The sequence below is a fragment of the Bartonella vaga genome (genome assembly GCF_037070895.1).
GTDB lineage: Bacteria > Pseudomonadota > Alphaproteobacteria > Rhizobiales > Rhizobiaceae > Bartonella.
In genome coordinates, this window is the sequence record NZ_JAYMZK010000008.1 from 1 (window position 1) to 53,506 (window position 53,506).

Consider the following 53,506-nt stretch of genomic DNA (forward strand, 5'->3'; position numbering starts at 1 on the left):
ATACACAATATAGTAAAATTATTTTTATATAAAATAAAAATTTATATTAATAATATATAGTTATTATTAATATAGCTAAGTGTACATGTTTATTAATTTTACTATTTAAAATAGAAAATTATTTAAATTTATATCTAAAAAATTATATAAATATATATTTTGTTTTCTATTTGTTTCCTTTTTGATTGGAATATTCAATGCTAACATATAAACAATATGAGCTACTGTTGTTCATTCGCAATTATATGAAAGAAACTGGTATTCCTCCTTCCTTTGATGAAATGAGAATTGCATTAGAGCTTTCTTCAAAATCTGGTATTCATAGACTCATTGTAGCCTTAGAACAACGAGGTTTTATACGTCGTTTTCCAAATCGTGCTCGTGCATTTGAGGTAATTCGACTTCCCGATAAAATAACATTTGATCTTTCTTTAGCTCGTAAAATTTCTCCAAATATGATAGAGAAAAATGAAAGAAAATTATCAAAAAACTTTAGCAACTTTGGTAATTATGAGACGGAAGGGAAAGAAAATATTGTGATTCCTATTATGGGGCGCATTGCTGCGAGTGTGCCTATTTCCGCGATATTGCAACAAACAAATACGCTTTCTTTACCACAAGATATGATTACTTCTGGTGAACACTATGCTTTAGAAGTTAAAGATGATTCTATGATTGAAGCCGGTATTTTTAATAAAGATACTATAATTATAAAGCTTCAAAATACAGCAATGTCAGGTGAAATTATTATTGCATTCATTGATAAAGAAGAAGCAATGTTAAAACGTTATCGACGTAAAGGAGCCTCGATTGCATTAGAAGCTGCAAACCCTCACTATGAAACGCATATATATGGATCTGAGCGTGTACAGATACAAGGTAAAGTTATCGGACTTATTCGTAAATATTAAAAGATAAAAATATTTTCCTAAATATTATCCGAGAACCCATTAAAAAATTATTTGGTATTTTTTTGTATTGTGTCACAATCTTTGAGAAAAAACATATAAATATTATAAAAAAATAAATAACTTTAAAGTTATAAAGTTGCAGGATTTATCATGGCAGTACCCCGTATTAGTTTTGTTTCTCTCGGATGTCCCAAAGCATTGGTAGATTCTGAGCGAATTATTACAAGGCTCAGATCTGAAGGTTATGAAATTTCACATAAGCATCAAGGTGCTGATCTCGTTATTGTAAATACCTGCGGTTTTCTTGATTCTGCTCGAAATGAGTCGTTAGCTAATATTGATGAAGCCCTTAAAAAAAATGGAAAGGTTATTGTAACGGGATGTCTTGGTGCTGATCCTGATGTTATTCGTCAAGCCCATCCTAATGTGTTGGCTATTACAGGCCCACAAGCTTATGAAAGTGTTATACAAGCTGTTCATACAGCTATTCCTCCAGTTCATGATCCATTTATCAATTTAGTTCCTCCACAAGGTATTCGTTTAACACCTCGTCATTATGCTTATTTAAAAATTTCTGAAGGATGTTCTAATCGATGTAGTTTTTGTATTATCCCTACCCTACGTGGTAATCTTGTTTCACGTCCCATTGATGATGTTCTTCGCGAAGCTGAAAAACTTGTACAAGTCGGTGTAAAAGAACTTTTGGTTATCTCCCAAGATACGAGTGCTTATGGCATTGATATTAAATATCTTGAAAGTACTTGGAAAGACCGCATAGTAAAAACGAAATTTTTCGATCTTTGTCGCGAATTAGGAAATATGGGTATCTGGATACGCATGCATTATGTTTACCCTTATCCTCATGTCGATGAAATTATTGAACTTATGGCTGCAAGAAAAATTCTTCCTTATTTAGATATTCCTTTTCAACATGCATCACCAGCTGTTTTACGCAATATGAAACGTCCTGCATTTATGGAAAAAATAAACCGTCGAATTGAAAAATGGAGAGCAATATGTCCAGATCTTGTTTTACGCTCAACCTTTATCGTTGGTTTTCCAGGAGAAACAAATGAAGATTTCAACATACTTCTTGAATGGTTAAAGGAAGCAAAAATTGATCGTGCTGGCTGTTTTAAATATGAAGCAGTAAAAGGTGCTGTCGCAAATGATTTAGGCTTAGAAAATATTTCTGAAGAAGTAAAAGAAAACCGCTGGCATCGCTTTATGGAAACACAACAAAAAATCTCTACTCACCTTTTAAAGAGAAAAATCGGAAAAAGACTCCAAGTTCTGATTGATGAAAGTCAAGGAAAAGTCGCTAAAGGTCGTAGCCAATATGATGCGCCAGAAGTAGACGGTGTTATACATATATCGTCACGGCGCCCATTACGTGTGGGTGAATTTGTTACCGTAAAAATCGAAAAATCAGACGCTTACGATCTTTATGGTATCGCAGTTTAAGTTATAAAAAACTTAGGCTTATTTTTGATTAATACTTAATACTTATGATAAACTTTTGAAATTAAAATTTTTTTTATCAAGTAAGTGGCTTGGACGTATATTTGTCAGAGCGCGAATCATTGTGTCCTTACGTCCTGGCATCCTTTTTTCAATATCTTTTAGCATTTCTTTCATCGCATTGCGTTGTAAACCATCTTGACTGCCACAAAGATTGCAAGGAATGATAGGAAATTGCATTTCTTGAGAAAATTTTTCCATATCTTCCTCAGCAGCGTAAACAAGTGGACGCAAGACAAAAAGATCTCCTTCATCGTTTATAAGCTTTCCAGGCATGGCAGCTAGTCGGCCGCCATGAAATAAATTCATAAAAAATGTTTCTAAAACATCATCACGGTGATGTCCGAGCACTAATGCAGAGCATTTTTCTTCACGCGCGATACGATATAAATTACCACGTCGCAATCGAGAACAAAGCGAACAATATGTTTGTGTATGCGCTAATTTATCTGTAACGATAGAATAAGTATCCTGATATTCAATACGATATGGAATTTTATAAGACTTTAAAAAGTCCGGAAGAATGTTCTTTGGAAATCCTGGTTGTCCTTGATCAAGATTACAGGCTAGAATTTCAATAGGTAAAAGACCTCTCCATTTTAAATCAAGAAGAAGAGCTAGTAAGCCATAAGAATCTTTTCCGCCTGATAAAGCAATAAGCCATTTTTTTCCTGAAGAAAGCATAGAAAAATCATCTAACGCTTGCCGTATATGACGTAAAAGCCGTTTACGCAATTTGTTAAACTCTACAGTTGAAGGAGCATTTCTGAATATTGGATGACAATTATCAGTCTTCTCTACATTTTCTTCTACTGTTTGATATTCAATCGAAACACCATCCATAATATTATAATCCTGCATAATAAATAAGTTTGCTCTGCAAGAATAACAGAAACAAAAACAGACGTAACGCAGCTTAAATTAATGCTCTACTGATGTATTATAAATTGAGATACATAAAGAAATGGAGCTATACAAGCTACATTGCCATAATTATATAACAACAAACTTGATATAGCACCATTCACAAAAACCGTTGGTTAGCTTCAAAGACCGTAAAGTAACACAATATATTTTTGAATATATAACAAAATTAAGAGAGTAATGCTCCTTGCGGAGAATTTAACGAGAATAAAACTCAACAACTAAACTGGGTTCCATTTGCACAGCATAAGGAACGTCTGCAAAAGCAGGAACACGAGTAAATGTTGCTTTCATTTGATTATGATCTGCTTCAATATATTCAGGCACATCACGCTCTGCTAACTGTACAGATTCCAATACCAAAACAAGCTGTTTTGACTTTTCACGAACCTCAATAATATCACCTGGCTTACAACGATAAGATTGAATATTGGTACGTCGACCATTTACATTGATATGACCATGATTAATAAATTGGCGAGAAGCAAAAATCGTAGGCACAAATTTTGCACGGTAGACAACAGCATCCAAGCGCGATTCTAAGAGACCAATAAGATTTTCACCAGTATCACCGCGTCGACGAGCAGCTTCTTCGTAAGTTTTACGAAATTGCTTTTCCGAAATATCACCGTAAAATCCTTTTAATTTCTGCTTAGCACGCAATTGTACACCATAATCAGAAAGTTTTCCTTTGCGGCGCTGCCCGTGCTGGCCTGGACCATAATCACGACGATTAACAGGAGATTTTGGGCGACCCCAAATATTCTCTCCCATACGGCGGTCAATTTTATATTTTGTTGTTTCGCGTTTACTCATCGCATTTCCTTTAAAATAAAAAAGAGATCCCATAATGAGACTTCAAGGAAACGCACCCTCCTCTGCCTTCAAATACAAAGACTGACAGAATACCTCAACACATCAAACATGCCAAGTCATTCACGGGACACGTTAATTAATGAAATTTTCTCGAAAGAAAAAACCAAAGCAGCTTTATTGGTCTTACTCCAAAAAGTCAACACCTTTCATAACATTTAAGCTAAATCCTTTTAATAAGCGCTCTGTTGAAGAAGTTATATTTTGCGATGTAAACAATGCAAAGTTTTTATACTTCTTTATATTTGGGGAATACAATCTTTCCTGTAATAATGATTTTATATGTTTGGCCACAGCTTTTGCTGGATCAATCCATTCAACTGGCCATAAAGCTTGTTCATAAAAAAAGTCAATCAAAAAAGGGTAATGTGTACAAGCTAAAACAATAATATCAGTACATTTTCCATTTTCTTCAACAAAGCATGGAAGGATTTCCTGACGTAATTCACTTAAATTTATAGGTTTTCCACGTAGGTAATCTTCAGCAAATCCAGCAAGTTTTTCACTTCCGACAAGCTTAACGTGACACTGGGCAGCAAAAGAATTGATTAATTTATGTGTATAAGTACGCTTCACTGTTCCAGGAGTAGCTAGCACTGAAATAAAACCAGTTTTTGTTCGTTCGGCTGCTGTTTTAATTGCAGGAACCGTGCCTACAAAAAGAATCTGAGGAAATTTCTGTCGTAAATCTGCCATCATCAATGTAGAAACAGTATTGCAAGCAATTACACATAAACTAGGATTATAGAGCTTTAAAAGATTTGTAAAAAGCTTTAAAATGCGGTTTTTTAGAGTGTTTTCTTCCCAATTTCCATAAGGAAATCCCGCATCGTCGGCAACATAAATGAATTGCGTTTCAGGAATAAGAGCGCGTACTTCCCTCAACACTGTTAAACCACCAATACCACTGTCGAAAAAAAGAATAGGTCGTTCATCCATTGGTTTGCACACTCATTTTTAATTTTTACGTTCAAGATTTAGTTGTGCATTGCTTCCCCTTGGAAACTTTGGAGAAAAATGATCCAATGAAGAGATAATTCCACGTAGCAAATGAACTTCAGATTCACTAAAATTAGCACGTGTAAAAACAGAATATAGATTTGCAAGCATCACTTCTTTGCGTTCTCGCGGTCTAAAATATCCGCGAACATCGAGAGCTTTTTCTAATTGAGACAAAAAACCGTGCAGCATTGCTTTATTTGCTGGCTCCATCTTTACTGCACGAAAAGCCGTATCACTTACATCCTCCAAACCTGATTTCATCCATTCGTAAGACATAAGTAAAACTGCTTGCGCAATATTGAGTGACGCAAAAGCAGGATTAACTGGAAAAGTAATAATTTCATCAACTAGGCTGATTTCATCATTTTCTAATCCCCATCTCTCCCTTCCAAATAAAATACCTGTTCTATGTCCAATATTCTCACGCTGGCGCAACATTCCTGCTGCTTCAACTGCACTTTTTACAGTTTTAAAACCACATCTTTCACGTGCTGTTGTAGCAAAAACATAATGCAAATCTGCAATTGCATCACGCAATGTGTCAAAAATTACTGTGTCGTTAATGACATGATCTGCTTTACTTGCTGAGGCTCTAGCTTTTTCATTTGGAAATTTTTCTCGGGGTTTAACTAACCGAAGCTTAGAGAGTCCAAAATTTGCCATTGCCCTTGCTACCATACCAATATTTTCAGGAAGCTGCGGTTCAACTAAAATAATAATTGGACCATTTGTTAAATTTTTACGATTTTTATTGGTTCCAGCCATCGATCTTACCTAATTCCAATACGTTATGTTCTTACAGCTGATTTTTTTGATCACAAAGTATAAAAGTATAATAGCTTACGGTCGAATATTATTTTTACATTCACAATTTATTATTAATTATTATGGAGTAATAATTAATAATAAATTGTGAAAATAAAAACAAACTTTTGTTATTAGGTCTTGGACAATTATATTAGTTTCCTTAATATTTTTTAGATTAACAGGGCATTATTTAATATGCTATAACATTTACAGACCACAGTCTAAGTTGAATTATAAAATTAAGCATTCTAAGAAAGAGACATGCTCTTTATTCCTAAACTTTTTCCTGCAAAACTTATCCGTCGTTATAAACGTTTTCTTGCTGATGTTAAATGGGATGATCAACACGTCTGCACTGTATCAGTCCCTAATACAGGCTCGATGTTTGGATTAACAATTCCCGGATCCAATATCTGGCTTTCATACAACAGTAACTCTAAGCGAAAATATGAATATCGATTAGAAATTGTCGAGGCAAATAATACTTTGGTTGGCATCAATACGGCTTTACCAAACAAACTTGCGTTAGAAGCAATTCACAATGGGTTATTACCGGAATTAAATGGTTACAAAACAATTTTACCGGAACAGCGTTACGGTACACAATCACGAATTGATTTTCTCTTGCGTGATGGTATCACCCCTGACTGTTATTTAGAGGTTAAGAATGTGCATTGTATTCGTCAAAAAGGATTAGCAGAATTTCCTGATACCGTAACAAAACGTGGCGCACGCCATCTTGAAGAACTCATAAAAGTTGTGCAACAAGGAAAAAGAGCTGCTATGCTTTACGTGATTCAACGAGAAGATTGCTCTGCTTTTAAAATTTGCTATGACCTTGATCCAATCTATGGACGTAAATTCGATTTAGCACTAAAATCAGGGGTAGAGTTTTATGCTGTAAAATGTCACGTAAGTGCAGAAGGTATTTTTCCGATTCACCGAGTGAAAATAGAAAGCAGAAAAAGCAATGACTGATTATATTGAATATAATAAAACATCCTTAAAATCTAACGGACAAATTCGCATTTTTGATGAGCACGCTTTTTCTAAAATGCGCGAAGTTGGCCGCATTGCTGCGGAATGCCTCGATGCACTTACAGATATTATTAAGCCTAGCATCACTACACAGGAAATTGATGATTTTGTGTTTACTTTTGCTGCAGAGCGAGGAGCTCTTCCCGCTGACCTTAATTATCATGGATACAGTCATTCATGTTGTACTTCTATCAATCATGTTGTTTGTCATGGCATACCTAATAAAAGATTTTTGCAAGAAGGTGACATTATTAATGTTGATGTGACCTTTATTCTCGATGGTTGGCATGGAGATTCAAGCCGTATGTATCCTGTTGGAAAAATCAAACGGGCTGCGGAACGTCTGCTAAAAATAACACATGAAAGTCTCATGAGAGGAATCGCCGTAGTAAAACCTGGAGCAACTACAGGTGATATTGGGGCAGCCATTCAAAATTATGCGGAATCCGAACGGTGCTCTATTGTGAGAGATTTTTGCGGACATGGTATCGGTCAGCTTTTTCATGATGCGCCCAATATTTTACATTACGGAAAACCTGGAGAAGGAGTAGAATTAAAACAAGGTATGATGTTTACAATTGAACCTATGATCAACCTTGGAAAACCACAGGTTAAGATTTTATCTGATGGCTGGACTGCGGTTACACGCGATCGGTCTCTTACTGCACAATACGAACATACAATTGGTGTAACAAATGATGGATGCGAAATTTTTACAGCATCTCCTGAAAATATTTTCTATATTCCAAATTCATACGCCTGAAAAATAAATGTAGAAATGTTGTGGCTGAAAAATGAATAAAAAGGGAGATAACAACGATTTTTCATTGGCATCAAGTTCTCCACTTAATCCAAGACAAAAAAAATCACAGACACATAAGCATTACCAAGGGCATCGTGAACGTCTCCGTAAACGCTATTTAAACTCAAAAGGGAATGCAATTGAAGACTACGAATATCTTGAATTGTTGCTTTTTCGCACTATTCCTCGGGCAAATACAAAACCAATAGCAAAAAATTTGATAGCACGTTTTGGCTCATTATCTGAGGTATTGGGCGCGGATATTCATCGACTTCAAGAAATTAAAGGATGCGGTCCAGTAACTGCCACTGACTTAAAAATTATTTCAGGTGTTGCTGGGCGTCTTGCTCGTGCAGAATTATTTAAACGTGATATTTTTTCATCATGGGATAAAGTTTTAGCTTATTGTAAAGCTACCATGGCTCACGAAACACGCGAACAATTCCGTATCTTATTTCTTGATAAGAAAAATGGTTTACTTGCTGATGAAGTGCAACAAACTGGAACCATTGATCACACTCCTGTCTACCCGCGAGAAATAATATCTCGAGCTTTGGAATTATCCGCATCAGGACTTATCTTAGTGCACAACCACCCCTCTGGAGATGCTACACCTTCTGAAGCAGATATAACAATGACGTATAGAGTAAAAGATGCAGCAAATGCGTTGGGTATTGCAGTTCATGATCATCTTATCATTGCTCGAAACACACACACAAGCTTCAAAGCATCAAAACTCATATGAATCTTATTGAATGAAGAACGATTTCATTCAATAAGATTCATAAAAACTAGCTTTCTAAATCAATGTCTAATATAGCCATTGAGAAATTGTATGATAGTTCATCTTCATCTTCATCGCGATAGATAACACCTAAAAATTCATCTCCAATATAAACTTCACAAGAATCTTCCTTTTTTGGGCGTGCTTTTACTTGCAATGTTGAATTTTGAAATGTGTTTTTAAAATAATTATCAAGTTTTTTTATTTCATTATCATTCACCATGCTCTCCTATATTTTAAAACGCTGCCATTTAAAATTTACTTTAAAAATAAAGCAATTATAGTATTATCTAAATGTATAAAAATATTATTATAAATTTTCGCTTATATTTAATATATTTTAAATATCATTATTTTTACACATATGTTGAAGAAATTTTACTAAAAGTAACTATCATTTTTAAATATATACGTATATATTTAAAAGTAAAAAATGCTTTAAAATTTTTTTAACATCTGCGCTTACAAACATATTCTGACGAAACATTGATCAATCATTTATAATTTTTTCTTTCTTGTAAAAAGTGAACTTTTATAAAATAAAAACAGTTTCATTTTTGACAGTTATTTTGTTTACTAAAATTCCTATTGCGTAAATAGAAAATAATTTTCTTTAATTAATTCATACTATATTTAAGCTAAAAAAAGGAAATTATATTTTTATACAAACATATAAACTAAGCTCACTAACATTTATTACTACTTCTCCCAATTTTTTATAACAATTTACACAAAAAGCTTTACTTATGAATAAGCTTCTCAAATTGTTTCAAATAAAAAATATCAAATATTTTCTTAAGCTCTAAAATGTATGGAATAATGCTCATATAATGGGATAACGAGAAAGAAAATTGATAACGCCTTTTTTATAGAGCCTATCTCCTACAGCGAGCATATGATCTCTACCAGGAATTGATAAAGCTTCACCACAAGGTAACAAAGCTGCTAACGGTTCTGCTTCACCGCCAATTTCATCTAATGAACCAACAGCCACAAGTGCAGGTTGTTTAATTTTGTAAATTTCAGATGCTGTTAAATCTTTTTTTGATGTGATAATACAAGCAGCGAGAGCACGTCTATCGCTTTTAGTTCGATCTGCAAATTGACGAAACATCAAACCACGCGGATTGGTAATAGTCGAAATGTCATCTGCTAAAAGAGCTTCAGCGATGGGTTCCCAATTTCCTGCTCCTGTTACCATACCAATACCTAAACCACCAAAAATAACGCTGTGCACATATGTTGGATGTAAAAGAGCCATAAATGCACTAATTCTGGCACCCATAGAATAGCCCATAACATGTGCTTTAGATAATCCTAAATGCTGCAACAATCTCACTGCGTCATAAGCCATGGCTTGGGGTGTATAAAAAGAAGTATCATAGCTTTTCACTGAGTCTCCATGTCCACGATTATCAATAGCAATGACACGATATCCAGCCTCAGTGAGGGTACGAAACCAGCTAGTTGCGTACCAATTTACACGTGCAGAAGATGCAAAACCATGAATTAATAAAATAGGTACCCCCTGCCCTTCTTCTCGATAAGCAAACCGTAAACCGTTGTATTCAAAAAAACGAATATCTTCTGCTATCATTTTTTATCACCTTTGCATTTTCTAAAAATAGCAGGATAAGTAATCCACTGTCCCTTCAGTATTTGTTTTTTAGAAATTTCACAAGAATAAACCTCAAATTCAAAAATTGCGGATATTCCTGATAAAATAGCACCCGTTGAAAATGAGAAAGTTTTTTTTAAAATCGACACGATAATTCCCCCAGCATTTTTTTTAAACATAGCTAAGGATAAAAGTGTATTTACCATCTACATAAAAAAATTGCCCATTCTTTAATTTATTACTTCTTTGATTTCTAAAAAGTATGACACGATTACGTAAAAAGTTAATGTGCTTCACTAAACAATTCACTGCTTGAAACTGTAGAAAAATTATACCTCCTCCGTAAAAAACCATCCCGGCATTGTTTGTATTTAAAAAAAAGATGCCAAGGAGCTCTAGCATTCTTTGCCACAGTTACATTCATTTTTAACATAAACAGAGTGTAGCAGAATAGTTTTTCCTCTGTACCAAATGTTTTGAACACTCTTATCTTTTACAAGCACATCTTTAGCTTTGTTGCAAAAATAAAAGGCACTTGAATTCCAAAAACAGGAAAGAATAAAACAGTCACTTCAATTATTGTGCTCAATGTAACATTAGTAATCTGTTTCATTGTATTCACATATATGGTTTCTTGCAGAGATGGCAGCATTATTGCTATTTTTACTTAATTTTATATTATAGTAATCTCCTTAAAATAAAGGAACCATGTAACTCTAATAGTAAAACTCAATGCGTAGCAAATGGAACGCCTATGTCAGGATAAATTTCTGCTGTCATCAAACCTTTTTCCCCTTTGCCAAAACGCACAAGAACAACTTGCCCAGAACGAAGCTCTGCTAGACCAAAACGGCGTAACGTTTCCATATGAACAAAAATATCTTCTGTTCCCTGCCCACGGCTAAGAAAACCAAATCCTTTATCGCGATTAAACCATTTTACAATTGCGCGCTCTAAACCGCTTTCTGGAGTAACAGTAAAATGAGTACGAGCTGGAGTTTCTAACGGATGAACCGCTGAAGAACAATCTATGGATTTCACCTGAACGCACTTCAACCCTCGTTCAGTTTTTTCCACGGTACAGATAACCTTAGCACCCTCCAAAGCGGTTTGGAAACCATCTTTTCGCATTACCGTAATATGCAACAATATATCGGGAAAATTAGGCAAATCAGGTACAATAAACCCGTACCCCTTACTACCATCAAACCACTTAATGACACCACTGATTTCAATAATTTCACCACAAGCACCTATACTTTCCTCAGATGGGGAACAATCCTTTAATGCGTTCTTAGTCGTCATAATAAAATGTGATCCTGTAGCTCTAAATTGTACAATATTGATTCTCTACGTTAAGTAAACATTGCTCTTGCATCAACACGCAAGCCCCAAGATTAAGATTTCCCCATATTGTCGTATCTCTTAATGTTAATATCGATACGAATATTTAGAAATCCTGCATATCTTACAATTGATACCTTTACAAAGATAATGCAAAAGGTTTTTTACACACTGATATTTTTGTTAATGTGTAACTTGCATGATGAAAAAGTTCAAGATAAAGTGTAAAGATTACAATGAGATTTGAGGAAAGTGCGCAATGCAATTAAAAAAAATTCTTACTATAGTCATGGTTGTCATGGCACTTGTAACAAATGTCTATGCGAGTGAACCTATCAAAATTGGTGTTTATCTTCCGTTAAGCGGTCAAAATGCATTTGGAGGCCAGCTTGAAATTAAAGGTGTAGAGTTAGCGCATAAAAAAATCCCAGAAATATTGGGACGTAAAGTGGAACTTGTTATTATTGATAATAAATCTGATAAGGTAGAAGCTGCTAATGCTGTTATGCGTTTAATTGCAAGCGAAAAAGTTAATGGAATTATTGGTAGTTATGGCTCTTCACTTTCATTGGCTGGTGGAGAAATATCTGAAAAAGGAAAGACTCCCACTATTGCAACTTCCTCAACAAACCCACTTGTTACACAGGGTAGAAAATATTACTTTCGTGCTTGCTTTACAGATTTCAACCAAGGTATAGGAATCGCAACTTACGTGAGTGAGACTTTACACGCGAAAAAGGCAGTTATTCTTAAAGATATATCAAGCGATTACGCAATTGGTCTTGCAAATTATTTTACGCGTGCTTTTAAAAAATTAGGTGGTGAAATCATCTCAAATTTAAATTATAATTCCGGAGATCAGGATTTTTCAGCTGTTCTTACACAAATTGTAGCACAAAAACCTGATATCTTGTTTATTCCTTCGTACTTTTCTGAAGGTGCCATAATCATGAAACAAGCGCGTGAGTTAGGTGCAAAGTTTCAAATTATGGGTGGAGATGCTATGGACAATCCGGAAACTCTGACAATTGCAGGAAAAGCTGCGGAAGGATTTTTACATACAACACTTCCTTACAGTGAAGATATGCCTAATATGTCAGTATCTGCACAAGAATTTACAAATGAATGGAGAGCGGCTTATCCTGATAAAGAGCCAAATATAAATTCGGTTTTGGGATACACGAGCTACATGATGTTTATGAAAGCTATTGAAAATGCTGGAAGTTCTGATCGTGAAAAAATTACTCTCGCACTCAGCAAATTAAAAGATTTTCAAACTCCTTTTGGTAATATATCTATGGACGAAAATCATAATCCTCAAATCTCTATTGGCATAATTGAAATAAAAGGTGGAAAACGTGTTTATTTGGATGAAGTAAAACTTGCTTTTTAAAAAATTAGAAATTTTTCTGCTATAAAATACAAGTTAGTCGAGGATTTTTTCAACAAAAATTTAAACGCTTCTTATTTACCTTGATTAATTAACAAATGTGGGAGGATGAGAGATGAGCATTGAACTGTTCATCCAGTATTTTTTTAATGCACTGACATTGGGATCTCTTTATGGGCTTATCGCTATTGGTTACACCATGGTCTATGGTATACTGAGATTCATTAATTTTGCTCATGGTGATATCTTTATGCTGGGGGCGTATTTTGTTTTCTTTTCAACAATTAGCTTTATGCCAGCTTGGGTTGCTATTCTTCTCGTCTTATTGGCTTTGCTCATTTATTACTCTGTGTTTATTGGGTTCAAAAAATTCCCATCCATTTATTGGGTCGCTGCTTTTTTTATCCTCGCTTTAGGATTCATTTACTATTTTAAAGTTTCTCCGCAAAATTTTACCCCAATTTGGGTCTTGGCTCTTTGTTTTTCCATTTTTATCACAAGTGCAGTAGGTATTACTATTGATCAATTTGCTTATAAGCCTCTGCGCAATGCTCCACGTATTTCAGCACTTATCGGTGCAATAGGAGTTTCCTTTTTTATTGAAAATCTTGCTACTGTACTCTTTAGCGGTGTTCCGAAAGGTGTAAAACAACCAGATTTTCTTGTAGTCCCATTTCTATGGCAGATAAAATCAGGGGCTTCTGGAATCGTTAGAATTGCTCCTATGTCTTTGATCGTTCCTGTTGTTTCTTTTGTTCTCATTGTTTTACTGCTATGGATTATCCGTAAAACAAAGCCTGGTCTTGCTATGCGTGCAATATCATATGAGATTGAAACAACGCGTTTGATGGGTGTTTCTGTCGATAAAATTATTGCGTTTACATTTGGCATAGGCTCAGGACTTGCTGCTATCGCAGGCATTATGTGGTCTCTACGCTATCCTCAAATTCAGCCTTATATGGGCGTTCTTCCTGGACTAAAAGCATTTATCGCTGCTGTGGTTGGAGGTATTGGCTCAATTATTGGAGCAATGTTAGGAGGATTGTTATTAGGATTCATCGAAATCATGATTATAGCATTTTTTCCCGCGGTATCTGGGTATCGAGATGCCTTCGCGTTTGTTTTATTGATTCTGATTTTGTTAGCAATGCCCTCTGGATTAATGGGCAAAAAAAATCAGGAGAAAATCTAATGGTAAAGTTAACAACGACTTTTTTATCGTGTATCAGTATTTTGATTTTCGTCTGTTTTTTATTCTATGTTGATAGGCATTTTAATGACTACACAATTCGTATTATTAATCTGATTGCTATTAATGCGATATTAGCGATTTCGCTTAATTTAATTTATGGTTTTACAGGTATGTTTTCTCTTGGACATTCTGGATTTATGGCCATTGGTGCTTATGTATGCGCAATTTTACTTCTTTCTCCTGAACAGAAAGAAATGATGTGGATTCTTGAACCTATAGCTGAGCCATTACATTATCTGCAACTACCTTTTTTTGTGGCCGTTTTTATAAGTGGTTTATGTGCAGCCGTTGTAGGTTTATTTATTGCTCTCCCTATATTGCGTCTTGGTGGTGATTATCTTGGAATTGCAACATTGGGTTTTGCAGAAATTATTCGCATTGTTATTACGAATGCAACATCTTTCACAAATGGATCTTTAGGAATCAAGGGGATACCTCAAAATGCTACATTATGGTGGAATTATGGTTGGTTAGCATTTACAGTGATATTTATTACCCTCTTACTGCAAAGCAATACCGGTAACGTATTGCGTGCTATTCGTGATGACGAAATTGCCGCAAAAACAATGGGAGTTAATGCTTTTTTCTACCGTAGCATGTCCTTTACTGTTGGTGCATTTTTTGCAGGTGTAGGAGGAGCTTTGATGGCTGCTCTTATTTCAACTATAGATCCAAAAATGTTCAACTTTCTTCTCACTTTTAATATTTTGATGATTGTTGTTGCTGGTGGTCTTGGTTCAATTACAGGTAGTATTATAGGTAGTATGACTATTACGATCATGCTTGAATGGCTTCGCATTATTGAAAGTCCGTTTGCCTTAGGTTCTATACATATTCCAGGGATACCAGGGCTTCGTATGGTAGTGTTTTCTCTTCTATTACTAATGATTATCTTATTTTGGAGAAAAGGATTGTTAGGACAACGCGAATTTTCATGGAATGCAATTTATAACTTTTTGATACGTAAAAAAATTTCTAATACTGAGGGAAAACCATGAGCGACATCATTCTTTCACTCAATGAGATTGTGATGCGTTTTGGCGGATTAATTGCTGTAAACAATATTAATATGGCAATCAAGCGAGGAACAATTACTGGATTGATTGGTCCGAATGGTGCTGGAAAAACAACTATTTTTAATATGGTTTCTGGATTTTACGCTCCTACAAGTGGAACAATTCTTTTTGATGAGCAAAAAATTTCTGGATTGCCTCCTTATATTATTTGTAGACGTCATATCGCACGGACATTTCAAAATATTCGCCTTTTTTCGGGGCTAACAGTTTTGCAAAATGTTATGGTGGGAGCTCACATCCGAGAAAAGTATCCTTGGTTTTCTTCCGCTTTGTTTTTTCCAAAAGCAATGAAAGAAAAAAGTGAAGTCCGTAAAAGTTCAATAGAACTTCTTGAACGATTACAACTTGATCATCTTTCTAATCAATCAGCAATGGCTTTGCCATATGGTGTACAACGACGTCTAGAAATTGCGCGCGCGCTAGCAACAAAACCAAAATTACTACTTTTGGATGAACCTGCTGCTGGCATGAACCCACAAGAAAGTGAAGATCTTAGAACATTTATAATGAAAGTGCAAAAAGACTTTGATCTTACGATTCTACTTATAGAACATGATATGAAAGTTGTTATGGGGCTTTGCCAATATCTTTGGGTAATGGAATATGGCTGTTGCATTGCCAATGGCACACCAGATGAAATTCGTAACAACCCTAAAGTTATTGAAGCTTATCTAGGCGGAGATGTTTATGGATATTCTTAAAATAAAAAATCTTCACGTTCATTACGGCGCCATTAAGGCCATCCAAGATCTTTCTATGTCTATTAAAAAGGGAAGTATAGTAACTTTAGTTGGTGCTAATGGAGCAGGAAAAACCAGCATTGTACGCTCTATTACAGGCCTTAATCGATCTGTTTATGGAGAGATTACATATAAAAACGAATCAATCATTAAAAAATCACCAGAAAAAATTTTGCGGTTAGGGATTGCTTTAAGTCCTGAAGGACGGCGTATTATGCCTCATCTCACTGTTTTAGAGAATCTACATTTGGGCGCTTATATCCGTCATGATAAAGCTGGAATTTCTCGCGATATCGAATGGATATTTGATCTCTTTCCACGATTACGTGAAAGAGCAAAACAGTTGGGAGGAACAATGTCAGGTGGTGAACAACAAATGCTTGCTGTAGGTCGCGCGCTCATGAGTAATCCTGACATGATAATATTAGATGAACCTTCTCTGGGTTTAGCGCCGCTTCTTGTAAAGGAAATTTTTTCGATTATCCGAAAAATTAATGATATGGGAAAGACTGTACTTCTCATTGAACAAAATGCGTTTGCAGCGCTTTCTATTGCTGATTATGCTTATATTCTAGAGGTAGGCCGTATTTTATTTCATGGTGAAGGCAAAACTATGCTTTCTGATCCACGTGTTAAAGAAGCATATTTAGGCGGATAAAAAATAAAAATTTTTAAAAGATAAATAATTAATTCCCTGGAGCATCTCGTCGTTTTCCTAGAGATGCCTTTGCATTATCATGTCCACCATTTTTCAGCGCTAAAGGTTCCAGCCGCTTGTTCTATAATATATGCTATTTGAAAAATGACTTCTTCAAAAAAAGGTTTACCAATCAATTGCAATCCTAATGGTAAACCATTTGATGAGAGACCGGCGGGAATGGAAATTCCTGGTAATCCAGCCATATTAACTGGCACAGTAAAAATATCATTAAGATACATTGCCACAGTATCATTTTTTATTTTTTTATCAGCAATGCTAAAAGCTGGTGTTGGTGTTGCAGGCGTAAGAATTGCATCAAAGCCAGAAGCAAAACATGTATCAAAATCGTGTTTTACTAATGTTCGTATTTTTTGAGCTTTAAGATAATAGGCATTATAATAACCGGATGAAAGGACATAAGTACCAATCAATATACGACGTTTGACTTCATCACCAAAACCAGTCGAACGAGTATTTTCATACATTTCAATAATATCTTTTCCTGGTATACGGAGACCAAAACGAACACCATCATAACGTGCTAAATTAGAAGATGCTTCTGCAGGAGCAATAATATAATAAGCAGGCAACGCATATTTTGTATGGGGTAATGATATATCACTTATTTCAGCACCTGCCTCTTTTAGCCAGCTCATCCCTTTTTTCCAAAGGGAAATAATTTCAGGAGACATTCCCTCAAGATAGTATTCTTTCGGAATACCAATTTTCATTCCTTTTATTGATTTGCCAATATAACTTTCATAATCAGGAACTGGTAAATTAACTGAAGTGGCATCTTTTTCATCAAAAGAAGCCATTGATTTCAGTAAAATAGCACAATCACGAACATCTCGCCCAATAGGTCCAGCCTGATCAAGTGATGAAGCAAAAGCTACAGTTCCCCAACGTGAACAACGTCCATAAGTTGGTTTAATTCCTACCGTTCCAGTGAATGTTGCTGGCTGACGTATTGAACCACCTGTATCTGTCGCTGTTGCACCCGCACAAAGTCGTGCCGCAACAGCGGCTGCAGAACCACCTGAAGAACCACCTGGTACAAGCTTTTCGTTAGAGTCTTTTTTCCTCCACGGATTAATAACTGGACCATAATATGATGTTTCATTGGAGGATCCCATCGCAAACTCATCCATATTAAGCTTACCTAACATAACAGCTCCATCTTTCCACAAATTAGCTGTTACTGTTGATTCATAGCGCGGTTTAAAACCATCAAGGATATGTGAACAGGCTTGAGTATGAACACCGTATGTTGCAAAAAGATCTTTAATGCCTAGCGGAATTCCTTCTAAGATACCACCCTGCCCTCTAGCTAGGCGATTATCTGATTCCGTAGCCATTTTTCTTGCTTGCTCTGCTGTTATTGCTACATAAGCGTTCAAAGTTGGATTAGCCAATTCAATCGCTTGTAAATAAGCTTGTGTTAATTCAGTCGCTTTGAACTCTTTTTTTATTAGAGCGTCGCGGGCCTGTGCAATCGTTAAGGTCGTTAAATCGGTCATATTGGTTCTCAAGTTTTTTAAATAGAGGAAAGTTACTCGATGACTTTTGAAACAAGAAAAAAATTCTCTTCCGTGACAGGTGCATTTGCTACAATGTCCACTGCTTTATTACCATCTGTGATACTATCTTCACGCATTTGTAATGTCATTGGTATCACTGACGTTAATGGTTCAACGCTACTAACATCAACTTCATTCAGCTGTTCCACAAACCCTAGAATAACATTGAGTTCTTTTGTTACACGTTCCATTTCATCGTTTTGGACAGCAATACGTGCCAAACATGCTATACGCTTGACTGTTTCTTGATCAACAGACATACTATGCCTTTCTGCTTTTCTATTTTGATATTCATTTACTGGCTATAGGTTTTGTTTGCAAGTACAAGAATCTTGGTAGCACGAATAAAGAATATCAGGATAAATCTGAAATACTAAAAAGACTTAAATTGTAAACCATATGGCTATTATTAATATCAATGAAGTTATTACACATCTTTTGCCTGGGAAAACAATAGCAGGTTTAGATTTGGGCAAAAAAACTATCGGAATTGCGATTTCTGATATTGGTCTAACTTTTTCAAATCCGCGTCCTGTGCTTCAACGAAAAAAATTTATGCAAGATGCTCACGCACTTGTAAAAATTTTTAATTATGAAAATGTTGGAGTTGTTATCATTGGCTTACCTCTTAACATGAATGGAAGTAGCGGTTCTCGTGCTCAGGCAACAAGAACTTTTGTGAGCAATATGAAAGCACATACAGAAATTCCATTTGTTTTTTGGGACGAACGCTTATCAACTGTTGCTGCAGAACGCTCTCTTTGCGAAATGGATGTATCGCGTGCAAAAAGAGCAGCCCGCATTGATTCGGCTGCTGCTGCTTTTATATTGCAAGGTGCTCTCAATAGAATTCAAATCCTTCATCATATGGAAGGATAAAGAACATTTAATAGATGTCCTGCATTATAGCGTGCAATTAGCATTCCGTAAGAAGATCTCCATTGTCCTCCAAGACGGCTTTCCATATAGGCGTTGGCAACATGTTCTATATCTGTAAAGCGTAACGATGCAGCTGCAGCTGCATACGCCACTTGTTCAACAAAAAATCTCCCTGCTCCTTCATTTGCTGATGCCATATCTACAGCAGATTTTATAATTTCAATTGCTCGTGGTCCTGCTGGTCCAATATCAATAGCGATTTTTTCTAACAATTTTTGGAATAATCCTGGTGCTTTTTCGGCGATAAGAATTGCATCCTTTACTAATTGATTAGAAGAATTATTTCTCACAATTCGTGCAGGGCTATTACACAACATTTGTGATAGCGGATTACCTTCTAAAAAGCTTTCGATACCAAGCTGAGCAACAATTTCTCCAATAATAGGAATGACTAATTGGCTTACGTGATAAGCAATAATGGGCGTCATGATTCGTGCAAAAGCTGCTTCAGAACGGTCATTTGCAGCGTTGTCAAAGGCTCTGGCTAAACGCAAAACCAAAGCTTGTGCGGCAGCAATATCCAGTGCAATATCTGCAAAAATACGTTCTGTCAGTGCCGGTAATGGTTGATCTGGTATTTTTTTTCGAAAAAAGTCTATGCCAGATTGAAGTGCAGCTCGCAGTACACCTGTTGATATTACAGATTGATCAAAACGCATCATTGTTTCGATATCCTTAATTACTTTACCTCCCTCTCCTATATTACCCAAAAGCCAACCATAACTACCCTGAAAATCAACAACGCCTTCTGGTGTTGAAAATTCTCCGGAACGTTGCACTAAGTTACGAATCGATATGGTACCATTTAATGCACCATTTTCTTGTATGCGTGGAACTAAAAAGCAGCTTAAATGGCCATCTAAATCTGCACTAACAAGATATCCATCCACTATAGGATTAATAACGTTTGTTTTTACAACATTTAAGCGATACAAATCACGTCCCATTTTTTCATCAAAAGAAACTTTTTTAACACGTGGAAAGCTTAAAGAGTATTTTTCTTGTTTTTCAGCATCATCAAAAGCACATGTAATCGCAGCCGCTTTTTTTCTATTAACAGGCTTTGATGATAAATCATATTGGCGTGATAAAAGTGCATTTTGCCATTTTTTGAATAGTTCAGCATCACTAATTAAGACTGCAATAGCTGCACTTGTTATAATAACCTCATTTAAAGGCCCTGTATCCAGACTAGCAGATAAGGCTAAGCGAATAGCGCGAGCTTGATAGCGTACTCCGTTTTCTGTGGTTGTATTTTCCCAAAGAGAAGTAACCAAACCAGTTTGTCTAAAATATTTTTGAAGAGTTTGATAAGAAGAGTGTATTTCTAACTGTTCTGTTGGTTTTCCCCATTCATCATTATAGCGCAATACCGGTCGATAACGATTCGCTAAAGAGGATAGCTCCTGTGCTTCATGACTTACCACAAAATCTCCTATTTCTTCAAAGCTTGTTAATAAAAATTTAGGCAAAATAGAGGCAATACGGAACATAAGCGTATCACTAAGAAATGCATTTTTTCGGCGAGTATTTTGCGCAGACACAGCACTCATAGGCATATTCCTATTATTTATTCAATTAATTCACATCGTAGACTATTTGTCTTTTTGAGGTTACAAAACATTTATTATATTCGAATAAATGTATGTTTCACTTGTTAAAGAGAGATAAAAAAGAATGCTATGACTCAAAACACTTTTCCCCCTTTTTTTCCCCACAAACATCTTTTAGGTATTAAAGGTCTGAGTAGGCAAGACCTTATCACGTTGCTTGACCGAGCAGATGCGAATATTATCTTCTCTAAAGAAACTGATATAAAAAAATATCCATTGCGTGGATGCACCCAAATTAATCTCTTCTTTGAAGCTTCCACACGAACACAATCTTCTTTTGAATTAGCCGGAAAACGTTTAGGAGCAGATGTGATGAGTGTAGCTATTGACAATTCATCGGTAAAAAAAGGGGAAACCTTAATTGATACGGCTACAACCCTCAATGCAATGAAACCAGATATACTTGTTGTTCGCCATAGTAGTGCTGGAGCAGTTTCTTTGTTAGCGCAAAAAGTAGATTGTTGTGTCATCAATGCAGGTGATGGTGCCCACGAACATCCAACACAGGCTTTATTAGACGCTTTAACCATTAAAAGAACCAAGGGTCGCATTGAAGGATTAACTGTTGCAATTTGCGGAGATATCTTGCATTCACGCGTCGCTCGTTCCAATATCCTTAGTTTAAATGCTTTTGGAGCGCGTGTCCGGGTGGTTGCTCCCTCAACCCTTTTACCCGCAGGAATCTCAGATATGGGTGTTGAGGTTTTCAATGCGATGAAAGAAGGTCTTAAAGGTGTTGATGTCATCATGATGCTGCGTTTACAACATGAACGTATGACGGGTTCCTTTATTCCCTCTGTTCGTGAATATTTTCGTTATTTCGGTTTACATAAAGAAACTTTAGCTTACGCAAAAAGCGATTGCATTATTCTGCATCCTGGCCCAATAAACCGTGGTGTGGAAATTGCATCTGATATCGCAGATGGACCTCAAAGCATGATTCATACGCAAGTAGAGCTGGGAATCGCTATGCGTATGGCTGTCATAGAGGCGTTATTGGATTCACGCCTTAAGTCCTGTGGAGAAAAAAAATGACAAAGCCAATGTTTTTTCAAAACGCTCGTATTGTTGATCCTTCGCGTGCAATTGATGAAATTGGCACGGTTGTTATCGAAAATGGGCTGATTAAGGCTGCTGGGAAAGAGGCACTCAATCAGGGGACTCCTGAAGAAGCAGAGATTATTAATGCAGAAAATAAAGCAATTCTTCCTGGGCTTGTTGACGCTCGCGTCTTTATTGGAGAGCTAGGAGGCGAATATCATAAAACAATCGCTTCAATCAGTAAATCTGCTGCTGCTGGTGGTATTACTTCTCTCCTTATGATGCCAGATATGAATCCAGTCATAGATAACGTAGCGCTTGTTAGATTTATTATCTGCGCAGCACAAGAAGCATCATTGGTAAATATTTATCCTGTTGCTGCGATCACTCAAGGTTTTCACGGACAAAAAATAGCTGAATTTGGTTTGTTAAAGGATGCTGGAGCAGTTGCATTCAGTGAGGGGAGAAAAACACTTCAAAGCTCATCTGTTATGCGACGTGCAATGACTTATGCACGCGATTTTGATGTTACATTGATGCATGAAACACAGGACAATGATTTAACAAAACAAGGCGTTATGAATGAAGGATTGCTAGCAAGTTGGCTTGGTCTTTCCGGAATCCCCAGTGAAGCAGAAATCATAGCTCTCGAAAGGGATTTGCGCTTAGCGGCATTAACGCAAACGCGCTATCATGCTGCACAAATATCGACAAGCATGTCTGCTGATGCTATTCGTTTAGGTAAGCAACGTAATGCGAAAATTTCAGCTGGTGTATCTATTAATCATTTGTCTCTTAATCAAAATGATATTGGTGAATATCATGCCTTTTTCCGTTTGATTCCTCCCCTACGTGCAGAGGAAGATCGTATAGCAATGATTGAAGCAATAAAAGATGGAACAATAGATATTATTGTTTCTTCCCATGATCCCCAAAATATTGATACAAAATGTTTACCATTTAGTGACGCAACTTCAGGTGCTATTGGTGTAGAAACTTTGTTGGCTGCTGCTTTACGTCTTTATCATAATGAAAATTTACCACTGCTAAGGTTAGCTGAAGTTTTGTCAACGACACCTGCAAAACTCTTTGGAATCGATGCGGGAACCCTCAAACAAGGTGCTGATGCAGACTTTATTTTGGTTGATCTTGATGAATCATGGGTAGTCTCTGCAGAGAAACTGTATTCACGTTCAAAAAACACACCTTTTCAGAATACACTCTTTCAAGGGCGTGTTCTTCAAACCTTTGTTAAAGGACAATCAATTTTTAAATTTGATCAATAAACGCAATGAGGCTTTAATGAATGAATTAAAAACACTTTTCCAGTTCTATACATGCCTTATCTTCCTGATATCATATCTCATGGGATCTATTCCATTTGGGCTTGTTTTTACACGATTGGGAAAACTTGGTGATGTAAGGAAAATTGGTTCTGGAAATATTGGCGCTACAAACGTTTTACGAACAGGCAGTAAAAAATTGGCTGCCCTTACTCTTCTGTGTGATGTGTTGAAAGGAACCGTTACAGTTCTTATTGTAAAAAATTTAAGTTATTCTGTAGAAAATAATATCATTATTATTTTAGCTGGTTTTTTTGCTTTTTTAGGACATCTTTTTCCAATATGGCTTAAATTTAAAGGTGGCAAGGGCGTTGCTACTTATCTTGGTGTGTGCTTAGGATATTGCTGGCCAGTCGCAATTTTTTTCATAGTCGTATGGGTAGCGTTTTTTTTAATCACACGCTACTCTTCATTATCTGCACTTGTTGCTGTTATTTCGACTCCAATGTTCATTTATTTTTTTTACCCTTACCTTTATGCTTATTATATTCTGCTTACGATGAGCATTTTTGTGATTATAAAACATTATTCAAATATAGGTAGATTATTGATTGGGAAAGAAAAAAAAGTTGGCATTCAAAATGGAAATGAATAAAGGAATTTTGCTCACTGATAGTCAACGTATAAGTTGGTTACGATTGATGCGCAGTGAAAATATTGGGGCAGTTAGTTTTCGCAATTTAATTGATCATTATAAAACGGCAGAAAATGCTCTGGATGCGCTTTCCGATCTTAACAGAAAGGGCGGTCTTTCTACATCTATCCGGATAACAACATTAGAAGATGCTGAAAAAGAAATACAAGAAGCTGAAAAATTAGGCATTCGGTTTGTCGGTATGGGAGAACCAGATTATCCTGCTTTTCTTAAGGTCACAGAAGCATCACCACCGCTTATTGCTATAAAAGGAAAATGCTCTGTTTTTCAAAAACCTTCTATTGGAATTGTGGGTTCTCGAAATGCTTCAGCAGCAGGCAAAAAATTAACTGCTCAATTTGCTCATTCTCTTGGAGATGCTGGTTTTACAATTATTTCCGGATTAGCACGTGGAATTGATAGCGTTGCTCACCAAGCGAGTTTGCAAACAGGTACAGTCGCAGTTATGGCCGGTGGAATTAATTATATCTATCCTCCTGAAAATAAGAAATTGTACGAGGAAATTATCGCCAACGATGGAGCAATTATCAGTGAAATGCCTATTTCTTGGAGGCCACGCGCTATTGATTTCCCGAGAAGAAATCGTATCATTGCAGGCTTATCACTTGCCCTCTTAGTTGTAGAAGCTGCTCTACGATCAGGGTCCTTAATTACTGCACGTCAAGCTACTGAAATGGGGCGATTGGTTTTTGCTATTCCTGGCTCCCCACTTGATCCAAGATCCATTGGCACAAATAACCTAATCAAGGATGGAGCCTCACTAACTACGCACCCTTCAGACATTATAGAAACGCTGACACCGCTAACTCAAACACCTACCAATTCACAGCTCAACCTCTTTGAGGAACCGATCTCTCTCCCGCTTGAAAAAGACACTTTTAATTCTTACGAAAAAAATGTTCCCCCCCATCCTATTAGAGACGATGCAGAATGTGTAGCTGTCCTCTCCGCTCTTTCAACAACTCCAATCGATTTAGACACACTTAGAGCCTCCTCAGGAGTCCCACTACCAAACCTCTACCTCTTGTTGGTGGAACTCGAACTTGCTGGAAAGCTTATTCGACACTCTGGTGGTTATGTGTCATTGTCGAGTTTGGATCTTCCCCAAGAGCCTCAGCACTATTAATAATGCTTTGCCCTTCTTTTGCAACCATGTCCAAAAGCAATGCTAAAAGTGGGCTATGCGCTTGACGTGCCATTTGATTCATCTGTTTTGACATATCTGTAATATATTGGATAACTTTTAAATGATTTATGAACATAATCCTCTATCCTTGAGCATTTCCCTTCCTACTTCTCAATAGACGTTGTCTTAGTATTTCGCCGTATGTTTTTGTATTAACAGTGGAAAATAAATCGTGTAATTCTATATAGGGTGTATTTTAATAATAACAATCATAAGTTGTATAATATTAATGTTTTTTATATTCTTTGACCAATTGCCATTAGCTATTCCTGTGAAAGGAGTTTATAAAAAAGTTTTTTATTTCAACATTCGGGTAAAATTATGGATATCGTTATCGTTGAATCTCCGGCAAAAGCAAAAACAATTAACAAATATCTTGGATCTCAATACAAAGTAGTGGCGTCATTTGGACATGTTCGTGATTTGTCTGCAAAAGATGGTTCGGTTCTACCAGATCAAGATTTTTCTATGAAATGGGATATAGATTCTACTTCTGCTAAGCGTTTGAATGAAATAGCAAAGGCCGTCAAAGAAGCCGATAGCCTCATATTAGCAACAGACCCTGATCGTGAAGGAGAAGCTATCTCGTGGCATATTCTGGATGTTCTTCGTCAGAAAAAAGTTTTAAAGGATAAACCTGTTAAACGGGTTGTGTTCAATGCTATTACCAAAAAATCTGTTCTTGATGCCATGAACAATCCACGTGATATTGATATATCACTTGTAGATGCCTACCTTGCACGTCGCGCTCTTGATTATCTTGTCGGTTTTACACTCTCACCTATTTTATGGCGTAAACTTCCCGGTGCACGTTCAGCAGGCCGCGTTCAATCCGTTGCTTTGCGTATTATTTGTGATCGTGAATCAGAAATAGAACGTTTTATAAAAGAAGATTATTGGACCATCACAACAGATTTAAAAACCATCAGAAATGATAATTTCCGAGCAAAACTAACGATGTTTAATCAAAAAAAGATCGGAAAACTTGACATTCAATCACAAGAGCAGGCAGATCAAATTTGCCTTATGTTACAGGAAGCAAAATATCGTACACTAAGCGTTGAAGCAAAACCAACGAAGAGAAATCCTTCTCCTCCGTTTACAACCTCCACTTTACAACAAGCGGCTTCTTCAAAACTAGGCTTTTCCGCCTCTCGCACTATGCAAATTGCTCAAAAACTTTATGAAGGTGTTGAGATTAATGGTGAAATAGCAGGGCTTATTACCTATATGCGTACTGATGGTGTACAAATGGCACCAGAAGCCATTGATTCAGCACGAAAAGTAATTCATAAATCATTTGGAAGTGATTATCTTCCTGAAAAGCCTCGTTTTTATTCAACAAAAGCAAAAAATGCACAAGAAGCGCATGAGGCTATTCGCCCAACAGATTTTCAACGCCTCCCTAATCAAGTATTTAATTTTCTCGACAGCGATCAGGCAAAGCTTTATGAACTAATATGGAAACGCGCCATTGCCAGCCAAATACGTTCTGCTGAAATTGAACGTACAACTGTTGAAGTTGAAGCGCAGCAAGGAACAAACCGTGCAAATTTACGTGCAACAGGCTCTGTTATTCGTTTTGATGGTTTTATTTCTGTCTACACTGATCAACGAGAGGAAGGCAACAGTGAAGAAAATGAAACGACATGTTTGCCACAAATTAACGCTAATGAAGCGCTTACAAAAGAAAAAGTTGAATCTGTGCAACATACTACAGAACCGCCTTCCCGTTATTCTGAAGCTTCCTTAATTAATAAGCTTGAAGCATTAGGAATTGGTCGGCCCTCAACCTACGCATCTACATTAGCGACATTGTGTGATCGTGGATACATTATAATTGATAAACGAAAACTGATTCCTGATGTTAAAGGACGTATCGTTACAGCTTTTCTTGAAAATTTTTTTAATCGCTATGTAGAATATGGTTTTACAGCAGATCTTGAGGAAAAACTAGACCTGATATCGGACGGAAAACTTTCTTGGAAAAATGTATTGCGTGATTTTTGGGATGAATTTTATGCGTCTATTACTAATATCCAAGAGCTGCGCATAACAAATGTGCTTGACGTTTTAAATGTAACATTAGCACCTCTCATCTTTCCTATACGTGAGGATGAAAGTGATGTTCGTTCTTGTCCTCTTTGTAAAAATGGTGAGTTATCGTTAAAATTAGGTCGTTATGGTGCATTTGTTGGTTGCTCCAATTATCCCGAATGCAAATACACACGCCAACTTGGAACAGAAGCAGAAGAAGAAAATAAAGTTATACGCAATGATGAACCTATTATGCTTGGTGTCGATCCAACAACAGGAAAAGAGATCTCTCTTCGCAACGGGCGTTTTGGCCCCTATATTCAACTTGGTGATAATAAAGAAGTTAAGCGTGCAGGACTGCCACGAGAATGGCAAGCAGACAATGTGTCCCTTGATAAAGCTTTGGCCTTACTATCATTACCTCGTGAAATTGGCATACATCCTGAAACAGGAAAAATAATCACAGCCACGATTGGGCGATATGGTCCCTACCTTATGCATGATGGCAAATCTGCTCCCCTCCCCCATTCCGATGAAGTTTTTGAGATTGGCATCAATCGTGCTGTTATACTGCTTTCGGAAAAACAAGAAAATAAGACAAAGCGAGTCAGAGCAACACCTGCAACACTCGTAACATTAGGGGAACACCCAGATGGAGGTTCTATCACTGTACGCAATGGACGTTATGGGCCATACGTTAATTGGGGTAAAATTAATGCAACATTGCCAAAAGACAAAGATCCGACTAGTATAACATTTGCTGAAGCGTTAGAACTTATATTGGCTAAAGCATCTAGCAAAAAGACAACTTCGAAAAGAACTTCTTCTTCCAAAAAAGAGACATAATTTTGGCTAAAGGCGAAAAAAAAATAAAATATTTTCAATCATTCAATATAGAACAGCTGCCCAAAAAAGCAGAAATTCTTTCCTTCATTAATGAGAATCCTAACCTATCAAGTAAACGCGAAATCGCGAAAGCTTTTAACTTAAAGGATGATTCTCATATCTGGTTAAGAGATGTATTGCGTGAGTTGAAGGATAAAAACTTAATATTAAAACAACGCAAGAAAGCAATAAACAAAGGAAAGTTGCCACCGATTTCTGCAGTAAAAATTAGTGGGCGTGATGAAGATGGAGGGCTTATCGCACAACCTATTGAGTGGAAAAATTCTTCCAAACCAAATATTGAAATACTCCCTTTTCATCGCATAAAAGGAGTAACTATTGGTGTTGGAGATCATGTTCTTGTAAAAATTTGTAGAAATAAAAGCGCCTCTTACTCTTATACAGGACGAATTATTCGTAAAATTGATGAGCCCCAGAAGAATACATTTGGTATTGTGCGAAAATTAGAAAATGGTCAATGGCGACTCGATCCTATAGAACGAAAAGCTAATGAATTGATTATTGATATATCCTCAGAAATGAAGATAAAATCTGGAGATCTTGTTGAAGTAGAAATCCAAAAAAATACTGATTATGGATTAAAAAGTGCACAAGTAAAAAATGTTTTAGGATGCATTGATAGTGAAAAAACACTCTCAATGATTGCTCTTCTTTCAAAGGGAATTCCTTATACTTTTCCTGAAGATGTTCTTAAGCAGGTAAAGAATATAAAACCTGCTAGCATCGATAATCGTGAAGATTGGCGACAATTACCGCTTGTTACAATTGATCCACCAGATGCAAAAGATCATGATGACGCTGTTTATGCAATAAAAGATACAGATCCTACAAATAGTGGAGGTTGGATCGTTGTCGTTGCGATTGCAGATGTTTCTTACTATATCAAAACGGGAAGCGCTTTAGACAAAGAAGCATTAAAACGGGGAAATTCTGTTTATTTTCCCGATCATGTTGTGCCAATGCTTCCGGAACATATTTCTAATAACTTATGTTCTCTACGTGAAGGAAAAGAAAGACCAGCTTTAGCAGTCCGTATGATTTTTGACGCAAATGGTAACAAACGCAAACATAGTTTTCATCGTACTATGGTTCGTATAGCAGCTAAGCTTTCTTACCAAGAAATACAATTAGCAATTGAAGGAAATATAAATAAAAAAATAGCTCCTTTTTTCGAGAGTGTTTTGCAACCATTATGGGAAGCTTATGAGTGCCTTAAAGCTGCGCGGAATCGTCGACAACCACTAAAATTAGAAATAGCAGAAAAAAAGGTTATTCTTGATAAAAACGGATGCATTAAAAATGTTTTGATAGAACCACATCTAGAAGCGCATCGTTTAATTGAAGAATTCATGATTCAAGCTAATATTGCAGCTTCTGAAACATTAAAAGAATATAATCAGCCTCTTATCTATCGTATCCACGATAAACCCTCTCTTGCAAAACAAGAAGTACTGAGAAATTTTCTTAAAAGTTTAGGGATATCACTTTCTCGAGGTGCAGAACTTACATCGGAACGCCTTAATAATATTTTAGAGAAAGTCATGAATAGCGAACAACAAGAATTGGTCAATCAAGTCATTTTGCGCGCACAATCTCAAGCAGAATACAACCCTAAAAATATCGGCCATTTTGGTTTGAACTTACAGAACTATACACATTTTACATCTCCGATCCGCCGTTATGCTGATCTTGTTATTCATCGAGCACTTATTAAAGCACTAAAGCTAGGAAATGATAAATTAACAGATACACAAGAAAAAAATCTTGCAGAAATAGCCACACAAATTTCTTTATATGAACGTCGTGCAATGATGGCTGAAAGAGAAACAATTGATCGGCTTGTCGCGCACTATTTAGCTAACAAAATTGGCCACATTTTTACCGGTCGTGTCTCCGGAGTTACAAAAACGGGTCTTTTTATCTCACTTGATAAATTCAATACAGATGGTTTTGTGCATATTTCTACACTTAAAAATGATTATTATTATTTTGATGAAGGACAACATAGTCTTGTAGGAAAGCGCAGTAATAAAGGATATCAACTGAGTGATATAGCAGAGGTAAAGCTTATAACAGTACAGCCTTTTTCTGGAACTTTACGCTTCGAGTTATTAACAAAACCTCGTCCAATATCTTTTTCGTCTATATCCTACCACAAAAGAAAATTTATAACAAAAAAACGAAATTATGCTTTTTATAGAAGAAAAAGTATAAACTAAAATTTAAAACCACTATTACAATTTTTATTATTTTTTATGAGAGAAAATTATGCTGTCCTTTCTCTCTGTTTAATTAAAATTAATAATAGAATCAAAAGCAGCTATAATTTTAATTAAGAGCTTCTTTATAATGAAATGCAATTGTCTGGTTTATATATGGTTATCATTCCTTAGAACATAAAAGCTTATGAGCTACTTATGATCAATAAAAACTATATAAAATCTGGAAGATTTTTTTATATTTAATGAATTAGAAGCTCTGCAAAGGATGGGTGGCATCTTTTTTATTACAAATAAACTTTTCATTAGTTGAATAAACAATAATATGTGTAAGTCATCCCCATAATAAGAAATTTTTGAATAGTTAGCTCATTATTTGCATGCAATGATTGCAACTATTAGCACCGTTAAAATAATATTTGAAAATGAGTAGACAACCTGTTTCAGGCCTTTACACTGAGAAAAATATTTCAAATAGTATCATCAGCTATCATAGAAAAATTTATGGAAATGCTATACTCATTGGGGTAACTGTTATCGAAAAGGTTGTGAATACCTTTAGACCATTTCATTTTTCAACAGCAATGATTTGTTTTTGAGCTTATATACTCTATTTTAGTGTTTGTAGAACTCATAAGAAAATTAATCAGTACTTGACTTTTTGGGGAACATCCGTAGTGTTGCTACAAAATCTGATTACATAAAGAATAGATTTTTGTAGCAAGGTGATATCATTTTCAGTATAAATAGGATTCCTAATTATGGCTAAGGCAGCAACCGTTAAGATCAAGCTTTTGTCAACTGCAGATACTGGTTTTTTCTACGTAACAAAGAAAAACAATCGTACGATGACAGAAAAAATGAGCAAACGTAAATATGATCCAATTATAAAAAAGCATGTTGAATTTAAAGAAACAAAAATTAAATAAGATATTATATCATTTAAGTGATAAATAAATTATACAACTAAAAGTAGATGTGGTTTTATTGCTTTTTAGAATTCTTCTCTAATGGGAGTTAATTGAAGGAAGGGATTTGTTTGTTGTAGTTTATTCTGCTTTCTATGAATGTGATGGGAATATTTTTACCTCTCTGTGTTAATAGTGTGTTTTGTTTAATTTGAGACGTAACAAAAGTGCATTAAGTGTAATAAGTTTCTTCTTAGAATGAGAATACATTTTTTAAAAATAAAAGTACTTTGAAAAATTGTAAGCGATATTCAATAATTAAAGCATGCTACAGTAGAAATTTTTTATTTTATGAAAAAAAATTTTTCTCGTTCTATATTAGGTCGCTTAAACTTAAGTATTATCTTTTTTAGAACTTCTGTTGCAGCTATCGTTCTTATCACTATAGCAGTTTGTTTTAAAAAGGCTCAGATACCTCCCCGAAAAACAACCTTTGTTTCTAAAACAGTTATCAAAGGGAATGCATTGGTTATTGATGGTGATTCAATCTCAATTTCTTCTACCAGAATTCGGCTTTTAGGGATTGATGCTCCTGAGCTTCAGCAATTTTGTGGTAAAAAGCGAACACGTTATCCATGCGGACTTGAAGCAAAAAAATACTTAAGACAACTGATAGCAAGTGATCCTGTTACATGTCATTGGTATAAAAAAGACAAATATCAACGCATCCTTGCAACATGTAAAACAAAGCGAATCAGTAACATCAACGCAACACTGGTACGTAATGGTTGGGCTATAAGTTACTATGATTACCCTAAAGAAGAGCAAGAAGCCAGAAAGAAAAAAAAAGGAATATGGCAATCAAATTTCCAACGACCAAGAGAATGGAGAAGAGCACATTCTCAAGCAGGATAGAAAAATATTTTTTCTGAAATACATTATTTAATCTCAAATTTTCCAATGCAAAAGTCATCCTCTAACCAAATTATCAGACTCGAAAAGAAAATTTATTCCTGTCGTGTTTGTATTCAACAACCACGTTATTTTCCTCCGCTTCCTCATGAGCCAAAACCTGTAGTTTATTTATCCGATACAGCTTTGATCGCAATCGCAGGGCAAGCACCAGGGATGCGTGTGCATGAAAGTTCTATTCCTTTTAATGATGATTCTGGGCAAAGATTGCGTAATTGGCTTAACGTCACAAAGGAGGAATTTTATAACAGATCTTTGTTTGCTATTGTTCCTATGGGATTTTGTTTTCCAGGCTATAATCAAAATAAATCCGATTTACCACCAAGACGTGAATGTTGTGAAATATGGCATGAAAAAGTATTTCAATCTATGCCACAGATAAAACTCGTTCTTGCTATTGGAAGTTACGCACAAAAGTGGCACATTGCAGAGTTAAAATATAAAACCGTTTCAGAAACTGTCAGTGATTGGAAAAATATTCTTTCTATACGCCAACCTCGGGGTTACAATGTCATGCCTTTACCTCACCCATCATGGCGAAACACTTCTTGGTTACAAAAAAGACCATGGTTTAAGGATGAGCTTATTGTGTGTCTTCGTAAGTTAATACGTAAATTTTTATAAACTAAATATTGAGAAAAAACATGGATCGTCTGGATCAAAAAATTTTATATCTTTTGCAAGAAAATGCGACGCTTTCTGTAGCTGATATTGCTAAAAAAGTTGGACTTTCAACCACTCCTTGCTGGCGCAGAATTCAAAAACTTGAAGAAGATGGTATCATTCAACGGCGTGTTGCCGTTCTTTCTCCAGAAAAAGTAAATGCAAACGTTACTGTTTTTGTTTTTATTCGCACAAAAATACACAACCATGAATGGTTTAAGCACCTTTCTAAAATTGCGCAGGAATTTTGTGAAGTGATTGAATTTTACAGAATGAGTGGAGATATAGATTATTTATTGCGTGTTGTTGTTCCCAATATTGAAGCTTATGATCTTTTTTACAAGAAATTGATTGCTAAAATTGATGTTAGTGATGTTTCATCCTCTTTCGCAATGGAACAAATTAAATACACAACCAAACTTCCACTAAATTATATAAAATTGCGCAAAAAAAGTGAGTGAAGAAAACTTTTAAAAACTTCTTTTAGGCTTTAAACACGTTGTCATAACCTATGTAATCAAAGTTTTTTATTAAAAAACCGCCATCTGTGTATGCGTTAATACAGCAGCCTTGACAATACCGGCCGCCATGGCTGCTCCTGTCCCTTCACCAAGTCGCATTTCAAGATCTAAAAGTGGTTCCTTGCCAATTTTCTTTAAAAGCTTACGATGTACTGGTTCAGAAGAAACATGTCCAACAAGAGTATGATCAAGAGCTCTTGGATGCATTTTATAAAGTACGGCGGCGGCAGCTGTTGCTACAAAACCATCTAAAATAACCGGTACTTTTTCCATTCTTGCCGCTAAAATGGCGCCAACCATAGCGGCAATTTCGCGTCCTCCTAAGCGACGCATTATTTCAAAAGGATCCTTAAAATGATTTTTATGTAAAGAAACTGCTACTTTGACCGCTGCCATTTTACGTTTATAAAACTCTCCTTCAGAGGCCATACCTTTTCCTGTCCATTCTTCAACCTCTCCACCGAACAAGGCTAAACATAAAGCTGAAGCTACTGTTGTGTTTCCAATGCCCATTTCGCCTATACATAAGAGATCTGTTCCACCAGCAATAGATTCCATTCCAAATGCCATTGTAGCAGCTGCACTACGCTCATCCATTGCTGCATCTTTGGTAATATTCATTGTTGGATATTCCAGTGCTAAATCAAATATCTTCAATCCAAGATCATAAGCTACGCAAATTTGATTAATAGCGGCACCACCAGTTGCAAAATTTTGTACCATCTTTTGAGTCATAGATTGTGGAAATGGTGTAACATTTTCTTCTGTAACGCCATGACTTCCAGCAAAAATAGCAACCAAGGGTTGCTTTATAACAGGCTTTTCTGTACCCCTCCACCCTGCATACCAAACTGCAATATCTCCTAATTTTCCTAAAGCTCCCTGAGCTTTCATTAATTTTATCTGCCGTTTTTTTGCCAAAGTTATAGAAAATTCATCAGCATTAGGTAAATTTTTGAGTAAAGTACGAAAATCATCAAATGGACTAACGGTCATAAAAATACCTTCTTAAAACTACAATGTTTAATTAGAATCGATATGAATAATTTATTGTTTTTTTAATAGCGTTTTAAAAACATTAAATATTGATTATAAAATTTATTTTTATATATTTCAGAAAAAATGAATTTTTATTAATTTATAAGTTTGAAATATTATAAACCTCTCATCCTATATTTTATCTTATTATTTTAACCTATTTCTATATTGAATAGCATTGATCAACACACTGCTTAACATGGAGGAGTGATATGCTTCCATAATAAAACAGCTTTCTGAAACTCATGCATTTGTTTTTTTAAAAATCTTCGCTAAAAAGTAAAACTTTAGAAAACTTGGGCATTAACATACGTTAATCTGTAAATTAGCATTAATTGAGAGCAGAAAAAGCCTCTTTCAAAACATGCACACCTGCATCTGTTTTTGTTGCATCATTTGATAATATTTGTCGCCATCGACGGGCACCATCCCGACCATGAAATAAACCAATCATATGACGTGTTACATGAGAAAGCCGCCCTCCTAACGCGATATGTTGGGCAATATAATCACACATAGCTTCAATAAGATCATCATCATTAAGGTTATTTTGCGCTTCACCATATATTTCAAAATCAATATACTTTAATAAAGTTGGATCATGATAGACTTGTCGACCAACCATTGTAGCATCACACAAAGTCAAATGTTCTTTTATTTCATAAATAGATTTAATTTCTCCATTTACTCCAATGAATTTATGAGGATATTTACGTTTCAAGTTATAAACTCTTTTATAATTAATCGGAGGAATATTTCGATTTTCTTTCGGGCTTAATCCTTGTAACCATGCTTTGCGTGCATGTACCCAAAGTCCATCACAGCCAGCATTCCAAACTCGATCAGCTAAAAGATCTAAAGCTAATTCTTCATCCTGCTCGTCTACACCAACACGACATTTAACAGTTATAGGTATAGTAACCGCTTGTTTCATTGCTTCCACAGCTTTTGCCACAACTTCTGGTTGCAACATTAAGCAAGCACCAAATATACCCGCTTGAACACGATTTGATGGGCAACCAACATTGAGATTTATTTCATCATAACCAAAATCTACAATAATTCGTGCAGCCTCCGCCAACTTTTTCGGATCTGCTCCCCCTAATTGCAACGCAATTGGATGTTCCTTATAATTAAAAGCCAATAGCGTTTCGCGAACACCGTGAATTACAGCATCGGCTACAATCATTTCAGTATAAAGGAGCGCCTTTTTCGTTAAAAGTCGATAAAAAAATCTGCAATGTCTATCTGTCCATCCCAACATAGGCGCTACCGCAAATTTTACTGATGATGGAGGATTATAAACTATCATAAGAATATTACTTTCCTGTTTCCACTAATTGCTTTCTATTCACACAGACAGCTGTCTATTTTTTCTCTTTCAAAGAAAGTCTTAGTTCCCTTTAGTAGCCCTTAAAGATATAAAGCCTTTTATTCATTTAATTACCTTTCACAATTGATCTAAAATTTTGTAAAAACCCTAAAATACAATACAAATTCCTAACAGGATAACTCCTGAATACATAGTCATGTAGTTAGTTTATAAGATGCGAAATGGTAATATGAAAATTTTGTTTGAATGGTTTTTCTTACCACCTATACTATCCTTTAACGATTATAGCTACATTATCCTAAATAGTATCTAAAGATATTCTCGATCTAATAAGAAGGAACGAATAGCATTATATGAATCTCATAGTTATTGCGTATTTTCCTTTAATTTATTGCGTGGATAAATATTACAATAAGGTGCTACTGTGAATTTGTCTCTTTTTGACTTTGCATATAAGTAGAAAGAGCATTAGCCTCTTTCTTATTAAATAAAAGTCCAAGTTTTGAACGACGCCATAATATATCTTCACATGTTATAGCCCATTCTTTTTCCATTAACCACTTTACTTCTAATTCATAAAGTCCATGTCCAAAATCTTTTCCTTTATCTGCCTTAGCATTTGCAAATATCACAAGAGCCTCAGAACCATAAGAGCGTGCAAGTCTGCGATACGTAAAATCATCTAAATCCGAAATCAAAAGAGCGATCTTATTTTCAATTGTATCTAGCTTATTGCATGGAAAATCTCCCCCAGGAAGTATTGAATTTTTTGTCCATGGAGCTCCCTTTGTCCCAAGTGCTTTTTCCACAAATTTCATCGCCTCTTCAGCTAACTTGCGATAAGTTGTAATTTTACCACCATAAAGATTAAGAATCCGTGGTTCATTCTCTTTTCCCATTTCTTTCAAAACGTAATCACGTGTGATTTCTTGTGCTTTTGAAGCTCCGTTATCGTAGAGTGGGCGAACACCAGAGTAAGTCCAGACAACATGTTCACGCAATATGGGTTGTATGAAATATTCACTCGCTGCTGCACAAATATAATCAATCTCTGTGTCCGTAATATGGACATCAGAAGGATTACCCTGATAGTCACAATCTGTTGTTCCAAGCAATGTAAACTTTTCTTGATATGGAATAGAGAATATAATACGACCATCATCGTTTTGAAAAATATAAGCACGGTCATGAACATAAAGTTTGGGGACAAGAATATGAGAACCTCGGATAAGTCGTACGGGTGGCTGCTCTTTACAGTCTAATACATTTTCCAGAGTATGATTAATCCATGGGCCTGTCATATTCGCTATATAAGAAGCTGTAATGCAATATTTCTTGCTATTTAATTTATTTTGAAGAGTTACAAGCCATTTGTTTTCTTCTCTCTTCAAAGAAAGAACCTCTGTCCGTACTATTATATCAGCACCTTGCATTTCTGCATCACGAGCATTGGCAATTACCAAACGCGCATCATCTACTCTTGCATCAGAATATTCAAAACCTTTCTGATACTCCTTCTTAAGTATAGAGCAAAATTTTTTTGAAAAATTAACTGTTTTAGTGCGCCACAGTTTTTGATTGCAGTTACCTAGATAATCATAAATGAAAAGCCCTAAACGTAGCATCCAAAAAGAACGCAACTCTTTATGATAAGGAAGAAGAAAACGTAAAGGACGCACAATATGTGGGGCCATACGCCAAATAATTTCTCGTTCTTTTAATGCTTCACGAACTAATCTGAATTCGTAGTGTTCAAGATAACGAAGACCACCATGAATAAGCTTCGTCGATGCGCTCGATGTTCCTGATGCGAGATCATTCATCTCCGCCAATCCCACTTTAAAACCACGTCCAGCTGCATCTCTCGCCAATCCAGATCCATTTATTCCTCCACCAATGATAAACAGATCGTAATGCGTTGTGGTTTCCATAATTTTTCTTTTCGTATTAGATTTCATTTGTTTCATTGTGCTCAATAAAGAAATGATAAAAAGTCAATAGAAATACTTTTAATTGAATTATCAATGTGCTTTTTTCCACAATAAATATATATAATAAGCCCTTTGATACCATCATCAAAGAAAGCAATATTTGAAAAAAGAGGAAAATTCAGCTGTTAAGGAACATAATTATCATAAAATACGCACTATATTAAATTTTCTTAGAAAAAAATTGATCTTTTTTCTTAAACATACTAGATTTGCAGCATTTAGTTAAATGTTTTACTGCATATATACAATTAGTTTTCATGTAATTTACTCAATATTATAATAAAAATATAAAGCAATATAAATGACCTATAAGTCTCAACACTCAAAAATAATGCGTCTTACACAATTTTCAGCAACAGTTGTATTAAGTATTTTACTCTGCTCATCCTCTTTATCAAATACAACATCAAGCGAAAAAAAAGAAAATTATTTGAACGCAGAAAACTTTAAGACACAACTTCTGGAAGATTCTACTTTTTTATCTAAACTTAAAGAAAAGATTACACCACACATCGATGATCATGATATCCAAAAAATTGTAAGAGATTATTTGCTCGCTAATCCAGAAATTATGATTAAAATGCAATTTATTCTTCAAGAAAAGCTGGAAAAACAAAGAGAGCAAGACGCCAAAGAACAAGCATTAATAATTAATTTGTTAAAAAATGAAATTTTCAAGTCCCCTTATGATGCCGTTTTGGGAAATCCAAATGGCAAAAGAGTGCTTGTTGATTTTTTTGATTACAACTGCAAATATTGCAAAATATCTTATTCTTACATAGAAGACTTAATAAAAAAATATCCGGATTTGCGGATTATTATCAAAGATTTACCAATTTTGGGCCCTGATTCTATAGCAGCGCACACTGTTGCCTATGCTTTTCGACAACAGTTGCCAGAAAAATATCCTCAGTTTCATAAAACACTTCTAAATAATAAAAGCCGCGCGACTGAATCTAACGCTATAAAAATAGCAATTTCATTAGGAGCTAATGAAGAAAAACTTCGCAATGCAATAAAAGATCTTAGTCCCCAAAATTTATTTAAAGAAAATATGCAGATTGCTTCCGCAATCAATATTACAGGTACACCATCTTATATCATTGGTAATAAAGTATTCATCGGAGTCGCAACAAAAGATATTTTAAAAGAAGCCGTAGAAAATTTGCAATAAACATTCTTTTTAATATCATCATATTTATTAAGAATAGGGTCAATTAGGTGATTTTATGCTTCCTCTTTTTTAATAACAGGCTTATAAGTGCAAGCTTATGTAATAGACACTGGTTTTGAATTGCAAAGTATAATTTTAGAAAAGTAAATAAGTTTTAATAGAATCTTCAAAAAGGACATCCGCAATCTAGAGATATTCAGTCATGAAAATCAAAAAATGACGATCTTTATTGATCCAGGAGTTAGGAATAAAATGGCAACAAAAAAAACGGACGTGGCAAAACATACTGCAATTAATACAAAAATTATCCGTGACCTTGCAGAAATTTTGAATGATACAAATTTAACCAATATTGAACTTGAACAAGGTGGACTTCGTATTTGTGTATCACGTCAGAATGCCTCTATCACTCCCGAGCAAACGATCTATGCTCCCATTTCTACACCTACTATATCCGTAGCTCCTTCAGCACCAACAACTGAAACTCCTACACAAGAAGATAAATCAAAGAATGCAGTAACATCTCCAATGGTTGGTACAGCGTATCTTGCACCTTCACCAGGTGCACAATCTTTTGTAGAGGTAGGGCAAAATGTTTCTGAAGGACAAACGTTACTTATCATTGAAGCGATGAAAACAATGAATCAAATTGCATCACCACGCTCAGGCACAGTGACCGCTGTCTTTGTTAAAGATGGCCAGCCCGTTGAGTTTGGTGAACCACTTGTAGTTGTTGAATAAAGCGAGGGGTAGCTATGATTCGAAAAATCCTCATTGCTAATCGGGGAGAAATTGCTCTTCGAGTTCTACGGGCTTGCAAAGAACTTGGAATAAAAACCGTAGCCGTTCACTCTACTGCTGACGCTGATGCAATGCATGTTCGTCTTGCTGATGAGAGTGTCTGTATTGGTCCTCCTCCAGTGTGCGATTCTTATTTGAGTGTTCAGCAAATTATTGCTGCGTGCGAAATTACAGGAGCTGATGCTGTTCATCCGGGGTATGGTTTTCTGTCTGAGAATGCAAAATTTGCAGATGTTTTAGAAGCACATAATATCACGTTCATTGGGCCAACAGCTGCACATATTCGAATCATGGGTGATAAAATTGAAGCAAAAAAAACCGCCAGAAAACTTGGAATTCCTGTAGTTCCTGGTTCAGAAGGCGCAATCACTGAAGAAGCAGATGCTTTACGCGTCGCTCATGAGATTGGTTATCCAGTTATTATTAAAGCTTCTGCAGGTGGTGGTGGACGTGGTATGAAAGTCGTCCATTCTGAAAAGGAGTTTTCTATAGCTCTCAAAACAACCCGTTCAGAAGCCAGAGCGGCTTTTGGTGATGACGCAGTATATATCGAAAAATACCTAGAAAAACCTCGCCACATTGAAATTCAAGTAATAGGTGATGGAGCGGGAAATGCTGTTCATTTAGGAGAACGCGATTGTTCACTTCAACGGCGTCATCAAAAAATATGGGAAGAAGCCACGTCACCTGCACTTAATGAAGTGAAACGCAAAAAAATTGGTGATATTGTCGCTAATGCCTGTGCAAAACTTAAATATCGTGGAGCGGGTACCATTGAGTTTCTTTATGAAAACGGCGAGTTTTACTTTATTGAGATGAATACGCGCTTACAAGTCGAGCATCCTGTAACTGAAGCCATTACAGGTATAGATTTAGTGCATGAGCAAATTCATATTGCTTCAGGTTGTAGCCTTTCAGTTAGACAAAACGATATCTGCTTTTCTGGCCATGCTATTGAATGCCGTATTAATGCGGAAGATCCTATTAATTTTACGCCATCACCAGGAACTATTACACATTTTCATACACCTGGCGGATTAGGCATTCGCGTTGATTCAGGGGCTTATTCGGGTTACCGTATTCCTCCTTATTATGACAGTATGATTGGAAAGTTGATTGTTCATGGACGTACTCGCTTAGAATGCATGATGCGTTTACGACGTGCTTTAGATGAATTTGTAGTTGATGGAATAAAAACCACATTGCCTCTCTTTCGCGATCTCATTAATAATCAAGATATAGCAGAAGGTAATTACAATATTCATTGGCTAGAAAAATACCTTTCTAATCAATCAGCTTCTACAGATTCATAGTATGATAACCAAATGGGAAATTTTCACTAACGTTTCTATTAATTATTAACGTGAGAATAATATCCAACATTGCTGTAAATTATAATAAAAAACTAAAGAAGCTGATTATTTTATAATTTATAATATAATTTTTAAAATATGCGTAAAAATTGATAATTTTCTATTTTTCTTTTTGTGAGTTTGTGCTACCAATCAAATGATTATGCCCTTATAGCTCAGTTGGTAGAGCACCTGATTTGTAATCAGGGGGTCGGGAGTTCGAGTCTCTCTGGGGGCACCAATAAAATCAATGACTTAGATGTTTTTCTTCAATTATGGAAAGAGACTTTTTAGCTGCGGGACACCCTACGGGGCACCCAAACAGGCTTGTTGGAAAGTGTATAAATGTGACTATATCTGAATAGTCGACTCACTAAAGTATCAACTCAATATCCGATTTTGAGCAGTGATTATGAGGATAAACCATAACAGTTTGTGATATTGATTCGTGATAATGGCTAAGTGATTTTAGAAAGAATTTTTTTCTTCCTGTTTTTTGCGTAAGATAATTTCCAAACCAAGAGTTTTCACAACTGCAACAAGATTTCCCATTTTAGGCTCGCGGCGCCCATGATACCAACTGCGCACTGCATCCCATGATACACCTGAAGTTCACGCAACATCTATAAGCGTCATTCCTTTCTCGATGCGTGCCTGCATAATGGCTTTCATAATTTCATGACGATCAGTCAGTTTAACTTCTTTTACATCAGAAATTTGTTATCAATATCGTAAATTGATTGCTGATTTGAAATCGTGGCTGAGATCACTGTATGGAAATTACTCTCACAATTGATGATGACGACATTCAGGATTTGATGTACCAACTTCAAACACCTAGACTTCAACGCACGCTGGTTAACGCTGTTAATGCAACTGCAACCGCTTTAAAGCGCAAATTTGCGGACCTTGTTGCTGAAAAACTTGGTGTACCTAAAGAAAACAAATATCGTGTGGCAAAAGAAATTAGTGTAACAAAAAAAGCCACAGCCGATAAAATGAATGCCACACTTACCGGTGATACCAACAGATTGCCATTGCTAATATTCCCGCATCAAGAACAACTTCAAAGCGGTACCATTATAAAAATTTCAGGAGAGGATCGTATGTATAGGGGGGCTTTCCATATGGGCGGAAAATTCCCAAACAGAGCGCCACTTAAAGTTGGAGGGAGTAACATCTTCAAGAATAGTGATCAAAAAACCAGAAGAATTAAAAGCAAAAATGGAACATATTTAGGATATGCTATAAGAAAAGTTAAAAGCATTGCCATCAGTAAAGTTCTTGAAAAAAGTAATCGATAAAGTATGAAAAGCGATAAATTTCAATTTTTATTTAGAGTTTTTAATAAAAAGGTACTTCCCCGAGGGGGTAGGGTCGAACACGGTGGAGCAGCGCGATATTTTTTTACCGTTAAAAATTTTTTATATTGCTAAAATACCTATCTTATTGATTTTTTTGGCTAGCACTTTTGCCAAAAAATAAAGAGGCAATAAATGATAAAAATCTATAGTAAGCCCGATTGTGTGCAATGCACGATGACTTATAAGGCATTGAATGCACGTAAACTAAATTCTGAAATGATTGCATAACAAAGGATGAAGAGGCTTACGAATATATCCAATCTCTTGGTTATTCACGCCTCCCTGTTGTTGTAACTGAATCTCAACATTGGGCGAGATTTAGACCAGATAAAATCAAAGAGCTATATGCATCACTCCTAAGTGCTTTAAACATGATAGGTCGGAAAAAAGTTCAGGGACAACTGGTAAGAAACGTAAAGATCGTAAAGGTATTTCAACCAATGCGTTTGCCAAAAAGATGGGAGTTCATTTTAATGCAGTACGCTCGCGTGTTGAGAAAGGCTATTTAGATGAAGCTCTTTATCCAGACGGTTCTCTTAATGAAGATATAGCTACAGTATGGCTTCAAATCTCTTCTGTTGATGCAATTGAAAAAGCAAAACAAGCAAATCCTCACCTTATTACGGATAGCGTTATTGACCAAGAACTTGACAAAAATACTATTAGTTCTGCCAATCTTAAAAAGAAGCTTATCGACATTGCACTAGCAAAGGTTGAATTAACCGAAAAACAGAGAACTACCGTAAAACTTGCTGATGTGCGAAAAGCAGCCCGTAACTTCGCTCGTAGTCATCGTGATGCTGTATTAGCCTTCCCTGCCCGTTACGGTGCTGAGATTGCTGCTGAGGTTAGTATTGATCCTGCAATTTTAATTCCAGTTTTAGAGAAATTTGTGCGCTCATCTTTAACAGAAGCACTGAATATCCATGAACCGTTTCCTGATCAAGAGAACGAGGAGGACTAGATGGAGGTAGACGGTTTAGACGCCATTACAGCTGATGGCTATAATATGTTCTTAGAATATGCACTGGAAGCAAAAAAACCAGACCCACCATGGACAGTATCACAATGGTCTGACAAGAACTGTCACTTGGCTACAGTATCGTCACCTGAACCTGGACTCTGGAGAACATCACGGACGCCTTATTTGCGTGAGATCATGAACAATTTGTCTGTCTACTCGCCTGTTGAAACAACAGTAGTGATGAAGGGCGCACAAATTGGAATGTCAGAAGCAGGTATGAATTTTTGTGGCTACGCAATTCATCATGCACCTGGTCCTGCACTTTATGTGATGCCAACCGTCGATACAGTTAAAAAACTCTCAAAGACGCGCCTCGAACCAATGATACGCAATAGTCCAGTTTTGTCTGAACGGATTGCGCCACCACGCTCGCGTGACTCTGGCAACCCCATGTTGTCTAAAGAATTTGACGGCGGTGTATTGCTCTTGACGGGTGCAAATTCAGCTGCTGGCTTACGTTCTATGCCAATTAGATATTTAATCCTTGATGAAGTTGATGCTTATCCAACAAACGTTGATAACGAAGGTGATCCTGTTCAACTTGCTATTAAGCGTACAGCAAATTTTATTGGGCGAAAAATATTTCTTCTCTCAATACCTGCAAACCACGCAACTGGTCGTATTAATGCCGAATACAATAAAGGCGATAAAAGGCTTTATCATGTTGGCTGGAAAGGGTGCGGAGTACTCCAGCCTATTGTGTGGGCAAGTATTAAGTGGCCAAAAGGAGAGCCAGACAAAGCTGTATTTGTTTGTCGTGAATGTGGTCACGAACACCCTGAACATCGCAAAAACACTTAATGAAAGAAGAAAATGGTGTTTGTTGGATAGCGACGCAGGAATCTAGCCGCCCTAATTTACGATCTTATCATATTTCAGCGCTTTATTCTCCTTGGTTTAAATGGAGTGAGTGCGCGCGGGATTTTCTTAGTGCGCGCCACGATCCTGCCCTCATCCAGCCATTTGTAAATACCGTTCTCGGTGAAGTTTGGTCAGAACGTGAAGATGAAGAAATCGCACCCGACACGCTTCATGCTTTGCGTGAAAAATATCCTATTTTGCCGCCACAAACGCTGGCATTAACATGTGGTGTGGATGTTCAACCAGATCGCCTAGAGTTAGAGCTAGTGGCGTGGGGTGCTGGTGAAGAAAGTTGGAATATTGACTACCAAGTCATTCACGGAAATGCTTCAGGTGAAAAGGTGTGGGAAAAATTAGATATTTATTTTAAAAGGCTTTGGCCACATCCTGCTTTTAAAAGCGGATTTCCCATATAAGCTACCAGCATCGACACGGGAGGACTAAATACCCAATCTGTTTATAAGTATGTAGCAGCGCGTGAGCGAAATTATCCCATATGGGGGATTAAAGGTAATCCTGGATCAAAGCCTGTTTGGCCAAAAGCTCCCTCGCTAAATAATAAAGGCGGAATTAATCTTTACATCGTTGGCGTAGACTCCGCCAAAGAGATTATCACCGCGCGTCTAAAAAAGTAGGTCCCAATATAAATGGACCTGGTGTATGTCACTTTCATATGGATCGTGATCTTGAGTATTTTGCCCAATTAACCAGTGAGTATAAAGCTGTCCGTTATCATAAAGGGCGTAAAACGTTTGTTGGGAAAAAGCTGCCAAGGATCGCAATGAAGCACTTGATTGCCGTGTATATGCTTATGCTGCTTTGCAAGGTTTGATTGCCCTACGGTTAGATTTAAACCGAGATGCAGAAAAACTCAAGAATAGACTAAAAGAGATTGACAATGGTCAAAGGCATCCTCCGATCAACTCTGCTATAGTTGATAAGTTACCTACAAAAAAACAGAAGAACCCCTACCCGTCAAGGATTAGTTCTTTCATGAAAAATGGAGGAAATCAAAAAAATGGCAGACTCTATTAAGGAAAAACTGGCGACGTTATCAGAAAAACGTAAAAAACTTGAAGAAACCATTTTTTCTGGAGAACTAATGGTTCGCCACGGTGAAACACAAGTAATGTACCGTTCTATTGATGACCTCAAAAAAGCACTCTGCGTTTTGGATGAAGAGATTGCTACCTTAAATAACACAGGCGGCTATCCTCGCTACTTCTCTCCTAAAATAAGAAGTAGCTATTAATGGCGTTTTTTTTAAATAAATTTAATCCATTTGCCAAACAATCAAATGATCAAGAAGCACGATTACGTGCAGATAGTCATAGTGAGCGCCCCTCTGGACTTGAAACGCCACAAGAGCATCTTAATCGTGTCATTGAAGCTGCAGGAGCTACTGTTGTTGCTCGATCACGCTGGCTTTACGATAATGATCCTATTTACTCATCCGCAATTGATGAGTGGGTTTCTGCCACAGTGGGTGATGGTGTCAAGCCTTCCCCACGCATCCAAGGATTTACAAAACAAACTAACCGTTTGAACGATTTATGGTGGCAGTGGTGTGATAAAGCCGATTACCGTCAAAATTACGATTTTTACGGTATCCAAGAAGAGGTCGCGCGTGAAGTATTTTTAACAGGTGAATGTTTTATCCATTTGTTGATGGTTCCTCAAGACGAAATAGACAGCGACCAAAGTACTTTAGATTATGTTCCACTAAAACTTGAAGTCTTAGCCTGCGAAATGCTTGATGTCGAGTATGATTGTCCCGCAGAAGAGTCAGGAAATTATATCCGGATGGGTATAGAGTTTAACCAAAAAGGGCATCGAGTTGCTTATCATTTCTTTAAAGAACATCCCTATGATGAAACAGGAATCTTTAAATTAAATTTTAATAGTAATGAACGCGTAAGGATTCCAGCAAATCATATAATCCACATAAAAGAAATGCGCCAAAGCGGACAATTGCGCGGCATTCCAAGGGTAACACGTGTACTTACAAAAATCTTTAATCTCGATTTTTATGATGAAGCTGAATTAGAGCGTAAAAAAACAGCAGCGTTGTTGGCTGGTTTTTTAGTCGGACCTTCACATGATACCGTAAGTCCATTTTCAGATGCTGCAAAAAAAGAAAAAGGCGAAAATCATGAAAAGTCCATTCCGAATTGGAAGCCAGGAACAATAACAAATGTTGGAGCTAACCGTGATATCAAATTTTCAAATCCCGCAGAAGTGGGGGGCTCTTATGATGCCTTCCAATATTGCAATTTGTTAAAGATTTGCTCAGCGCTTGGAGTCCCCTATTCTGTTGTCACGGCTGATGTTACACGTGGTAATTTCTCAAATGTGCGAACATCTATTATTCAATTCAGACGACGAGTTGGGCAATGGCGCGCTAATATTTTGATTTTTCAGCTCAATCGTATTGTATGGGAGCGGTTTGTTCTATTAGCACAGATGGTAAACGTTATTAATCTACCCAATTTTTACGAAAATCCTACGCCTTGGTTACAATCTGAAAGTCATGCACCTCCCTTAGAAATGATTGATCCATCTAAAGACATGGCAGCAAATGAAATGGCTCTGCGTCTTGGTCTTACCAGTCGTAGAAAGCTGTTAAGCGAACAGGGCATGGATATTAGCGACATTGATAGTCAAATAGCATCAGATAGGGAAAATGAACACCGTTTAGGATTAGATTTTTCACCACATATGCTTACTGCACCAACCTTCTCAATATCTAATAATAATGAAGATGATAGGAAAAATAAAGAACATAAAAAGCTAGAAAATACAGGAGATAAAGATGATTGATGTACCTCACCTTTATCAAATGCTGTTTAATCATCCGCTCATGGTAACAAGAGCAAAGCTAGATGTTGTTTTAGCAAGTTTGAGTTCTCGCATTTTGGGAGAACATAAATTTGATAAAATTGAACAAAAAATCACGGTTCTATACAAAAAGGCTCACTGTATCGCTGTTATTCCCGTATTTGGCACACTGGTGCGTCGACATAGCTTTTTAGCGGCACAATCAGGTTTGACTTCTTATCAAAATTTACGTGCAGGATTTTACAAAGCTATGCGCGATGAAGATGTCAAAGGCGTTCTATTAGAGGTTGATAGTGGTGGTGGTGAAGCTGGCGGTGTATTCGATCTCGTTACTGATTTGCGTACTATGGCTCAAAAATATCAAAAACCAGTTTTCTCCCTTGCTAATGAACAGGCCTGTTCCGCAGCCTATGCAATTGCTTGCATTGGACAAGAAATTTGGGCAACACAAACAGCTGATCTTGGTTCTATTGGCGTAGTATCTGCTCATGTTGACCAATCTAAAGCTGATGAAAAGGCTGGCTTAAATTGGACATATATTTACTCAGGCTCCAATAAAGTTGATGCCAACCCTCATCAACCCTTGTCTGATTATGCTCGTTCAAAAATTCAAGCTAATTGTGACACGCTTTATCAAAAATTTGTTGAGTTAGTAGCAAGCTGTCGTCCGCTAACAGCTAACAAAATTCGCGCTACCCAAGCACAAATTTTTATGGGTGAAGAAGCCCTAAATATTGGACTATGTGACCGTATTGGCACCAAAATGATGGCGCTTCATGCCTTAATGAAGCTCATAAATAAAAACCAACATAAAGAGGATAATCCAAAATGGCAGAAAACAAATACGCACGAAAAAAACGCCTCGAAGAAGACGAGAGAAAAGACGAAAGCAATCCATACATCAATGCAGAAGACGATGAAAACGAAGATGAATTCGTCGAAGAACTTGACGAAAATGAAGAAGAGCTAAAGAGCATTGCAGCTGAAGCCGATATAGATGATGCGAGTCACTCCGATAATGATGAAGAAGCCAGTGAGGTCGAAGATAATGAAGACATAAACGTGAAAGATGATGAAGAAATTTTAGCCACTGACAATGACGATGACGACGAACCACAAAGAAAACAGGCAAAAAGCAAAAAAGATGCCAAATTGAAAAAAAGTTTGGCAAAAAATGCGACGCTAAAAGAGCGGAAACGATGCCTTAAACTCACCCATATCAGCAAAATCGCTAGCAGGATGGGTGTATCATTTAATGTAAAGCAAGCTGTTGCAGATGGGTTGAGTGTACAAAATGCTGCAAAAGCGATTATGCGGGCTGCTCGTGAAAACAGAGAAAGCTATGCACTTACCAACATTCCCCCACAGAGGAGCGATCGTTTTTCATCATCTCAGTCTGTAAGTGCTTCTAAAATTAACAATATGTGGGCTAAAGTCAAAAGGAAAAAATAAAATGTCGCATGTATATACTGAAGGACCTTGGATTGCCGAATATCTAATCGAAGACTCTATTGCAATTTCTCGCGAAGAAGTAATCATTGCAAAGGGACAAGAATTAGAAGCAGAAACCGTGTTGGCACGGCTTCACACTACTGGAAAATATATAGCTCTTAAACCATCAGTAAAATCATCAAAGGACGATGAACCATCTAAAAGCGACGGATCAGATGTTGCTTGTGCAATTTGCTACGATAATGTCGATTCTTGCGAAAATGACACGCCAGCCACCTAACAGCACGTATATCTGCTGTCAGTACAGAAGCATTAATTTGCCCAAGAGATATAACTCCTGAACAAAAAATTAAAGCCATTAATGATTTGGCAGAACGTCAAATTATTTTGCGATAAGGAAGCTTTTTTATGAATTTCAGTATTTTTAAAAATGAAGCGTTTTCCAATACATCTATGACTAAAGCCTTAGAGCTTTATGAATTTCAGCCAGACTTGATCGGTTCGTTAAATATATTTGAAAACGTTGAAACAGACACCACTATAGCCACTGTTGAACGTCGTGATATAGGGTTGGAGTTAATTAAAACTTCTCCTAGAGGCACTCCACTTAAAGTCGGTAAACGTAATTTGCGAAATTTTGAAACGGTGCGCATAGCAAAATCTGCAACGCTCCACGCCTCAGAAATTCAAAATATGCGAGCGTTTGGTAAACCGAATGAATTACAGACAGCTATAAATCTTATAAGCTTATATCAAAATAAACTCGTTCGCGAAATTGAGATGACTTGGGAAAACATGCAATTAGGAGCCATTAAAGGAGCTGTCCTAGATGCTGATGGAACGGTGACTTATGACTGGTTTAAAGAATGGGGAATACCAAGACCAAAAGCCATCAACTTTGATCTAGATACTGAAAGCACAAATGTTGAGGGGATTTGTCGCCAAATTGTACACAGCATAAAGAGAAAAGCAGGCAATAAATATATGCCTAATTCTCAAATCATTGCGCTTTGTGGAGATAAATTCTTTGATAAATTAACAAGTCATAAAATGGTTCACGAAACTTATCTTAATACAACACAAGTTCAAAATCTTAATAGAGCATTTTGTGTAGCTACAGAAAGTCCTGTAGGCACTGATAGTTTTGCTTATTTTTATTACGGAGGCATTTTCTTCTATAATTATCACTCTATTGATGATTATGATGAAACAGCAAAAGAGGGAACAAAACTAGCTTTAGGGGTTAAACCGAATGAAGCGCACTTTGTGCCTGTTAATGTAGACGGCGTATTTCAGAAAATTTTTGCACCTGGTGAAAGCTGGTCTCATGTTAACGAAATTGGTCTGAGCCTTTATTCCACAATGATACATGATCTTGATCGTGAATTTTGGGTACAACCTGAGGTTTTTTCTTACCCATTATTTATTTGCTTACGCCCAGAAATGTTGATGAAAGGCATATCTGTAGCTAAAAAATAATAAGACAAACATCAACCTTCTCGTCATAATAAAATGAAAGGCGAGAAGGATGAGAGTTTATGCACATTTTACATCAGTATGAATAAAATCATTTCCTTTAAAGAGCAAAGCTGCATCAAGCACTTTACAACAAGCATAACTAAAGCAATCACCCATATTTAAGTTAGCTTTATGCCCTGTTCCTTTGCCATAAATTTGATAAGCCGAAATAGCATTCATCGCTACATTTTCGTCTAATGGTAATAATGATATATTGAAAGAGTCAAAAAAATCATCAACTATTTTTACAGCTTCATCACTTTTTTGACGTGATACTGGTTTACCCAAATCCGCTTTTATTCGGCATAACCCTGCCACAACTTCAAATTTGCCGATAGCAGAACAATATAGCGCTTCACTATGGATGATTTTGAGAAGAAATAACTCAGCCTCAGGCTCATTTAATAAAATAGCTAAAATAGCCGATGGCTCAACGAATAACACTAAATTCCCCCACTTAAATCATCAAAAAATTGCTTTTTTTCTGCTTCAGATAAAAGGCGATAATCATCGCTTAAAAATTCTTTCGTACAGTTTTGTAAACGAGAAACAATTTGTGCAGGTGTTTCTTGCTCTTTTTTTTCATCTAAAAGCTTGCGAAAAGCAACTTCAGCTGCTTCGCGATAACTTTTAAAATGAAACTGCTTTTTCACTTCATCAGCCAACTCCCTTACCGTCTCGTCAGGGATATATAAAACCTTTGGCATTGTTTACTCCAAATAATATCATTTTAGTAATATTATAATAGCTATATTTTAATATTATTCAACCCATGATACTTGTCTGCTGTAATTTAGGTATGTTTTTTATACAGTTCCTTTTTGAGAGGTTATTGTAAGGAAGCAGTAATGTGGGATGAAGCTGTAGTGAATACATTCGGGTAGCCTATCACCTATATCAAAAAAGATGATGGAATAGCGCGAAATATCTGCGCTGTTTTAAAAATTAGCCATTATTTGGATAATTCTAACGGCAACACGCTAACCAATATTCAAATAAAAGCGCTTGACATTCGTATGAATGGTATTGGTGGTCATCAACCTACATTTGGTGATCATATCGTGATTAATGGAATAACCTATAGCGTTACTGATGTTTTTCAATCCACCTCAGACCTCATTAAAGTAACACTTAACAAAGAAAGCCATAACTTGTGAAATCAGATGCTAATATTCATCATCGTACAAAATTACGTCACTATATTGTCGAGATGCTAAAGGCTGAAGATTCGCTAACGGACGTGCAAATTTTTTGCAATCGAACTGCGCCAGTACATGAAAAGGTATTGCCTTGTATATTATTGCGTAGTGATAGTGAACGCATGGATGAGCCATATGTACTTGATAATGGTGGACGCAGTCGTACTACAACAATTACAATTGAATGCCGCGTTGCTGAAAACGCAGGAGATGATGTCGCTGATAAATTAGCAATGATTGTAGAACAAGCATTTTTAAAAATCTTCGTCTTGGTGGATTGGTTTCTGCGAGCAAATTTGTATCAACAGAATTTAGCTTTAGCATGCAAGGAGAACTCCCAATTTATGCCGTAGATTTAAACTTTGAATTTGAGTATTTGACTGAATACGACCCTAGTGATTATGTTTACTTATTCATTCTAGTGCCTCACTTACTGTGAGGTCTTTGGTGATAGCCATTATATAAGCACCTGCTAACATTAGTCCAATCTGATCACCTAAACGTTGTGCTCCAAAGTGAATTGTTGCTGCTTCTGTAAACACATCAACATAACGACGCAAAATCGGTAAATGAAAAATTGTGCGCGCCAAAAAACGCCGAGCAAAATCAGGTGTCATAAGAGTCATAATATCATCCACAGGTTTGGTCAAAACTAATTGCGTGATACGACTTTCATCAGCATAACCTTCTATCTGCATGTTAATAGAAGAAAAAGAGCGTCTCCACATCAACACCACCTGTTGGAACTTTCCCACCACGCGCTGCTAATGTGCGAGCTGCTTGACTCCGCTCTTGAAGAACTTCAACTTTATCTTTACTTTGCACCCCCTTATACCCAAACGCTTTCGCTTTTTGCACAAGCACCTCGATTGGATTTATCCCAGCTTTTTAACACTGCTGACATATTTGACGTAATTCAGCACCAATTTGTTGTTGCCTGACCACGGGGTCTTTCCATTGCGGATAGAGACTGGTTTACCCTTCCCAAATATGTTTGTAAGTCTCAGGGCGGTTTTTCAGATCATCAAGACGTGCTTCATTCAAAATCTTAGGAAACTTCGGATTGTCTGACCAATTTATTTCAACACGCTTAATTGCCTCATTGTCTGAAAAACGAAACCGCTTCTCAACAGGAGCATTCTCACGGAGCGGGTTCCATGTCACCCATAATTCGGCACGCCATCCTTCCCCTTCTTCACGCAATGTTGGAATAAGAGTTTGCCAAGCCGTTTCTGTAACAGGTTCTGCCTCATCCACCCAACAGAGCAAAATACGACCCATCGATTTAATACTTGCTATATTACGATCAAGCCCTAAAAATTGAAAAGATATACGACCATCAAGCGACTTAATCGAAGACTCTCCAACCTTGTAATAGTCCTTTAAAAAGTCATGAGCTTCAATGGCGCGTTTAATCTCTTCCAAAGAACTCTCAGCAAGTGAATTCTGAAACTGACGAGCACAAACTATAGTCCCTGATATCCCTCCCATACCAAACTGATAACCTTTTAATGCCGCCATAAGGGAAAATGATCTCGTCTTTCCAGATCCTCTCCCACCCCAAGCTGCACGCACCGCCGCTTTACCTGTAAAAATAGGGATAAGCTTTGGTACAATCTTAATCTGTCTGGTTATCATTTACTAAAGGGGCGATTTCCACACGCCCTATCATCTTTATCGCCCCACCATCTTTTCCCGTCACTTGAAGAGGTAAAATCTTCCCTAACAGTGACAGATAAGCAGCTGGGCATTTAAGCGCTTGCTTTTCGAGGTAAGAGATCAAACCATCATCGCCATATCTCTCCCCCGCTCTCTCAGCAGCTTTAATCACCGCTTCTTTAAGAATACGCGTTGTCTTATTCGGAACACCTTTTACCCGCCCTTGACCAGCCTTGGGGGGTTTTCTTTTTGCGGGTTGTTCAATCGTTGTTTGCATGGATATTTCCTTTTGTGAAAAGGATAACAAAAAACCCCGCAAATGCAGGGCTTCAACAATAAAAAATACGTCAATTTCTAAAAAGGAGTATAGGTTCGCTGCAATTTTAGACACAATTATACTAGTACAGCGACGTCATTAAATACGATCTTTAAAATCATGTCAACACAAAAAATCTAAATATTGTATTTTTTATCTAGATTTAATTTTAAACAAAAGTTTATGTTTTCTTTTCATAAAATGGTTCTAATCTTCTAGAT

General features: G+C 36.5%; 52 protein-coding genes, 1 tRNA gene and 4 pseudogenes. 36 read left to right on the forward strand and 21 right to left on the reverse strand.

Annotated features, from left to right (window positions below):
- Nucleotides 1–197 precede the first annotated feature (197 nt).
- Both lexA and rimO read left to right on the forward strand, forming a co-directional pair.
- A complete protein-coding gene (gene lexA, locus WCP76_RS05370) occupies nucleotides 198–911 on the forward strand; it encodes a transcriptional repressor LexA (RefSeq protein WP_336294660.1) in 714 nt (237 codons plus the stop codon).
- Nucleotides 912–1,061: 150 nt separating this feature from the next.
- Nucleotides 1,062–2,375: a 30S ribosomal protein S12 methylthiotransferase RimO gene (rimO, locus tag WCP76_RS05375; protein ID WP_336294661.1), complete on the forward strand. Its 1,314-nt coding sequence runs from the start codon at nucleotides 1,062–1,064 to the stop codon at nucleotides 2,373–2,375.
- Nucleotides 2,376–2,417: 42 nt separating this feature from the next.
- On the opposite strand, the gene ttcA is transcribed toward rimO, so the two are convergent.
- The 4 genes and pseudogenes from ttcA to WCP76_RS05395 form a co-directional block, all read right to left on the reverse strand.
- Nucleotides 2,418–3,275, reverse strand: a complete 858-nt coding sequence (ttcA, locus tag WCP76_RS05380) for a tRNA 2-thiocytidine(32) synthetase TtcA (protein WP_336294662.1) — start codon at nucleotides 3,273–3,275, stop codon at nucleotides 2,418–2,420.
- 279 nt (nucleotides 3,276–3,554) lie between these two features.
- Nucleotides 3,555–4,172 (reverse strand): 30S ribosomal protein S4, encoded by a 618-nt coding sequence (gene rpsD, locus WCP76_RS05385; protein ID WP_336294663.1) that lies wholly within the window; start codon nucleotides 4,170–4,172, stop codon nucleotides 3,555–3,557.
- 183 nt (nucleotides 4,173–4,355) lie between these two features.
- On the reverse strand, nucleotides 4,356–5,168 hold the full coding sequence (gene murI, locus WCP76_RS05390) for a glutamate racemase (protein ID WP_336294664.1): 813 nt from the start codon (nucleotides 5,166–5,168) through the stop codon (nucleotides 4,356–4,358).
- A pseudogene (locus tag WCP76_RS05395) lies at nucleotides 5,161–5,996 on the reverse strand (RNA methyltransferase). Before WCP76_RS05395 ends, murI begins: the two are co-directional and overlap by 8 nt.
- 303 nt (nucleotides 5,997–6,299) lie before the next feature.
- Here WCP76_RS05395 and sfsA point away from each other — a divergent pair.
- From sfsA to radC, 3 genes are read left to right on the forward strand one after another with little or no spacing between them, the layout of a single operon-like run.
- Nucleotides 6,300–7,016 (forward strand): DNA/RNA nuclease SfsA, encoded by a 717-nt coding sequence (gene sfsA, locus WCP76_RS05400; RefSeq protein ID WP_336294665.1) that lies wholly within the window; start codon nucleotides 6,300–6,302, stop codon nucleotides 7,014–7,016.
- Complete coding sequence (gene map / locus WCP76_RS05405; protein WP_336294666.1) at nucleotides 7,009–7,839, forward strand: type I methionyl aminopeptidase; 831 nt, start codon at nucleotides 7,009–7,011, stop codon at nucleotides 7,837–7,839. The genes sfsA and map overlap by 8 nt, the downstream gene beginning before the upstream one ends.
- Before the next feature lie 31 nt (nucleotides 7,840–7,870).
- Nucleotides 7,871–8,623, forward strand: a complete 753-nt coding sequence (gene radC, locus WCP76_RS05410; protein WP_336294667.1) for a RadC family protein — start codon at nucleotides 7,871–7,873, stop codon at nucleotides 8,621–8,623.
- A 46-nt stretch (nucleotides 8,624–8,669) separates the two neighbouring features.
- Here the strand turns inward: radC and WCP76_RS05415 are convergent, their stop codons facing one another.
- The 4 genes from WCP76_RS05415 to WCP76_RS05430 all read right to left on the reverse strand — a co-directional run bounded on the left by WCP76_RS05415 (nucleotide 8,670) and on the right by WCP76_RS05430 (nucleotide 11,585).
- On the reverse strand, nucleotides 8,670–8,882 hold the full coding sequence (locus WCP76_RS05415; RefSeq protein ID WP_336294709.1) for a DUF3126 family protein: 213 nt from the start codon (nucleotides 8,880–8,882) through the stop codon (nucleotides 8,670–8,672).
- Nucleotides 8,883–9,485: 603 nt separating this feature from the next.
- Complete coding sequence (locus WCP76_RS05420) at nucleotides 9,486–10,259, reverse strand: alpha/beta fold hydrolase (RefSeq protein WP_336294668.1); 774 nt, start codon at nucleotides 10,257–10,259, stop codon at nucleotides 9,486–9,488.
- Nucleotides 10,256–10,429, reverse strand: a complete 174-nt coding sequence (locus WCP76_RS05425) for a hypothetical protein (RefSeq protein WP_336294669.1) — start codon at nucleotides 10,427–10,429, stop codon at nucleotides 10,256–10,258. The genes WCP76_RS05420 and WCP76_RS05425 overlap by 4 nt, the downstream gene beginning before the upstream one ends.
- Nucleotides 10,430–11,009: 580 nt before the next feature.
- Nucleotides 11,010–11,585 carry a cold-shock protein gene (locus WCP76_RS05430; RefSeq protein ID WP_336294670.1) on the reverse strand — a complete coding sequence of 192 codons (576 nt, stop codon included), beginning with the start codon at nucleotides 11,583–11,585 and terminating at the stop codon, nucleotides 11,010–11,012.
- A gap of 298 nt (nucleotides 11,586–11,883) precedes the next feature.
- On the opposite strand from WCP76_RS05430, the gene WCP76_RS05435 reads away from it, so the two are divergent.
- The 5 genes from WCP76_RS05435 to WCP76_RS05455 all read left to right on the forward strand — a co-directional run bounded on the left by WCP76_RS05435 (nucleotide 11,884) and on the right by WCP76_RS05455 (nucleotide 16,740).
- Nucleotides 11,884–13,017 (forward strand): ABC transporter substrate-binding protein, encoded by a 1,134-nt coding sequence (locus WCP76_RS05435; RefSeq protein ID WP_336294671.1) that lies wholly within the window; start codon nucleotides 11,884–11,886, stop codon nucleotides 13,015–13,017.
- Nucleotides 13,018–13,129: 112 nt separating this feature from the next.
- A complete protein-coding gene (locus WCP76_RS05440; RefSeq protein WP_336294672.1) occupies nucleotides 13,130–14,206 on the forward strand; it encodes a branched-chain amino acid ABC transporter permease in 1,077 nt (358 codons plus the stop codon).
- The gene (locus WCP76_RS05445) at nucleotides 14,206–15,264 is read left to right on the forward strand and encodes a branched-chain amino acid ABC transporter permease (RefSeq protein WP_336294673.1); all 1,059 of its coding nucleotides are present in this window, start codon (nucleotides 14,206–14,208) and stop codon (nucleotides 15,262–15,264) included. The genes WCP76_RS05440 and WCP76_RS05445 overlap by 1 nt, the downstream gene beginning before the upstream one ends.
- Complete coding sequence (locus tag WCP76_RS05450) at nucleotides 15,261–16,043, forward strand: ABC transporter ATP-binding protein (protein ID WP_336294674.1); 783 nt, start codon at nucleotides 15,261–15,263, stop codon at nucleotides 16,041–16,043. The genes WCP76_RS05445 and WCP76_RS05450 overlap by 4 nt, the downstream gene beginning before the upstream one ends.
- Nucleotides 16,030–16,740 carry an ABC transporter ATP-binding protein gene (locus WCP76_RS05455; RefSeq protein ID WP_336294675.1) on the forward strand — a complete coding sequence of 237 codons (711 nt, stop codon included), beginning with the start codon at nucleotides 16,030–16,032 and terminating at the stop codon, nucleotides 16,738–16,740. Before WCP76_RS05450 ends, WCP76_RS05455 begins: the two co-directional genes overlap by 14 nt.
- 77 nt (nucleotides 16,741–16,817) lie before the next feature.
- Here the strand turns inward: WCP76_RS05455 and gatA are convergent, their stop codons facing one another.
- Together gatA and gatC are read right to left on the reverse strand one after the other, a co-directional pair.
- Nucleotides 16,818–18,302, reverse strand: coding sequence for an Asp-tRNA(Asn)/Glu-tRNA(Gln) amidotransferase subunit GatA (gatA, locus tag WCP76_RS05460; RefSeq protein ID WP_336294676.1), 1,485 nt, complete (start codon nucleotides 18,300–18,302; stop codon nucleotides 16,818–16,820).
- Nucleotides 18,303–18,334: 32 nt separating this feature from the next.
- Nucleotides 18,335–18,622, reverse strand: a complete 288-nt coding sequence (gene gatC / locus WCP76_RS05465) for an Asp-tRNA(Asn)/Glu-tRNA(Gln) amidotransferase subunit GatC (RefSeq protein ID WP_336294677.1) — start codon at nucleotides 18,620–18,622, stop codon at nucleotides 18,335–18,337.
- A 139-nt stretch (nucleotides 18,623–18,761) separates the two neighbouring features.
- Between gatC and ruvX the strand changes: the two genes are divergently transcribed.
- On the forward strand, nucleotides 18,762–19,241 hold the full coding sequence (ruvX, locus tag WCP76_RS05470; protein ID WP_336294678.1) for a Holliday junction resolvase RuvX: 480 nt from the start codon (nucleotides 18,762–18,764) through the stop codon (nucleotides 19,239–19,241).
- On the opposite strand, the gene WCP76_RS05475 is transcribed toward ruvX, so the two are convergent.
- Nucleotides 19,226–20,854 (reverse strand): acyl-CoA dehydrogenase family protein, encoded by a 1,629-nt coding sequence (locus WCP76_RS05475; protein ID WP_336294679.1) that lies wholly within the window; start codon nucleotides 20,852–20,854, stop codon nucleotides 19,226–19,228. The genes ruvX and WCP76_RS05475 overlap by 16 nt on opposite strands.
- Before the next feature lie 129 nt (nucleotides 20,855–20,983).
- Here WCP76_RS05475 and WCP76_RS05480 point away from each other — a divergent pair, with 129 nt between their 5' ends.
- The 4 genes from WCP76_RS05480 to dprA are packed head-to-tail and all read left to right on the forward strand — an operon-like array spanning nucleotide 20,984 to nucleotide 25,079.
- Nucleotides 20,984–21,949: an aspartate carbamoyltransferase catalytic subunit gene (locus WCP76_RS05480; RefSeq protein ID WP_336294680.1), complete on the forward strand. Its 966-nt coding sequence runs from the start codon at nucleotides 20,984–20,986 to the stop codon at nucleotides 21,947–21,949.
- Nucleotides 21,946–23,241 (forward strand): dihydroorotase, encoded by a 1,296-nt coding sequence (locus tag WCP76_RS05485; protein ID WP_336294681.1) that lies wholly within the window; start codon nucleotides 21,946–21,948, stop codon nucleotides 23,239–23,241. The genes WCP76_RS05480 and WCP76_RS05485 overlap by 4 nt, the downstream gene beginning before the upstream one ends.
- 16 nt (nucleotides 23,242–23,257) lie before the next feature.
- Nucleotides 23,258–23,893, forward strand: a complete 636-nt coding sequence (plsY, locus tag WCP76_RS05490) for a glycerol-3-phosphate 1-O-acyltransferase PlsY (protein WP_336294682.1) — start codon at nucleotides 23,258–23,260, stop codon at nucleotides 23,891–23,893.
- Nucleotides 23,880–25,079, forward strand: a complete 1,200-nt coding sequence (gene dprA, locus WCP76_RS05495) for a DNA-processing protein DprA (protein WP_336294683.1) — start codon at nucleotides 23,880–23,882, stop codon at nucleotides 25,077–25,079. Before plsY ends, dprA begins: the two co-directional genes overlap by 14 nt.
- On the opposite strand, the gene WCP76_RS05500 is transcribed toward dprA, so the two are convergent.
- Complete coding sequence (locus WCP76_RS05500) at nucleotides 25,009–25,215, reverse strand: hypothetical protein (RefSeq protein ID WP_269031120.1); 207 nt, start codon at nucleotides 25,213–25,215, stop codon at nucleotides 25,009–25,011. The two genes, dprA and WCP76_RS05500, sit on opposite strands and share 71 nt — an antisense overlap.
- 245 nt (nucleotides 25,216–25,460) lie before the next feature.
- On the opposite strand from WCP76_RS05500, the gene topA reads away from it, so the two are divergent.
- The 6 genes from topA to WCP76_RS05530 all read left to right on the forward strand — a co-directional run bounded on the left by topA (nucleotide 25,461) and on the right by WCP76_RS05530 (nucleotide 33,305).
- Nucleotides 25,461–28,022 (forward strand): type I DNA topoisomerase, encoded by a 2,562-nt coding sequence (gene topA / locus WCP76_RS05505; protein ID WP_336294684.1) that lies wholly within the window; start codon nucleotides 25,461–25,463, stop codon nucleotides 28,020–28,022.
- A 2-nt stretch (nucleotides 28,023–28,024) separates the two neighbouring features.
- Complete coding sequence (gene rnr, locus WCP76_RS05510) at nucleotides 28,025–30,301, forward strand: ribonuclease R (RefSeq protein ID WP_336294685.1); 2,277 nt, start codon at nucleotides 28,025–28,027, stop codon at nucleotides 30,299–30,301.
- Between the two features lie 761 nt (nucleotides 30,302–31,062).
- The gene (gene rpmG, locus WCP76_RS05515) at nucleotides 31,063–31,230 is read left to right on the forward strand and encodes a 50S ribosomal protein L33 (RefSeq protein ID WP_336294686.1); all 168 of its coding nucleotides are present in this window, start codon (nucleotides 31,063–31,065) and stop codon (nucleotides 31,228–31,230) included.
- Nucleotides 31,231–31,560: 330 nt separating this feature from the next.
- The gene (locus tag WCP76_RS05520; RefSeq protein WP_336294687.1) at nucleotides 31,561–32,124 is read left to right on the forward strand and encodes a thermonuclease family protein; all 564 of its coding nucleotides are present in this window, start codon (nucleotides 31,561–31,563) and stop codon (nucleotides 32,122–32,124) included.
- Between the two features lie 45 nt (nucleotides 32,125–32,169).
- Nucleotides 32,170–32,805, forward strand: a complete 636-nt coding sequence (locus tag WCP76_RS05525) for a uracil-DNA glycosylase family protein (RefSeq protein ID WP_336294688.1) — start codon at nucleotides 32,170–32,172, stop codon at nucleotides 32,803–32,805.
- 20 nt (nucleotides 32,806–32,825) lie between these two features.
- A complete protein-coding gene (locus WCP76_RS05530; protein ID WP_336294689.1) occupies nucleotides 32,826–33,305 on the forward strand; it encodes an Lrp/AsnC family transcriptional regulator in 480 nt (159 codons plus the stop codon).
- Between the two features lie 69 nt (nucleotides 33,306–33,374).
- Here WCP76_RS05530 and cobT read toward each other — a convergent pair whose 3' ends face one another.
- The 3 genes from cobT to glpD form a co-directional block, all read right to left on the reverse strand.
- Nucleotides 33,375–34,361: a nicotinate-nucleotide--dimethylbenzimidazole phosphoribosyltransferase gene (gene cobT, locus WCP76_RS05535; RefSeq protein WP_336294690.1), complete on the reverse strand. Its 987-nt coding sequence runs from the start codon at nucleotides 34,359–34,361 to the stop codon at nucleotides 33,375–33,377.
- A gap of 373 nt (nucleotides 34,362–34,734) precedes the next feature.
- Nucleotides 34,735–35,715, reverse strand: a complete 981-nt coding sequence (dusA, locus tag WCP76_RS05540; RefSeq protein WP_336294691.1) for a tRNA dihydrouridine(20/20a) synthase DusA — start codon at nucleotides 35,713–35,715, stop codon at nucleotides 34,735–34,737.
- 440 nt (nucleotides 35,716–36,155) lie between these two features.
- Nucleotides 36,156–37,694, reverse strand: a complete 1,539-nt coding sequence (gene glpD, locus WCP76_RS05545; protein WP_336294692.1) for a glycerol-3-phosphate dehydrogenase — start codon at nucleotides 37,692–37,694, stop codon at nucleotides 36,156–36,158.
- Nucleotides 37,695–38,028: 334 nt separating this feature from the next.
- Between glpD and WCP76_RS05550 the strand changes: the two genes are divergently transcribed.
- The 13 genes and pseudogenes from WCP76_RS05550 (at nucleotide 38,029) to WCP76_RS05610 (ending at nucleotide 50,072) form a co-directional block, all read left to right on the forward strand.
- Nucleotides 38,029–38,901 carry a DsbA family protein gene (locus tag WCP76_RS05550; protein WP_336294693.1) on the forward strand — a complete coding sequence of 291 codons (873 nt, stop codon included), beginning with the start codon at nucleotides 38,029–38,031 and terminating at the stop codon, nucleotides 38,899–38,901.
- A gap of 252 nt (nucleotides 38,902–39,153) precedes the next feature.
- Nucleotides 39,154–39,642 carry an acetyl-CoA carboxylase biotin carboxyl carrier protein gene (gene accB, locus WCP76_RS05555; RefSeq protein ID WP_336294694.1) on the forward strand — a complete coding sequence of 163 codons (489 nt, stop codon included), beginning with the start codon at nucleotides 39,154–39,156 and terminating at the stop codon, nucleotides 39,640–39,642.
- 14 nt (nucleotides 39,643–39,656) lie between these two features.
- Nucleotides 39,657–41,015 (forward strand): acetyl-CoA carboxylase biotin carboxylase subunit, encoded by a 1,359-nt coding sequence (gene accC, locus WCP76_RS05560; protein WP_336294695.1) that lies wholly within the window; start codon nucleotides 39,657–39,659, stop codon nucleotides 41,013–41,015.
- A gap of 204 nt (nucleotides 41,016–41,219) precedes the next feature.
- A tRNA-Thr gene (locus WCP76_RS05565) sits at nucleotides 41,220–41,295 on the forward strand.
- Between the two features lie 532 nt (nucleotides 41,296–41,827).
- On the forward strand, nucleotides 41,828–42,358 hold the full coding sequence (locus WCP76_RS05570) for a hypothetical protein (RefSeq protein ID WP_336294696.1): 531 nt from the start codon (nucleotides 41,828–41,830) through the stop codon (nucleotides 42,356–42,358).
- Nucleotides 42,359–42,550: 192 nt separating this feature from the next.
- Nucleotides 42,551–42,646 carry a thioredoxin domain-containing protein gene (locus WCP76_RS06520; protein ID WP_503623001.1) on the forward strand — a complete coding sequence of 32 codons (96 nt, stop codon included), beginning with the start codon at nucleotides 42,551–42,553 and terminating at the stop codon, nucleotides 42,644–42,646.
- A 229-nt stretch (nucleotides 42,647–42,875) separates the two neighbouring features.
- Nucleotides 42,876–43,382 (forward strand): hypothetical protein, encoded by a 507-nt coding sequence (locus WCP76_RS05580; RefSeq protein WP_336294697.1) that lies wholly within the window; start codon nucleotides 42,876–42,878, stop codon nucleotides 43,380–43,382.
- Nucleotides 43,383–45,338 (forward strand): annotated as a pseudogene (locus tag WCP76_RS05585) (phage terminase large subunit family protein). It abuts the gene before it with no gap.
- Entirely contained in the window at nucleotides 45,322–45,555 is a 234-nt protein-coding gene (locus WCP76_RS05590; protein ID WP_336294698.1) for a phage head-tail joining protein, read from the forward strand. The pseudogene WCP76_RS05585 and the gene WCP76_RS05590 overlap by 17 nt, the downstream one beginning before the upstream one ends.
- Nucleotides 45,555–47,123, forward strand: coding sequence for a phage portal protein (locus WCP76_RS05595; protein WP_336294699.1), 1,569 nt, complete (start codon nucleotides 45,555–45,557; stop codon nucleotides 47,121–47,123). Before WCP76_RS05590 ends, WCP76_RS05595 begins: the two co-directional genes overlap by 1 nt.
- A complete protein-coding gene (locus WCP76_RS05600) occupies nucleotides 47,116–48,111 on the forward strand; it encodes a S49 family peptidase (protein WP_336294700.1) in 996 nt (331 codons plus the stop codon). The genes WCP76_RS05595 and WCP76_RS05600 overlap by 8 nt, the downstream gene beginning before the upstream one ends.
- A 483-nt stretch (nucleotides 48,112–48,594) precedes the next feature.
- A complete protein-coding gene (locus tag WCP76_RS05605) occupies nucleotides 48,595–48,873 on the forward strand; it encodes a head decoration protein (protein WP_336294701.1) in 279 nt (92 codons plus the stop codon).
- A gap of 128 nt (nucleotides 48,874–49,001) precedes the next feature.
- Nucleotides 49,002–50,072 (forward strand): major capsid protein, encoded by a 1,071-nt coding sequence (locus tag WCP76_RS05610; protein WP_336294702.1) that lies wholly within the window; start codon nucleotides 49,002–49,004, stop codon nucleotides 50,070–50,072.
- A 57-nt stretch (nucleotides 50,073–50,129) separates the two neighbouring features.
- Here WCP76_RS05610 and WCP76_RS05615 read toward each other — a convergent pair whose 3' ends face one another.
- Complete coding sequence (locus WCP76_RS05615; protein ID WP_336294703.1) at nucleotides 50,130–50,555, reverse strand: type II toxin-antitoxin system VapC family toxin; 426 nt, start codon at nucleotides 50,553–50,555, stop codon at nucleotides 50,130–50,132.
- On the reverse strand, nucleotides 50,555–50,818 hold the full coding sequence (locus WCP76_RS05620; protein WP_336294704.1) for a hypothetical protein: 264 nt from the start codon (nucleotides 50,816–50,818) through the stop codon (nucleotides 50,555–50,557). Before WCP76_RS05620 ends, WCP76_RS05615 begins: the two co-directional genes overlap by 1 nt.
- Nucleotides 50,819–51,067: 249 nt before the next feature.
- On the opposite strand from WCP76_RS05620, the gene WCP76_RS05625 reads away from it, so the two are divergent.
- Nucleotides 51,068–51,268, forward strand: coding sequence for a hypothetical protein (locus WCP76_RS05625; protein WP_336294705.1), 201 nt, complete (start codon nucleotides 51,068–51,070; stop codon nucleotides 51,266–51,268).
- Nucleotides 51,265–51,663, forward strand: a complete 399-nt coding sequence (locus tag WCP76_RS05630) for a hypothetical protein (protein WP_336294706.1) — start codon at nucleotides 51,265–51,267, stop codon at nucleotides 51,661–51,663. The genes WCP76_RS05625 and WCP76_RS05630 overlap by 4 nt, the downstream gene beginning before the upstream one ends.
- A gap of 60 nt (nucleotides 51,664–51,723) precedes the next feature.
- Here WCP76_RS05630 and WCP76_RS05635 read toward each other — a convergent pair whose 3' ends face one another.
- From WCP76_RS05635 to WCP76_RS05650, 4 genes and pseudogenes are all read right to left on the reverse strand, one after another.
- Nucleotides 51,724–52,038, reverse strand: a complete 315-nt coding sequence (locus WCP76_RS05635; protein WP_336294707.1) for a hypothetical protein — start codon at nucleotides 52,036–52,038, stop codon at nucleotides 51,724–51,726.
- A pseudogene (locus WCP76_RS05640) lies at nucleotides 52,022–52,279 on the reverse strand (hypothetical protein); the annotation flags it as partial. The pseudogene WCP76_RS05640 and the gene WCP76_RS05635, both read right to left, overlap by 17 nt.
- Nucleotides 52,280–52,288: 9 nt before the next feature.
- Nucleotides 52,289–52,948 (reverse strand): annotated as a pseudogene (locus WCP76_RS05645) (phage terminase large subunit); the annotation flags it as partial.
- Nucleotides 52,929–53,246 (reverse strand): hypothetical protein, encoded by a 318-nt coding sequence (locus WCP76_RS05650; protein ID WP_336294708.1) that lies wholly within the window; start codon nucleotides 53,244–53,246, stop codon nucleotides 52,929–52,931. The pseudogene WCP76_RS05645 and the gene WCP76_RS05650, both read right to left, overlap by 20 nt.
- Between the last annotated feature and the right edge of the window lie 260 nt (nucleotides 53,247–53,506).

Bases quoted from the DNA above. Each gene is read 5' to 3' on its own strand.
- lexA (WP_336294660.1), top strand. From the start codon at position 198: ATGCTAACATATAAACAATATGAGCTACTGTTGTTCATTCGCAATTAT.
- rimO (WP_336294661.1), top strand. From the start codon at position 1,062: ATGGCAGTACCCCGTATTAGTTTTGTTTCTCTCGGATGTCCCAAAGCA.
- ttcA (WP_336294662.1), bottom strand. From the start codon at position 3,275: ATGGATGGTGTTTCGATTGAATATCAAACAGTAGAAGAAAATGTAGAG.
- rpsD (WP_336294663.1), bottom strand. From the start codon at position 4,172: ATGAGTAAACGCGAAACAACAAAATATAAAATTGACCGCCGTATGGGA.
- murI (WP_336294664.1), bottom strand. From the start codon at position 5,168: ATGGATGAACGACCTATTCTTTTTTTCGACAGTGGTATTGGTGGTTTA.
- sfsA (WP_336294665.1), top strand. From the start codon at position 6,300: ATGCTCTTTATTCCTAAACTTTTTCCTGCAAAACTTATCCGTCGTTAT.
- map (WP_336294666.1), top strand. From the start codon at position 7,009: ATGACTGATTATATTGAATATAATAAAACATCCTTAAAATCTAACGGA.
- radC (WP_336294667.1), top strand. From the start codon at position 7,871: ATGAATAAAAAGGGAGATAACAACGATTTTTCATTGGCATCAAGTTCT.
- WCP76_RS05420 (WP_336294668.1), bottom strand. From the start codon at position 10,259: ATGATAGCAGAAGATATTCGTTTTTTTGAATACAACGGTTTACGGTTT.
- WCP76_RS05430 (WP_336294670.1), bottom strand. From the start codon at position 11,585: ATGACGACTAAGAACGCATTAAAGGATTGTTCCCCATCTGAGGAAAGT.
- WCP76_RS05435 (WP_336294671.1), top strand. From the start codon at position 11,884: ATGCAATTAAAAAAAATTCTTACTATAGTCATGGTTGTCATGGCACTT.
- WCP76_RS05440 (WP_336294672.1), top strand. From the start codon at position 13,130: ATGAGCATTGAACTGTTCATCCAGTATTTTTTTAATGCACTGACATTG.
- WCP76_RS05445 (WP_336294673.1), top strand. From the start codon at position 14,206: ATGGTAAAGTTAACAACGACTTTTTTATCGTGTATCAGTATTTTGATT.
- WCP76_RS05450 (WP_336294674.1), top strand. From the start codon at position 15,261: ATGAGCGACATCATTCTTTCACTCAATGAGATTGTGATGCGTTTTGGC.
- WCP76_RS05455 (WP_336294675.1), top strand. From the start codon at position 16,030: ATGGATATTCTTAAAATAAAAAATCTTCACGTTCATTACGGCGCCATT.
- gatA (WP_336294676.1), bottom strand. From the start codon at position 18,302: ATGACCGATTTAACGACCTTAACGATTGCACAGGCCCGCGACGCTCTA.
- gatC (WP_336294677.1), bottom strand. From the start codon at position 18,622: ATGTCTGTTGATCAAGAAACAGTCAAGCGTATAGCATGTTTGGCACGT.
- ruvX (WP_336294678.1), top strand. From the start codon at position 18,762: ATGGCTATTATTAATATCAATGAAGTTATTACACATCTTTTGCCTGGG.
- WCP76_RS05475 (WP_336294679.1), bottom strand. From the start codon at position 20,854: ATGAGTGCTGTGTCTGCGCAAAATACTCGCCGAAAAAATGCATTTCTT.
- WCP76_RS05480 (WP_336294680.1), top strand. From the start codon at position 20,984: ATGACTCAAAACACTTTTCCCCCTTTTTTTCCCCACAAACATCTTTTA.
- WCP76_RS05485 (WP_336294681.1), top strand. From the start codon at position 21,946: ATGACAAAGCCAATGTTTTTTCAAAACGCTCGTATTGTTGATCCTTCG.
- plsY (WP_336294682.1), top strand. From the start codon at position 23,258: ATGAATGAATTAAAAACACTTTTCCAGTTCTATACATGCCTTATCTTC.
- dprA (WP_336294683.1), top strand. From the start codon at position 23,880: ATGGAAATGAATAAAGGAATTTTGCTCACTGATAGTCAACGTATAAGT.
- WCP76_RS05500 (WP_269031120.1), bottom strand. From the start codon at position 25,215: ATGTTCATAAATCATTTAAAAGTTATCCAATATATTACAGATATGTCA.
- topA (WP_336294684.1), top strand. From the start codon at position 25,461: ATGGATATCGTTATCGTTGAATCTCCGGCAAAAGCAAAAACAATTAAC.
- rpmG (WP_336294686.1), top strand. From the start codon at position 31,063: ATGGCTAAGGCAGCAACCGTTAAGATCAAGCTTTTGTCAACTGCAGAT.
- WCP76_RS05520 (WP_336294687.1), top strand. From the start codon at position 31,561: ATGAAAAAAAATTTTTCTCGTTCTATATTAGGTCGCTTAAACTTAAGT.
- WCP76_RS05525 (WP_336294688.1), top strand. From the start codon at position 32,170: ATGCAAAAGTCATCCTCTAACCAAATTATCAGACTCGAAAAGAAAATT.
- WCP76_RS05530 (WP_336294689.1), top strand. From the start codon at position 32,826: ATGGATCGTCTGGATCAAAAAATTTTATATCTTTTGCAAGAAAATGCG.
- cobT (WP_336294690.1), bottom strand. From the start codon at position 34,361: ATGACCGTTAGTCCATTTGATGATTTTCGTACTTTACTCAAAAATTTA.
- dusA (WP_336294691.1), bottom strand. From the start codon at position 35,715: ATGATAGTTTATAATCCTCCATCATCAGTAAAATTTGCGGTAGCGCCT.
- glpD (WP_336294692.1), bottom strand. From the start codon at position 37,694: ATGAAATCTAATACGAAAAGAAAAATTATGGAAACCACAACGCATTAC.
- WCP76_RS05550 (WP_336294693.1), top strand. From the start codon at position 38,029: ATGACCTATAAGTCTCAACACTCAAAAATAATGCGTCTTACACAATTT.
- accB (WP_336294694.1), top strand. From the start codon at position 39,154: ATGGCAACAAAAAAAACGGACGTGGCAAAACATACTGCAATTAATACA.
- accC (WP_336294695.1), top strand. From the start codon at position 39,657: ATGATTCGAAAAATCCTCATTGCTAATCGGGGAGAAATTGCTCTTCGA.
- WCP76_RS05570 (WP_336294696.1), top strand. From the start codon at position 41,828: ATGGAAATTACTCTCACAATTGATGATGACGACATTCAGGATTTGATG.
- WCP76_RS06520 (WP_503623001.1), top strand. From the start codon at position 42,551: ATGATAAAAATCTATAGTAAGCCCGATTGTGTGCAATGCACGATGACT.
- WCP76_RS05580 (WP_336294697.1), top strand. From the start codon at position 42,876: ATGGGAGTTCATTTTAATGCAGTACGCTCGCGTGTTGAGAAAGGCTAT.
- WCP76_RS05590 (WP_336294698.1), top strand. From the start codon at position 45,322: ATGGCAGACTCTATTAAGGAAAAACTGGCGACGTTATCAGAAAAACGT.
- WCP76_RS05595 (WP_336294699.1), top strand. From the start codon at position 45,555: ATGGCGTTTTTTTTAAATAAATTTAATCCATTTGCCAAACAATCAAAT.
- WCP76_RS05600 (WP_336294700.1), top strand. From the start codon at position 47,116: ATGATTGATGTACCTCACCTTTATCAAATGCTGTTTAATCATCCGCTC.
- WCP76_RS05605 (WP_336294701.1), top strand. From the start codon at position 48,595: ATGTCGCATGTATATACTGAAGGACCTTGGATTGCCGAATATCTAATC.
- WCP76_RS05610 (WP_336294702.1), top strand. From the start codon at position 49,002: ATGAATTTCAGTATTTTTAAAAATGAAGCGTTTTCCAATACATCTATG.
- WCP76_RS05620 (WP_336294704.1), bottom strand. From the start codon at position 50,818: ATGCCAAAGGTTTTATATATCCCTGACGAGACGGTAAGGGAGTTGGCT.
- WCP76_RS05635 (WP_336294707.1), bottom strand. From the start codon at position 52,038: ATGTGGAGACGCTCTTTTTCTTCTATTAACATGCAGATAGAAGGTTAT.
- WCP76_RS05650 (WP_336294708.1), bottom strand. From the start codon at position 53,246: ATGCAAACAACGATTGAACAACCCGCAAAAAGAAAACCCCCCAAGGCT.